General features: G+C 71.4%; 47 protein-coding genes and 1 tRNA gene. 24 read left to right on the top strand and 24 right to left on the bottom strand.

Annotated features, from left to right (window positions below):
• The 5 genes from OG2516_RS20370 to OG2516_RS20855 form a co-directional block, all read right to left on the bottom strand.
• The coding region (locus OG2516_RS20370) for a sensor domain-containing diguanylate cyclase (RefSeq protein WP_192808352.1) at positions 1-1,532 on the bottom strand (1,532 nt) is incomplete at its 3' end.
• 81 nt (positions 1,533-1,613) lie between these two features.
• Positions 1,614-2,201: a DUF924 family protein gene (locus tag OG2516_RS04305; RefSeq protein WP_007254399.1), complete on the bottom strand. Its 588-nt coding sequence runs from the start codon at positions 2,199-2,201 to the stop codon at positions 1,614-1,616.
• 66 nt (positions 2,202-2,267) lie between these two features.
• Positions 2,268-3,614: an MFS transporter gene (locus OG2516_RS04310; protein WP_007254400.1), complete on the bottom strand. Its 1,347-nt coding sequence runs from the start codon at positions 3,612-3,614 to the stop codon at positions 2,268-2,270.
• 270 nt (positions 3,615-3,884) lie between these two features.
• Positions 3,885-4,934: a tRNA preQ1(34) S-adenosylmethionine ribosyltransferase-isomerase QueA gene (gene queA / locus OG2516_RS04315; RefSeq protein ID WP_007254401.1), complete on the bottom strand. Its 1,050-nt coding sequence runs from the start codon at positions 4,932-4,934 to the stop codon at positions 3,885-3,887.
• A gap of 5 nt (positions 4,935-4,939) precedes the next feature.
• On the bottom strand, positions 4,940-8,242 hold the full coding sequence (locus OG2516_RS20855) for an AsmA-like C-terminal region-containing protein (RefSeq protein WP_007254402.1): 3,303 nt from the start codon (positions 8,240-8,242) through the stop codon (positions 4,940-4,942).
• A gap of 79 nt (positions 8,243-8,321) precedes the next feature.
• Here OG2516_RS20855 and OG2516_RS04325 point away from each other — a divergent pair, with 79 nt between their 5' ends.
• The 4 genes from OG2516_RS04325 (at position 8,322) to OG2516_RS04340 (ending at position 12,326) form a co-directional block, all read left to right on the top strand.
• A complete protein-coding gene (locus tag OG2516_RS04325; protein ID WP_007254403.1) occupies positions 8,322-8,795 on the top strand; it encodes a peroxiredoxin in 474 nt (157 codons plus the stop codon).
• A gap of 241 nt (positions 8,796-9,036) precedes the next feature.
• Entirely contained in the window at positions 9,037-10,341 is a 1,305-nt protein-coding gene (locus OG2516_RS04330; protein ID WP_007254404.1) for a M23 family metallopeptidase, read from the top strand.
• A complete protein-coding gene (locus OG2516_RS04335; protein WP_007254405.1) occupies positions 10,331-10,822 on the top strand; it encodes a bactofilin family protein in 492 nt (163 codons plus the stop codon). Before OG2516_RS04330 ends, OG2516_RS04335 begins: the two co-directional genes overlap by 11 nt.
• 4 nt (positions 10,823-10,826) lie before the next feature.
• On the top strand, positions 10,827-12,326 hold the full coding sequence (locus OG2516_RS04340) for a DHA2 family efflux MFS transporter permease subunit (protein WP_007254406.1): 1,500 nt from the start codon (positions 10,827-10,829) through the stop codon (positions 12,324-12,326).
• Here OG2516_RS04340 and OG2516_RS04345 read toward each other — a convergent pair.
• The 5 genes from OG2516_RS04345 to OG2516_RS04365 form a co-directional block, all read right to left on the bottom strand.
• Positions 12,323-13,084 carry a squalene/phytoene synthase family protein gene (locus OG2516_RS04345; protein ID WP_007254407.1) on the bottom strand — a complete coding sequence of 254 codons (762 nt, stop codon included), beginning with the start codon at positions 13,082-13,084 and terminating at the stop codon, positions 12,323-12,325. The genes OG2516_RS04340 and OG2516_RS04345 overlap by 4 nt on opposite strands.
• Positions 13,081-13,497, bottom strand: a complete 417-nt coding sequence (locus tag OG2516_RS04350) for a hypothetical protein (RefSeq protein WP_007254408.1) — start codon at positions 13,495-13,497, stop codon at positions 13,081-13,083. The genes OG2516_RS04345 and OG2516_RS04350 overlap by 4 nt, the downstream gene beginning before the upstream one ends.
• A gap of 26 nt (positions 13,498-13,523) precedes the next feature.
• The gene (gene cimA, locus OG2516_RS04355; protein WP_007254409.1) at positions 13,524-15,155 is read right to left on the bottom strand and encodes a citramalate synthase; all 1,632 of its coding nucleotides are present in this window, start codon (positions 15,153-15,155) and stop codon (positions 13,524-13,526) included.
• Between the two features lie 145 nt (positions 15,156-15,300).
• Positions 15,301-16,710, bottom strand: a complete 1,410-nt coding sequence (gene cysS, locus OG2516_RS04360; RefSeq protein WP_007254410.1) for a cysteine--tRNA ligase — start codon at positions 16,708-16,710, stop codon at positions 15,301-15,303.
• Positions 16,711-16,974: 264 nt separating this feature from the next.
• Entirely contained in the window at positions 16,975-17,748 is a 774-nt protein-coding gene (locus OG2516_RS04365; protein WP_007254411.1) for a 3-hydroxybutyrate dehydrogenase, read from the bottom strand.
• Between the two features lie 381 nt (positions 17,749-18,129).
• On the opposite strand from OG2516_RS04365, the gene OG2516_RS04370 reads away from it, so the two are divergent.
• The 3 genes from OG2516_RS04370 (at position 18,130) to OG2516_RS04380 (ending at position 20,834) form a co-directional block, all read left to right on the top strand.
• Positions 18,130-19,950, top strand: a complete 1,821-nt coding sequence (locus OG2516_RS04370) for an extracellular solute-binding protein (protein WP_007254412.1) — start codon at positions 18,130-18,132, stop codon at positions 19,948-19,950.
• Positions 19,951-20,215: 265 nt separating this feature from the next.
• The gene (locus tag OG2516_RS04375; RefSeq protein ID WP_007254413.1) at positions 20,216-20,563 is read left to right on the top strand and encodes a hypothetical protein; all 348 of its coding nucleotides are present in this window, start codon (positions 20,216-20,218) and stop codon (positions 20,561-20,563) included.
• 46 nt (positions 20,564-20,609) lie between these two features.
• Entirely contained in the window at positions 20,610-20,834 is a 225-nt protein-coding gene (locus OG2516_RS04380) for a hypothetical protein (RefSeq protein ID WP_007254414.1), read from the top strand.
• Between the two features lie 6 nt (positions 20,835-20,840).
• Here the strand turns inward: OG2516_RS04380 and OG2516_RS04385 are convergent, their stop codons facing one another.
• Entirely contained in the window at positions 20,841-21,470 is a 630-nt protein-coding gene (locus OG2516_RS04385) for a helix-turn-helix domain-containing protein (RefSeq protein ID WP_040614970.1), read from the bottom strand.
• Between the two features lie 65 nt (positions 21,471-21,535).
• On the opposite strand from OG2516_RS04385, the gene OG2516_RS04390 reads away from it, so the two are divergent.
• Together OG2516_RS04390 and OG2516_RS04395 are read left to right on the top strand one after the other, a co-directional pair.
• Positions 21,536-22,201, top strand: coding sequence for a DsbA family oxidoreductase (locus OG2516_RS04390; RefSeq protein ID WP_007254416.1), 666 nt, complete (start codon positions 21,536-21,538; stop codon positions 22,199-22,201).
• Between the two features lie 72 nt (positions 22,202-22,273).
• Positions 22,274-23,503, top strand: a complete 1,230-nt coding sequence (locus OG2516_RS04395; RefSeq protein ID WP_007254417.1) for a multidrug effflux MFS transporter — start codon at positions 22,274-22,276, stop codon at positions 23,501-23,503.
• 55 nt (positions 23,504-23,558) lie between these two features.
• Here the strand turns inward: OG2516_RS04395 and ntrX are convergent, their stop codons facing one another.
• The 5 genes from ntrX to dusB form a co-directional block, all read right to left on the bottom strand.
• The gene (gene ntrX, locus OG2516_RS04400; protein ID WP_007254418.1) at positions 23,559-24,953 is read right to left on the bottom strand and encodes a nitrogen assimilation response regulator NtrX; all 1,395 of its coding nucleotides are present in this window, start codon (positions 24,951-24,953) and stop codon (positions 23,559-23,561) included.
• A 9-nt stretch (positions 24,954-24,962) separates the two neighbouring features.
• A complete protein-coding gene (locus OG2516_RS04405) occupies positions 24,963-27,194 on the bottom strand; it encodes a sensor histidine kinase NtrY-like (RefSeq protein WP_040614971.1) in 2,232 nt (743 codons plus the stop codon).
• 106 nt (positions 27,195-27,300) lie between these two features.
• A complete protein-coding gene (locus OG2516_RS04410) occupies positions 27,301-28,671 on the bottom strand; it encodes a response regulator (protein WP_007254420.1) in 1,371 nt (456 codons plus the stop codon).
• Positions 28,672-29,754 (bottom strand): two-component system sensor histidine kinase NtrB, encoded by a 1,083-nt coding sequence (locus tag OG2516_RS04415; RefSeq protein WP_007254421.1) that lies wholly within the window; start codon positions 29,752-29,754, stop codon positions 28,672-28,674.
• Complete coding sequence (dusB, locus tag OG2516_RS04420) at positions 29,751-30,746, bottom strand: tRNA dihydrouridine synthase DusB (protein WP_007254422.1); 996 nt, start codon at positions 30,744-30,746, stop codon at positions 29,751-29,753. The genes OG2516_RS04415 and dusB overlap by 4 nt, the downstream gene beginning before the upstream one ends.
• Positions 30,747-30,915: 169 nt before the next feature.
• On the opposite strand from dusB, the gene OG2516_RS04425 reads away from it, so the two are divergent.
• The 3 genes from OG2516_RS04425 to OG2516_RS04435 are packed head-to-tail and all read left to right on the top strand — an operon-like array spanning position 30,916 to position 33,001.
• The gene (locus tag OG2516_RS04425; RefSeq protein WP_007254423.1) at positions 30,916-32,040 is read left to right on the top strand and encodes a bifunctional 2-C-methyl-D-erythritol 4-phosphate cytidylyltransferase/2-C-methyl-D-erythritol 2,4-cyclodiphosphate synthase; all 1,125 of its coding nucleotides are present in this window, start codon (positions 30,916-30,918) and stop codon (positions 32,038-32,040) included.
• On the top strand, positions 32,037-32,528 hold the full coding sequence (locus OG2516_RS04430) for a phosphatidylglycerophosphatase A family protein (protein ID WP_007254424.1): 492 nt from the start codon (positions 32,037-32,039) through the stop codon (positions 32,526-32,528). The genes OG2516_RS04425 and OG2516_RS04430 overlap by 4 nt, the downstream gene beginning before the upstream one ends.
• A complete protein-coding gene (locus OG2516_RS04435; RefSeq protein WP_007254425.1) occupies positions 32,525-33,001 on the top strand; it encodes a CinA family protein in 477 nt (158 codons plus the stop codon). Before OG2516_RS04430 ends, OG2516_RS04435 begins: the two co-directional genes overlap by 4 nt.
• On the opposite strand, the gene OG2516_RS04440 is transcribed toward OG2516_RS04435, so the two are convergent.
• Positions 32,950-34,317 (bottom strand): DUF2254 domain-containing protein, encoded by a 1,368-nt coding sequence (locus OG2516_RS04440; protein ID WP_007254426.1) that lies wholly within the window; start codon positions 34,315-34,317, stop codon positions 32,950-32,952. The two genes, OG2516_RS04435 and OG2516_RS04440, sit on opposite strands and share 52 nt — an antisense overlap.
• 109 nt (positions 34,318-34,426) lie before the next feature.
• Here OG2516_RS04440 and OG2516_RS04445 point away from each other — a divergent pair, with 109 nt between their 5' ends.
• Positions 34,427-36,835, top strand: coding sequence for a GcvT family protein (locus OG2516_RS04445; protein ID WP_007254427.1), 2,409 nt, complete (start codon positions 34,427-34,429; stop codon positions 36,833-36,835).
• Positions 36,832-37,419, top strand: coding sequence for a nucleotidyltransferase family protein (locus tag OG2516_RS04450; RefSeq protein WP_007254428.1), 588 nt, complete (start codon positions 36,832-36,834; stop codon positions 37,417-37,419). The genes OG2516_RS04445 and OG2516_RS04450 overlap by 4 nt, the downstream gene beginning before the upstream one ends.
• Here the strand turns inward: OG2516_RS04450 and OG2516_RS04455 are convergent.
• From OG2516_RS04455 to ypfJ, 4 genes are all read right to left on the bottom strand, one after another.
• Positions 37,416-38,039 carry a Hint domain-containing protein gene (locus OG2516_RS04455; protein WP_007254429.1) on the bottom strand — a complete coding sequence of 208 codons (624 nt, stop codon included), beginning with the start codon at positions 38,037-38,039 and terminating at the stop codon, positions 37,416-37,418. The two genes, OG2516_RS04450 and OG2516_RS04455, sit on opposite strands and share 4 nt — an antisense overlap.
• A gap of 430 nt (positions 38,040-38,469) precedes the next feature.
• Positions 38,470-41,403, bottom strand: a complete 2,934-nt coding sequence (locus tag OG2516_RS04460) for a Hint domain-containing protein (RefSeq protein ID WP_007254430.1) — start codon at positions 41,401-41,403, stop codon at positions 38,470-38,472.
• Between the two features lie 710 nt (positions 41,404-42,113).
• Positions 42,114-42,199, bottom strand: a tRNA-Leu gene (locus tag OG2516_RS04465).
• Between the two features lie 65 nt (positions 42,200-42,264).
• Positions 42,265-43,131, bottom strand: coding sequence for a KPN_02809 family neutral zinc metallopeptidase (gene ypfJ, locus OG2516_RS04470; protein ID WP_040614972.1), 867 nt, complete (start codon positions 43,129-43,131; stop codon positions 42,265-42,267).
• Positions 43,132-43,227: 96 nt separating this feature from the next.
• Between ypfJ and OG2516_RS04475 the strand changes: the two genes are divergently transcribed.
• Complete coding sequence (locus tag OG2516_RS04475) at positions 43,228-43,806, top strand: YqaA family protein (protein WP_040614973.1); 579 nt, start codon at positions 43,228-43,230, stop codon at positions 43,804-43,806.
• Positions 43,803-44,303, top strand: a complete 501-nt coding sequence (locus tag OG2516_RS04480; protein WP_007254433.1) for a disulfide bond formation protein B — start codon at positions 43,803-43,805, stop codon at positions 44,301-44,303. Before OG2516_RS04475 ends, OG2516_RS04480 begins: the two co-directional genes overlap by 4 nt.
• Here OG2516_RS04480 and OG2516_RS04485 read toward each other — a convergent pair.
• Positions 44,280-44,705 (bottom strand): Lrp/AsnC family transcriptional regulator, encoded by a 426-nt coding sequence (locus OG2516_RS04485; RefSeq protein WP_007254434.1) that lies wholly within the window; start codon positions 44,703-44,705, stop codon positions 44,280-44,282. The genes OG2516_RS04480 and OG2516_RS04485 overlap by 24 nt on opposite strands.
• A gap of 88 nt (positions 44,706-44,793) precedes the next feature.
• Between OG2516_RS04485 and rocF the strand changes: the two genes are divergently transcribed.
• From rocF to OG2516_RS04500, 3 genes are all read left to right on the top strand, one after another.
• On the top strand, positions 44,794-45,735 hold the full coding sequence (gene rocF / locus OG2516_RS04490) for an arginase (RefSeq protein ID WP_007254435.1): 942 nt from the start codon (positions 44,794-44,796) through the stop codon (positions 45,733-45,735).
• Complete coding sequence (locus OG2516_RS04495) at positions 45,732-46,778, top strand: ornithine cyclodeaminase (protein WP_007254436.1); 1,047 nt, start codon at positions 45,732-45,734, stop codon at positions 46,776-46,778. Before rocF ends, OG2516_RS04495 begins: the two co-directional genes overlap by 4 nt.
• 68 nt (positions 46,779-46,846) lie before the next feature.
• Entirely contained in the window at positions 46,847-47,689 is an 843-nt protein-coding gene (locus OG2516_RS04500) for an isocitrate lyase/PEP mutase family protein (RefSeq protein WP_007254437.1), read from the top strand.
• A 114-nt stretch (positions 47,690-47,803) separates the two neighbouring features.
• Here OG2516_RS04500 and OG2516_RS04505 read toward each other — a convergent pair whose 3' ends face one another.
• Both OG2516_RS04505 and OG2516_RS04510 read right to left on the bottom strand, forming a co-directional pair.
• Entirely contained in the window at positions 47,804-48,406 is a 603-nt protein-coding gene (locus OG2516_RS04505) for an outer membrane protein (protein WP_007254438.1), read from the bottom strand.
• A 189-nt stretch (positions 48,407-48,595) separates the two neighbouring features.
• Positions 48,596-49,717 carry an anhydro-N-acetylmuramic acid kinase gene (locus OG2516_RS04510; RefSeq protein ID WP_040614974.1) on the bottom strand — a complete coding sequence of 374 codons (1,122 nt, stop codon included), beginning with the start codon at positions 49,715-49,717 and terminating at the stop codon, positions 48,596-48,598.
• A 64-nt stretch (positions 49,718-49,781) separates the two neighbouring features.
• On the opposite strand from OG2516_RS04510, the gene tyrS reads away from it, so the two are divergent.
• The 5 genes from tyrS to typA all read left to right on the top strand — a co-directional run bounded on the left by tyrS (position 49,782) and on the right by typA (position 55,854).
• Positions 49,782-51,032, top strand: a complete 1,251-nt coding sequence (gene tyrS / locus OG2516_RS04515; protein ID WP_007254440.1) for a tyrosine--tRNA ligase — start codon at positions 49,782-49,784, stop codon at positions 51,030-51,032.
• A gap of 74 nt (positions 51,033-51,106) precedes the next feature.
• Positions 51,107-52,321 carry an NADP-dependent isocitrate dehydrogenase gene (locus OG2516_RS04520; protein WP_007254441.1) on the top strand — a complete coding sequence of 405 codons (1,215 nt, stop codon included), beginning with the start codon at positions 51,107-51,109 and terminating at the stop codon, positions 52,319-52,321.
• A gap of 116 nt (positions 52,322-52,437) precedes the next feature.
• A complete protein-coding gene (locus OG2516_RS18895) occupies positions 52,438-53,592 on the top strand; it encodes a Hint domain-containing protein (RefSeq protein WP_007254442.1) in 1,155 nt (384 codons plus the stop codon).
• A 47-nt stretch (positions 53,593-53,639) separates the two neighbouring features.
• Positions 53,640-53,972: a DMT family transporter gene (locus OG2516_RS04530; RefSeq protein WP_007254443.1), complete on the top strand. Its 333-nt coding sequence runs from the start codon at positions 53,640-53,642 to the stop codon at positions 53,970-53,972.
• Between the two features lie 61 nt (positions 53,973-54,033).
• On the top strand, positions 54,034-55,854 hold the full coding sequence (gene typA, locus OG2516_RS04535; RefSeq protein ID WP_007254444.1) for a translational GTPase TypA: 1,821 nt from the start codon (positions 54,034-54,036) through the stop codon (positions 55,852-55,854).
• Positions 55,855-55,904 lie beyond the last annotated feature (50 nt).

The following is a 55,904-nucleotide window of genomic DNA, read 5'->3' on the forward strand; positions in this document are numbered from 1 at the left end:
GCGGCGGCGGGCGGCGGGCCGGGGGTGGCGCTGATCGCGACGCGGTTGCGGCCCCCCTCCTTGGCGGCGTAGAGCGCCTCGTCGGATCGCTTGAGCAGGGCCGCGGCGTCGCGCCCGTGGTCGGGGTAGACGGCGACGCCGACCGACACCGTCACCGGCGGCAGCACCGCCCCGGCGTGGCGCACCTCCATCGCCTCGACCCGCGCGCGCAGCCGCTCGCCCGCCGCCGCGGCCGCCGCGACGTCGGCCCCCGGCACCAGCAGGGCGAACTCCTCGACGCCGATCCGGCAGCCCGTCCAGCCCTCCTCGAGCACTTCCCCCATCACCGCCGCCAGCGCCAGCAGCACCGCGTCGCCGGCGTCGTGGCCGTAGGTGTCGTTGACCGCCTTGAAGCGGTCGGCGTCGAAGGTGACGAGGCCGAAGGGCGCGCCCCTGCGGTCGGCCTCCGACAGCTCGCGGCGCATCCTGTCGAGCAGGTGGCGGCGGTTGTGCAGGCCCGTCAGCGGATCGCGGATCGACTGCTCGTGCAGCTCGTCGCGCAGGCGCACGTTGGCGACGGCGAGCGAGATGTGCTCGGCGCAGCGCAGGGTGAAGGTCGCCGCGCGCTTCTGGCGGGCGTCGCCGTAGGCCTCCGGATCGAAGCGGACGTGGAGCAGGCCGACCGTGTCGCCGTGGGCGCTGATGGGGACGCAGACATACTTGCCGGGATAGTCCTCGTCCTCGGGGTGGTCCACATGGCCGCAGACGAAGCAGATGCCGGCCGGGTCGTATTCGTAGGCGCGGCCCCGGCGCAGGGCCCAGCAGCTGTCGGTGGCGATGTGGCGCTGCAGTTCTGCCCCCGACCACGCGCCGACCCCGTCGAGCACGTCGCGGTGCGGCGAGAACACGTAGAGCTCGCCGCTGGTGTGGGCGAGGACGCGGCACAGGAAGCGGGTGACGATCATGTACAGCTCGCGCAGGGTCTTGCAGGATTGCAGCCACTCGTCGAGCAGCGACAGCTGGCGCGCCTCCTCCTGCCGCGCGCGGTCGCCGTCGAGCGCGTCGCGGGCGCGGGCCTCGGCGGCCTCGGCGCTGGCGCGGGCGGCCTCGACGTCGCGCGCGGCGGTGCGCGCCGCGGTGACGTCGGTGAAGGTGACGACGTAGCCGCCGTTGCGCGCCGGGCGGCCGCTGGTGAGCACGACGCCGCCCGAGGGGGTGGGCATGTCGAACGAATAGGGCCGGTCGGCGGCGATGGCGGCGTCGGCGGTGTCGCGGCAGACGGGCGAGAGCGCGCCGCGCGCGGCGAGCAGGTCGCGGAACTCCGCGCGGGGCGTGCCGATGACGAGATCGCCCGGCTCGAGCCCGAGCACCTCGTAGACGCGGGAATTGTGCAGCTCGCACACCCCGTCGGCCGACCAGACGAGGATCCCCTGCTCCATGATGTTCATGATCTCCGTCGCCAGCGCGTCGGGGGCCGCGCGCGGCGCGTCCTCATCCACCGGCGCGAGGGCCCAGTCCTCGCGCCACATCTCGGCACGTCGTTCGATGCTCACCCGCTCGGGTCTCCGCTGGCAGCCTTGCCCGCGGCAGCCTTAGCACGCCGACCTTACGGCACCCTTAACGGCGCCCGCCGGTCAGGTCCTGGCGGTTTGCGACATCTCGCGCACCAGCGCGCCGTAGCCGCCCTCGTCCATGAAGCGCTGCTCGGCCTCGTTCGACTTCCGCCCCAGCGCGGCGTTGCGGTAGGGGAAGCGGCCGAAGCGGCGGATGATCTCGCGGTGGGCCCGGGCATGGACCAGGCTGCTCGGCGAGTCGGGCATCCGGCTGCAGAACAGCCGCACCGCGCGGTCCTGGTCGATCAGGTTCTCCGAGTGCATCAGCGGCAGGTAGAAGAACTGCCGCGCGGCCCCCTCGACCTTGAGATCCCAGTCCCGGTCGAGTGCCACCTTCGCCGCCGCGCGCGCCGAGCGGTCGGTGGAGAAGGCGCGCGGGTCGTCGCGGAACATGTTGCGCGGGAACTGGTCGGTCAGGATGATGTAGGCGAGCGCGCCCTCCGGGTAGGTCAGCCAGAGCCCCGACGAGCCCTCCGCGGCTTCCTGCCAGGCCTCGAGGAAGCGGTCGCGCACCCTGGCGTCGAGCGCCTCGCTGCTGTCGTACCACCCTTTCGGTCCGACCTCGTCGATCCAGAAGGTCAGCACCTCCTCGGGCTTGAGCGTGGACATCTGAACACCGTCCTGTCTGCCTATATCGCCCCGACCCTGCGGGAGAAACGGGGCAGCTTCAAGCAGCTAGCGGGGCGATTGCGCGTCACTCTGCTCACGCGTCGCACCCTGCCCCTCCGGCGCTGGCCACGGCTCCGCCGCGGCCTCGTCCTGAACGGCGGCGGCCTCTTCGGCCTCGGCCTCGATGTAGACCTCCTGCGCCAGTTCCACCGCCAGCGGCGAGGCGGAGGCGATGACCTTGGCGTAGGGCACCGTCTCGCTCACGGTCGACACGTGCGGGCGGCGCACGGTGCGGTAGAGGCCGTAGGCCGCAATGGCCAGCATCAGCACCGCGACGAAGCCCCAGTAGCCGGGCGCACCGAGCAGGTCCATCATGTAGCCCACGGTGATCGGGCCGGCGATGGCGCCGAGGCCGTTGATGAAGATGAACCCCGCCGAGGCGGCGGCCATGTCCTCGGGCTCGAGGAAGTCGTTGGCGTAGGCGATGAGCAGGGAATAGAGCGGGTTCGACGTCCCGCCCATCATCGCGGCCGCGAACAGCAGCGCGCCGAAGGAGCTGCCGCCCAGCGTCGCGCCCACGAGCGCGCCGACGCCGCCCCCGAGCGAGGCGCCGATGATGACGAGGCGGCGGTCGTAGCGGTCGGACAGCCAGCCGATCGGGTACTGGAACAGCAGACCGGCGATGTAGATGGCGGAGACGAAGACCGAGATCTGCGCCAGCGTCATCCCCGCGCGGGTGGCGTAGACCGCCGCCATGCCGAACTGCGCCGCGAACACGCCGCCGAGCAGGATCATGCCCACCGACGCCAGCGGCGAGGCCTCCACGAGGCGCTTTAGGTTGAGCGGCTTGGTGGTGGCGAAGGCGGGCGTCGGCGACACCGACAGCAGGATCGGCGCGAAGGCGAGGCTCACGAGGACCGAGGGGATGACGAACAGCACGAAGCCGCCGGCGTCGCCCAGCAGCAGCAGGTACTGGGCGGTGACGATGCCGCCCATCTGCACGATCATGTAGAGCGACAGCGCCTGGCCCCGGGTCTCGTTGGTGGCCGAGTTGTTGAGCCAGCTCTCGGCGGTGACGTAGACCCCGGCGAAGCAGAAGCCGATGATGACCCGGCCCAGCGTCCAGGCCCAGGGGCTGACGAGGGTCGGGTAGAGGATGAGGATCGCCGAGATGGCGCTGCCGAGCGCGGCGAAGACGCGGACATGGCCGACCCGGCGGATCATCTCGGGCGCGAGCCGCGAGCCGCCGAGGAAGCCCACGAAGTAGGCCGACATCACCACCGACATCTCGAGCGTCGAGAAGCCCTCCAGCGCGCCGCGCACGCCGAGGAGCGTGCCCTGCAGGCCGTTGCCGACCATGAGCATGAAGAGGCCGAGCAGAAGCGGCCACGCGCTGCCGAGAACCTGGATCATCGAACTTCCCTTCCTCGTACCCGCCTGCCCGCTCCCGGCAGACGGCGCCCGCCTCGCACCGACATCTCGTGTCGCCCGAGCGCCTATCAGGACGTGTCAGTCCGGGGCAATGGGCCGCGTGCGGCGGGGCGGAGAGGTGCCGGGGTGCCGGGCTGAAGCCCGGCTTACACCGGTCTGCGCCGGTGCGCGCCGAGGTACCGCCGCCGTAGGCCGGGCTTCAGCCCGGCAGCCCCGGCGCAGCCGCCACCGCGTGCCGGGCCGGGGCCCGGCCTACGGCAGGAGCAACGACGCGTCGCCGTAGGAGAAGAACCGATACCGCTCCGCGACAGCGTGGGCGTAGATCGCGCGCACCCGCTCCATCCCCATGAAGGCCGAGACCAGCATCATCAGCGTCGACCTGGGCAGGTGGAAGTTCGTCATCAGCCCGTCGGCCACGCGGAACTCGAAGCCCGGGTAGATGAAGATGTCGGTCTCGCCCGTCCACGGCGCGATCTCGCCCGACGCGCGGGCGGCGGTCTCGATCAGCCGCAGCGCGGTGGTGCCGACGGGGATGACGCGGCCGCCGGCGCCGCGGGTGGCGGCGATCTCGGCGGCGGCGGCCTCGGTCACCTCGCCCCACTCGGCGTGCATCCGATGGGTGGTGACGTCCTCGACCTTGACCGGCAGGAAGGTGCCGGCGCCCACGTGCAGCGTCACCCGGGTGATCTCGACCCCGCGCGCGGCGATGGCCTCGAGCAGCGGCGCGTCGAAGTGCAGCGACGCGGTCGGCGCGGCGACGGCGCCGGGGCGCTCGGCCCAGACGGTCTGGTAGTCGTCCTTGTCGGCGGCGTCGGCCGGGCGGCGGGCGGCGATATAGGGCGGCAGCGGCATCGCGCCGGCCTCGGCGAGCGCGGCATCGAAATCCTCGCCCGTGCAGTTGAAGCGCAACAGCCCCTGCCCCGCCTCGCGCGCCTCGAGAGACGCCGTGAGGCGCGGCGAGAACACCACCTCCTCGCCCTCGCGCAGCTTCCTGAGCGGCTTGACCAGCGCCGACCAGAGCCCGTCGGCGCGCGGCTCGAGCAGCGTCACCTCGATCCGCGCCACCCCCTCGCCGGCGGCGCCGGGGCGGGTGCGGGTGCCGGTGAGGCGGGCGGGGATGACGCGGGTGTCGTTGAGCACCAGCCGGTCGCCGGGCTGCAGGATCCGGGGCAGCTCGCTGACGATGCGGTCGCCGATCGCGTCGCCCTCAGCCAGCAGCAGGCGCGCCGAGGAGCGCGGCCGCGCGGGGCGGACGGCGATGAGCTCGTCGGGGAGGTCGAAGTCGAAATCGGAGAGCTGCATGAACCTTACTGGCCGACATCCGGTGGCGGGCGGCGGAAAATCTCGCGGAACATCCCCGGGGTCAAGACCGAGAGCGGGTTGACCGACACCCGCGGCGCGTCGGTGCTGCCGGCGAGATTGAAGTTGAAGCCGATCAGCCCTTCGCCCGGCCGCGTCAGGATCGCGCCGATGCCGTTGAGCAGGTAGACCGGCGAGACCACCCCCTGGAAATCCATCTCGGCCGCCGCGAGCGCGTAGGTGCCGTCGAGCGACAGGCCGAGCGAGGGGCCGACGGCGCTGGAGCGGGTGACGATGACCTGCTCGGGCGTGAGGCGGAAGTCGGCGTCGACGTTGGAGAAGGCGAGGCCCTGCCCGTCGAGCTGCTGCAGCAGGCCGACGACGCTGATCGCGTCGAGCAGCGCGGCGATGGCCGGGACGTCGCGCACGCGCAGGTCGGTGATGGCGAGGTCGCCGTCGTAGGCGCCGGGCGCGCCGGTGGCGTCGAGGGTCAGGTCGAGCGCGCCGCCCGTGGCGTTGGGCAGCAACCCCGCCGCGCGCAGCACGCCGCCCGCGTCCTCGCTCGCCACCCGCACGCGCAGCCCCGCCTCGCCGGGCGCGAGGGTGCCGGCGACGATGGGCGCGTCGTTGAGCCGGGCGGCGAAGTCGCCCGCGACGCCGCCGGCCGCGCCGCCGGCCTCGAACTCGCCGCGGAAGTCGGTGAGGGCGATGGCCTCGGAGATCACCAGCCGGTCGAGCGCCACCTCCATCGGCGCGCTGGCCGCGCCGCCCGCGCCCGCGCCCGCGCCGAAGCGCGCGCGGCGCAGGTCGAGCCGCCCGCCGTCGACCTCGATGCCGACCGGCATTCCCTCTCCGCGCGCCACCAGCGCCACCGGCGCGTCGAGCCAGTCGCCCACCGCCACCCGGTCGAAGCGCGCGGCCTCGAAGGCGCCGTCGGCGGCGAGGTCGATGTGACCCGCCGCCTCCAGCCCCGGCGCGCTCAGCGCCAGCCGGCGGATCTCGGGAGCGGCGCCGAGCCGGCCGTCGACCTCGAGCCGCCCGCGCTCCGCCGAGCCCTTCGACCAGCCGACCCACGGCAGCGCCATGCGCAGCCCCGCGAGATCGGAGGTCAGCGAGAACAGCGGCCCGCCCGGCGCGAGCTCGAGCGCCAGCCGCCCGGCGCCGTCGCCGCCGACGACGTTCTCGGGCAGAGCGATGCCGAACTCGTCGAGAAAGCGCTGCGACAGCTCGACCCGGGCTTCGACGCGCGCCGGGCTGTCGGCGGCGAAGGCCTTGGTGAGCGCGCCCGACAGCAGCACGTCGCCGACCCGCGCCGACCCTTCGAGGAGCAGCCCCTCGGGCGTCGCCAGCAGCTCGATGCGCTCGGCGGTGAGGCGCCGGCCGGGGATCGCGACGTCGGAGGCGACGTCGGTGAGCACCGCGTGCATGGCGTAGGTGATCTCGTCGGGCGCGCGCGGCCCGCCGAGCGGCAGCTGCAGGCGGCCGTCGACCTCGGCGCGGCCCGTCGCGAGGCCGACGGGCAGGTTGGCGCGCGACAGGGCGAGCAGCGGCGGTTGGTCGAGGACCGACAGCAGCGCCGGCACGGGGCCGGCGAGCGCGAGGTCGAAGCGCGCCGGGGCCCGGGGCACGGCGAGGTCCTCGATCACCATCGACGAGCCGCCGAGCGCGACGGTGCCGCCCTCGGGCGCCACGAGGCTGCCCTCGTCGAGCAGCAGCGCAAAGCCGTCCGCGCCGAGCTGCGCGAAGCCCGCCGCGCCGGTGAGCGGCGGCATCCGGGGCAAGAAGCGCACGGCGGCGTCGTCAAACTCGAAATCGATCGCGGTGCGCGGCGGGCCGCCGTCGCGGGCGCTGAGCGCGGCGCTGACGTCGAAGAAGCGCCCCTCGGTGAGGTTGGCGGCGAACCACGAGCGCATCCCCGGCCGCCAGCCCGCGGGCCAGCGCGCCAGCGCCTTGGCCACGCCGATCTCGTCGAGCCGCCCGTTCATCGCCACGTCCCAGCCCGACGGCGTCGCCGCGACCTCGCCCCAGGCGCGCAGGCGGCTGTCGCCGTCCCGGATCGCCAGCTCGCCGAGGGTCAGGCGGAACGGATCGAGCGCGAGGCGCAGCTCGATGGCGCCGTCGGTCAGCACCGGCGCCGTGTCGTAGGCGCCGCCGGGGTTGGCGACGAGGCGGGGCACGGCGAGCTGGGTCCAGATCTCGTCGGGCGCGAGCGGGTCGGGGCCGCGCAGGTAGGCGCGCCCCTCGGCATCGAGCGTGACCGCCCGACTGGCGAGGCCGATGTCGGTGAAGGCGATCTCCTGGCGCGCCGGGTCGTAGGCGAAGGCGATCTTTGCGCCGTCGAACGGGATCGGCCGGGTCTCGGCGTTGGGCTGCACCGCGCCCTGCCCGATCTCGAGCCGCGCCTCGAGCGGCGCGAGGCCGCCGTCGTCGGCGATGGCGGCGGAGAGCTCGGCGGAGATCGGCGCGTCGAGCACCGCCAGCCAGCTCAGCGCCGGCGAATGGGTGGCGATGTCGGCGGCCACGGCGTCGGTGACGGTGAGGCGGATGTCGGCGGCGTGGCTGTCGTCGGGGCTGACGTAGGACAGCGCCAGCGCGGTGACGTCGGCACGGCCGGCCAGCAGCGCGAGGTCGGCGCTCAGCGCGGTCTGCCCGCCGCGCAGGTCGAGCGCGAGGGAGCCGCCGTCGACGGTCCAGCTGCGCCCGGCGCGCGCGTCGGAGAAGTTGACGACCAGCCCGTCGGCGCGCACCTGCTCGAGCGCCGCGAGGGCGGGCCGGTCGAAGGCGCCGTCGATGGCGTCGAGCAGGCCGGCGAAGCTCGCCGCCTCGCCCATCGCCGCCCCGCCCGCGCGCCCGAAGGACAGCGCGAAGCCGCCCTGCCGATCGCGGCGCAGCGTCACCTGCACGCCAGACAGCGCGACCTGCTGCATCAGCAGCTCGCGGCGCAGCAACAGCCCGCGCGGCGAGATCAGCGCCTCGATCACCGGCACCTGCGCCACGGTCACGCCGTCGCGGTCGCGCAGCACGGCGTTCTCGATGCGCACGCGCGGGTGGAGATCGCGCCCGAGGCGCAGGCGGATGTCGCTGACGCCGAGCGCGCCGCCAATCAGCTCCGCCGCGCGCGCCTCGACCAGCCGCTCGACCCAGGTGGGGGCGCGGACCTCCCGGTCGATCAGCGACACGGCCGCGACCAGCGCGAAGACCAGCGGCAGCGCGAGCAGCAGCCCCGTCAGCCGCAGCCCGACGCGCGCCGCCCGGCCCCGGCGCGCCGGGGCGGGTCTGCTGCCGCCGATGTCGATGCCCTGCTCAGCCATTGCGGCCCTTGTCGTTCTTGCCGATTATCCTGCGGCCGGGCTTACTAAAACAGAAACGGAAATCACGACAGGGGACGAGATGACCCAGAGCGACCTGCAAGAAGGTGACACCGCCCCGCAAGTCGACCTGCCGCGCGACGGCGGCGGGCGCGCGCGACTGGCCGACTTCGCGGGCGGGCCGGTGGTGCTGTTCTTCTATCCGCGCGACGACACGTCGGGCTGCACCCGCGAGGCGCTCGGCTTCACCGAGCACGCCGCCGACTTCGCCGCCGCCGGGGCGACGGTGCTCGGCGTCTCGAAGGACAGCGTGCGCAAGCACGACAGCTTCCGCGACAAGCACGGGCTGGGCATTCCGCTGCTGTCGGACGCCGAGGGCGACGTCTGCGAGCGCTACGGCGTGTGGCGCGAGAAGAGCATGTACGGACGCACCTTCATGGGCATCGAGCGCAGCACGTTCCTGATCGGCGCCGACGGCCGGATCGCCCGGATCTGGCGCCGGGTGAAGGTGCCGGGGCACGTCGAGGAGGTGCTCGCGGCGGTGCGCGCGCTGTAGCGACATGCAGCAATCCGCCCCCCTTCGCGGCGCCGGTGTCGCGCCCTCCTCCGGGTAACTCTCGAAAATTTGAGCAGAAAGTTGCCGATTGCGGCCCCGGCGGCCGGTTCGCCCGGCTCTGTTGCCCAAAATCCTTGCGGGGCCGGATCCCCCCGGCTATCCCCGAAGCGCGGGCCAGGGTCTGGGGATAATGAGCCGGCCTGCGAGGATTGGGACAGGAAGAAGAGACGTGCGAGCTCGTATGAAACAGCGGATCCACTCCGCTCTCGAACGCCGTTTTCCGGAACGGCGCCTCTTCATCAGGTCAGACTTCGAGACGCGGTTCATCCGGCTGAAATCGGGCACGCAGCTTCTGGGCTGGGCGGGCGCGACGCTGTTCGTCGGCTGGACCATCGTCTCGACCGCGATCCTGCTGATGGACTCGATCGGCGCCGGCAACTTCCGCGCCCAGGCCCAGCGCGACCAGATGATCTACGAGGAGCGCCTCTCGGCGATGGCCGCGGAGCGCGACGCGCGCGCCGAGGAAGCGGTCGCCGCCCAGGAGCGCTTCGCCTCCGCGCTCGAGCAGATCTCGACGATGCAGACGGAGCTGCTGTCGTCGGAGACCCAGCGCCGCGAGCTGGAGACCGGGATCGAGGTGATCCAGGCCACCCTGCGGCGCACGATGAACGAGCGCGAGGCGGTGCGCGACGAGCTCGCCACGCTGACCGCCAGCCTCGCGAGCGGCGAGGGCGGCCTGCCCGGCAGCCCCTCCGACGAGATGAGCGGCACCGTCGACCTGCTCGCCGCCGCCCTGGCCGAGACGGCCGAGGAGCGCGACACCATCGCCGCCGACGCCGAGTTCGCGCTCGAGCAGGCCGCGGAGATGGAGCTCGAACTGCGCCTGCTGCGCGACAAGAACGACGAGATCTTCCGCCAGCTCGAGGAGGCGATGACAGTCTCCGTCGAGCCGCTCGAGCGGATGTTCCGCGACGCCGGCATGAACCCCGACGACCTCATCGCGCAGGTGCGTCGCGGCTATTCCGGCACCGGCGGCCCGCTGACCCCCCTCTCCTTCTCGACCCGCGGCGGCGGCCCCGACCCGGACGCCGCGCGCGCCAACGACATCCTCGGCGGGCTCGACAACATCAACCTCTACCGCATCGCCGCCGAGCGCACGCCGTTCGACGTCCCCGTGCGCGGCAACTTCCGCTTCACCTCCGGCTTCGGGATGCGCTGGGGCCGGATGCACAACGGCACCGACTTCGCCGCGCCCATCGGCACCCCCATCTACGCCACCGCCGACGGCGTGGTGACGGAGGCCGGCTGGGCGTCGGGCTACGGGCGGCTGACCAAGATCCAGCACGAGTTCGGCATCGAGACCCGCTACGCCCATCAGAGCAGAATCCGCGTCCGGGTGGGCGAAAGGGTCTCGCGCGGGCAGCACATCGGTGATATTGGAAATTCCGGACGGTCGACCGGCCCCCACCTCCACTACGAGGTGCGTGTAGGCGGACGCCCCGTGAACCCCATGATCTACATACGAGCGGGACAAGATGTTTTCTAAGAGCAAGATCAACGATCCGGGCCCCAAGGCCGGCGAGACGACCACGCCCGAAACACCCAAGCCCCAGGCTCCCGCCGGCGGCGACTTCAAGCCCGCCGCCCCGAAGACCAAGCCGCCGGCGTCCGTCCTGTCCGCCGACCTGCACATCACCGGCAACCTCAAGACCTCTGGCGACATCCAGATCGAGGGCCAGGTTGACGGCGACATCCGCGCCCACCTGCTCACCGTCGGCGAAGGCGCCACCGTCAAGGGCGAGTGCATCGCCGACGACGTGGTGGTCAACGGCCGCATCGTGGGCCGCGTGCGCGGGCTCAAGGTCCGCCTGACCTCCACCGCGCGTGTCGAGGGCGACATCATCCACAAGACGATCGCCATCGAGAGCGGCGCCCATTTCGAAGGCTCCGTGCAGCGCCAGGACGATCCGCTGAGCACCAACGGCGGCAAGAAACCGCCCCAGAACGCGGGCGCCGGGCAAGGCTGACCGCTTGGACACGCCCGATCCCATCGAGGGACAGGCCCCGCGAAAGCCGGGGCCTGTTTTCGTTTCCGGCTTCTGCGATCCCGAAAAGCGCCGGCTGATCCTTGTCGCCGCCGTGCTGGCCTCGGCGATGGGCTTCATCGACGGCACCGTCGTCTCCATCGCCATCCCCGCCATCCGCGCCACCCTCGGCGCGACGCTCGGCGAGGCGACCTGGATCAACAACGCCTACATGGTCACCCTCTCGGCGCTGATCCTGTCGGGCGGCGCGCTCGGCGACCGGTTCGGGCTGGCCAAGGTCTTCACCGCCGGAATCGCGCTGTTCATGGCGACCTCGGCGATCTGCGCGCTCGCCTCCTCGGCCCAGGTCCTGATCCTCGCCCGCTTCGCCCAGGGCTGCGGCGCGGCGCTGATGGTGCCGGGCTCGCTGGCCATCGTGTCGCGCGCCTACCCGCGCGAGGAGCGCGGCCGCGCCATCGCCACCTGGGCCGCCGCCTCGGCCGTCACCACGGCGGCGGGGCCGGTCGTGGGCGGGCTGCTGCTGGCGTCGGGCGACGGGATGTGGCGCTGGATCTTCGCGATCAACCTGCCGCTCGGCCTGATCGCGATCTGGCTGGTCAAGGTCGGCATCCGCGAGGACAACGCCCGCTCGGGCGAGCCCATCGACATCACCGGCGCGCTGCTCGCCAGCGCCGGTCTCGGCGCGCTCGCCTGGGCGCTGACCCACGCCGAGCACGGCGGCATCGACAGCGCGCTGATCTGGACCGGCAGCCTCGGCGCGGCGGCGCTCGCGGCCTTCGTGCTCCACGAACACGTAAGCCGGCACCCGATGATGCCGCTGTCGCTGTTCCGCTCCACCACCTTCGCGGCGGCCAACCTGTCGACCTTCACCCTCTATTTCAGCCTCTCGGCGATCCTGTTTTTCCTGCCGATGCTGGTCATCGCGGGCTGGGACATCCCGGCGATCTACGCGGTCATCGCCTTCGCGCCGCTGTCGGTCTGCGTGATGCTGTTCTCGCGCACCTTCGGCCGCCTGGCCGAGCGCATCGGCCACGGCCCGCCCATCGCGATGGGCTCGCTGCTGGCGGCGGTGGGCTACGGCTGGCTCGCGCTCGCGGTGGAGACCCGCGACTTCTGGTGGGGTGTGCTGCCGCCGATGGTCGTGCAGGGTCTCGGCATGTCGATGGTGGTGGCGCCGATCTCGTCGGCGATCATGCACTCGGTGGAAGACGGCCAGACCGGCGTCGCCTCGGGGGTGAACAACGCCATCAGCCGCATCGCCGGGCTGATCGCCGTGGCGGCGATGTCGGCCGTCGTCGCGCGCGCCTACGCCGCCGCCGACGGGCCGGCGAGCTATGGCATCCGCTCCGAGGCGGCGGGACACGGCGGGGCGATGGTCGCGGCGTTCGCCTCCGTCGCCTGGACCGCCGCCGCGCTGTCGGTGGCCTCGGCCGCCGTCGCGCTCATCGGGATCGGGATCGGCGCGCACCGCGCCCGGCGCCGCTAGCCCCGGCGCGCCGCGCGCCAGCCGAGCAGCGCCTTGCGGCGGAATTCCGACAGCGCCAGCGCGCCGCGTGCCACCCGCTCCGGCTCGCGCACCGCGAGGCGCAGCAGCGTCCCCGCCTGCCACGCCGGGCGCACCGCCAGCCGCGCCGCCTCGGAGCGCACCCGCGCCGCCTTGAGCCGCGCCAGCGCGGCCCCGGCGAGCGCGCGCACGTCGTCGGGCCGGCCCGCGACCAGCGGCTGCAGCCCCTTCGCCTCGAGCGCCGGCACCGCCTGCAGCCAGGCCGCCACGCCGCCCGCATGGGCCACCTCGCGCACCCCCGCCTCCTCCGCCGCCCCGGCCCCGAGGCCGAGCGCGGAGAGCCACGCGAGGTGCCCGGCGGTCCGCTGGATGTGCGCCTCGAAGGCGGCCGCGTCCTCGAACGGCTCCTTCCACACGTCCCAGCGCCGCGCCGCCACGGCCTCGTCGAGCAGCGCCGCCGGCAGATCGTGCGCCCGCATCACCCCGGCCAGCGGCGCGGCGACCTCGTGGGCGCGCGGCGCCTTGCCCGCGTCGATCTCCTCGACCGCGTCGCGCCACCATTGCAGGCGCATCTCCGCGATCATCGGCTCGTCCGTCACGTAGGGCGCGCGGCTGACCTCGACGTTGAAGGCGTAGAGCGGGAACAGCACCTCCCGCGCCGGCGGTGGGCAGGACATGGCGGCGAGGAAGCGGTCGGGGTCGCCCCGCTCGACGATGGCGGCACAGGCGGCGAGGCTCATCGGGCGGCGATCGCCCCGAGCCTGTCGATCAGTCCGGCCACCCCGGCCTCGCCGCAGCCCTCGGCGACGCGGTCGCGCCCGGCGATGGGCGGATCGACCGAGACCAGCGTCACGCCCATGTCGGTCGGGCAGACCGGCGGGTCGACCAGCGCCGCCTTGCGCGCCAGCGCCTCCGCGAAGCCCGCCTCGGCGAGCGCGCGCGCCTCGGCGTAGCTGCCCGCGGGCAGCTCGCGCCGCCGGGTGACGGCGGGGCCGCCGGGCTCGGTCTCGCTGAGCACCGCCACGTCGCCCTCGTAGATCGTCCCCTCGGTGAGGCCCATGAAGCCGCCGCCGGTGCGGAAGCGCACGTGATCGCCCTCGGGCGGCGGGGCGGCGCAGGCGGCAAGGAGCAGCGGCAACAGGGCGAGACGCATCGTCGGACCTCCGGCTGAGCCCCAGCCTAGCACGGACGCGCCCCGGCCTGCACCAGCTTCCAGCGGATCGCGTCGACCATCGCCTCGAAAGAGGCGTCGACGATGTTGGCCGAGACCCCGACCGTCGACCAGCGCCGGCCGGTGGAATCCTCGCTGTCGATGATGACGCGGGTGACCGCCTCGGTGCCGCCGTTGGTGATGCGCACCTTGAAGTCGACGAGCCGCCAGTCGGCGATCATCTCCTGGTAGGGGCCGAGGTCCTTCGAGAGGGCCACGGCAAGCGCGTTCACCGGGCCGGCATCCTGCTGCTCGGTGGGGTTCTCGTTCTGGTAGAAGCTCGTGGTCTGGGTGCCGTCGGGCAGCGCCACGGTGACGACCGCCTCGGAGACGATCACGAGCTCGCCGCGCGCGTTGCGGCGGCGCTCGGAGATCACCCGGTAGCGCTCGACCTCGAAGAACTTGTGCTCCATCAGGCCGAGCTCCGTCCGCGCGATCAGCTCGAAGCTCGCCTGCGCGCCGTCGTAGGCGTAGCCCTCGGATTCGCGCGTCTTCACCGTCTCGAGCATCGCCGCGAGCGCCGGGTCGCCGCGCTCGACCTCGAGCCCGGCCTCGGCGAGGCGCTGGCGCAGGTTCGACTGGCCGGCCTGGTTGGACATCGGCACGACGCGCGAATTGCCCACGGCCGTCGGATCGATGTGCTCGTAGGTGGTCGGGTCCTTGAGGATCGCACTGGCATGCAGCCCGGCCTTGTGGGCGAAGGCCGAGGCGCCCACGAAGGGCGCCTGCTTCTGCGGCACCCGGTTGAGGATGTCGTCGAGCTGGCGCGCGGCCCGGCGCAGGCCCTTCAGGCTCTCGGGGGTCGTGTTGGTTTCGTAGCGGCTGGCGTAGGGCTCCTTGAGCGCGAGGACGGCGAGCAGCGTGGTGAGGTTGGCGTTGCCGCAGCGCTCGCCCAGCCCGCTGAGCGTGCCCTGCACCTGGCGCGCGCCGGCGTCGACGGCGGCGAGGCTGCCGGCGACCGCCGTCTCGGTGTCGTTGTGGCAATGGATGCCGAGGCGGGTGCCGGGGATGCCGCTGTCGATCACGTCCGCGACGATGCGTCCGATCTCGGGCGGCAGCGTGCCGCCGTTGGTGTCGCAGAGCACGATCCAGTCCGCGCCGGCGTCATAGGCGGCGTGCACCGCCTCCAGCGCGTAGGCGCGGTTGGCCTTCCAGCCGTCGAAGAAGTGCTCCGCGTCGAAGATCGCCTCGCGGCCCTGCGCCTTGATGTGGGCGAAGGAGGCGCGGATGTTGTCGATGTTCTCCGCGAGCGGGATGCCGAGGGCCGTCTCGACGTGGAAGTCGTGCGCCTTGCCGACGAGGCAGACGGCCGGGGTTCCGGCGTTGAGCACCGCGGCGAGCACGTCGTCGTTCTCCGCCGAGCGGCCCGAGCGCTTGGTCATGCCGAAGGCGGTCATGGTGGCGCGGGTCGTCGGCGCGGCGTCGAAGAAGTCGCTGTCGGTCGGGTTCGCGCCCGGCCAGCCGCCCTCGATGTAGTCGAGGCCGAGCGCGTCGAGGATCGCGGCGATGCGCTTCTTCTCGTCGGTGGAGAACTGCACCCCCTGCGTCTGCTGCCCGTCGCGCAGGGTGGTGTCGTAGAGGTAGAGGCGGTCCTTGCTCATGCCGTCGCCCCGCCCGTGGCGCAGAGCAGCACGGGCAGCGCCCGTCCGCCCCCCCGGGCGGGCGCTTCACGCCCCCCCGCGGACGTGCCCTGCCCTCTGTCGGTCCGCGCGGCGGCGGATGCCCTGCCCGAAGTCCCGTTGCCCGTCATCGCAGGTCCTCCAGCTTCGCCGGGTCGAGCGCCCCGATCTTCACCGCCTGCACCGCGCCCTTCACGGCGCGCAGCTCGATGCCGGCCTCGAGCGCCGCGCTGCGGATGCGGTCGGCGTTGGCGAAGTCCTTCTCCGCCCGGCAGGCGGCCCAGCGTTCGGCCACGCCGCGCGCCAGCGCGCCCTGCGCCTCGTCGCCGTCACCGACATACTGCACGGCGCCGAAATCCTGCGCCACGACCCGCCACTTCCAGTCCCCCAGCTCGTCGCCCAGAAGCCCCAGCAGCCCTGCCGAGGCCCTGAGCCCGGCGGCGTCGCCCGCCGCCGCGAGCTTGTGCAGCTCGGCGATGGCGCCGGCGGTGTTGAGATCGTCCGCGAGTGCGGCGAGCACCGGCGCGGCCACCTCGCCGGGCGCGACGCCCTCCGTCATCGCGCGCCACTTGCGCAGCGTCGCCTCGGCGCTCGCGCGCTTCTCCTCGGTCCAGTCCATCGGCTTGGAATATTGCGTGCCCAGCATCACCAGCCGCATCACCTCGCCCGGCACCCCCTGCTCCAGCAAATCGCGGACGGTGAAGAAGTTGCCCAGCGACTTGGACATCTTCTTGCCCTCGACCTGCAGCATCTCGTTGTGCAGCCAGAAGCGGGCGAAGCCGCCCTCGGGGTGCGCGCAGCGGGACTGGGCGAGCTCGTTCTCGTGGTGCGGGAACATCAGGTCGTTGCCGCCGCCGTGGATGTCGAAGGTCTCGCCGAGCAGCTCGTAGCTCATGGCGGAGCATTCGATGTGCCAGCCCGGCCGGCCCCGGCCCCAGGGGCTGTCCCAGCCGGGCTGGTCGTCGGCGGAGGGTTTCCAGAGCACGAAGTCCATGGGGTCGCGCTTGTAGGGCGCGACCTCGACGCGGGCGCCGGCGATCATGTCGTCGACGGAGCGGCCCGACAGGCCGCCATAGGCGCCGTCGCTCTCGACCGCGAACAGCACGTGGCCCTCGGCCGCGTAGGCGTTGCCGCGCTCGATGAGCGTCGAGATCATCTCCTTCATCGCGCCGATCCACTCGGTCGCGCGCGGCTCGTGCGTCGGGCGCAGCACGCCGAGCGCGGCCATGTCGTCGCGGTACCAGCCGGTGGTCTCCTCGGTGATGTCGCGGATGGTGCGGCCGGTCTCGGCGGCGCGCGCGTTGATCTTGTCGTCGACGTCGGTGATGTTGCGCACGTAGGTCACGGCGTCGGCGCCGTAGACCTGCCGCAGCAGCCGGAACAGCATGTCGAAGACCACCGCCGAGCGCGCGTTGCCGAGGTGGGCGCGGTCGTAGACGGTGGGGCCGCAGACATACATCCGCACGTTGGTCGGATCGATCGGCGCGAAAGGCTCGACCTTGCGGCTCTTGGTGTTGCGAAGCTGGATCGTCACCATGGGCTCCTCGAACGGGTGCGGCCCGCGGGTCCTAGCAACTTACCTTTTCGGAGGAAACGTGGAAGAGCGGCCCGCGGACGTGATCAGCGGGAAATAATGCAGCGGATGATGCACAGGCTCTTCATGCCCGCACCCTAGCCGCGCGCCGCCCCCGCGTCCAGCCCGTCGGCCCGGCGCTCGCCCTGCCCTTCATCTGGCCGAAAATATGCATCTCCGCCATCGCCACCCCGCGCCGCCGCCGCCGCCACCGCCGGGGCGGCGCGCTCAGCGGGCCGTCCAGCCCCCGTCGACGCTCAGGGTCGTCCCCGTCACCTGCGCCGCCGCCTCCGAGCAGAGGAACACGGTCATCGCGCCGAGCTGCTCGACGGTGGCGAACTCGCGCGAGGGCTGGCGCTCGAGCATCACGTCGCGAATCGCGGTCTCGCGGTCGACGCCGTAGCGCGCCATCGTGTCGGGGATCTGCGCCTCCACCAGCGGCGTCATCACGTAGCCCGGGCAGATCGCGTTGCAGGTGATCGGCGCCTCGGCGGTCTCGAGCGCCAGCGTCTTGGTCAGCCCGACCACGCCGTGCTTGGCGGCGACGTAGGCCGACTTGTAGGGCGAGGCGCGCAGGCCGTGGGCGGAGGCGATGTTGACGATGCGCCCCCAGCCGGCTGCGCGCATCATGGGCACGGCGACGGCGGCGGTGTGGAAGGCGGAGCTGAGGTTGATGGCGAGGATCGCGTCCCACTTGCCGGCCGGGAAGTCCTCGACGGAGGCGACGTGCTGGATGCCGGCGTTGTTGACGAGGATGTCGCAGCGCCCGGCCTGCGCCACCAGCGCGCGCGCCTCGTCGCCTTGCGACAGGTCGGCCTTGACGTAGCGCGCCCCGACGGAGAACTCGCGGCCCAGCTCCCCGGCGAGCGCGTGGTCCTCGTCGCGGTCGGTGAACGAGTTCAGCACCACGTCCGCCCCCGCCCGTGCCAGCTCGCGCGCGATGCCGAGCCCGATGCCCGAGTTCGACCCGGTGACGACGGCCGTCTTCCCTGCAAGGCTCATGGCCCACCTCCCCAGCTTGTTCGGAGGCGATAATGCTGCGGACGCGAAGAAGTGCAAGCGCTGGCGCGGCGGCACCGGACGGACACGGCGAATCTGTTGGCGGGCCCGGGGCTTAGCGGCGGAAGCGGAAGAATCACCTCAACAAGATCGGCGCGGCGGAGCCGGATCGGCAGGAAACCCAAGCCTGCAAAGAAAAAAACGCCCGCACAAGGCGGGCGTTAAGTTATTGAGGCAGGTTTCATACAGGCAAGAAACCTATCGAGCAGTGACCCCTGTATAAGCGATCCGCCGCGCCTGTCCAAGGTAAAAGTTTGATATGACAGGCGGACGTCTCTAGGCTCGGCTTCAGGTAATCAAGCACCAACAGGGATCGTCGCCGATATGTCACCGATCAGTTTCGCCCGCACCCGGCTCGCCGCCGGCCTGCTCGCCTTCGCCGCCGGCGCGGGCGCCGCGGGGGCCGAGCCCGCCCATGGCATCGCCATGTACGGCGAGCCTGCGCTGCCGCCCGGGTTCGAGGCCCTGCCCTACGCCAACCCCGACGCGCCCACCGGCGGGCGCATCGTCGAGGCCAATGTCGGCAGCTTCGACTCGCTCAACCCCTACATCCGCAAGGGCAACACGCCCTGGCAGATCCGCTTCCACGTCGGCGAGACGCTCATGGGCCGCTCGCTCGACGAGCCGTTCACGCTCTACGGCCTGCTCGCAGAGACCGTCGAGACCGGCCCGAACCGCGAATGGGTGGAATTCACCCTGCGCCCCGAGGCGGAATTCTCCGACGGCACGCCGGTGACGGTCGAGGACGTGATCTGGTCCTTCGAGACGCTCGGCACCGAGGGCCATCCCCGCTACGCCGGCTTCTGGGCGGCGGTCGAGAGCATCGAGCAGACCGGCGAGCGCTCGGTCCGGCTCACCTTCAACACCGACAACCGCGAGCTGGCGCTGCTGGCCGGGATGCGCCCGATCCTGAAGAAGGCGCAGTTCGAGGGCATGGACTTCGCCGAGGAAGGCGACAGCGTCGTGCCGATCGCGTCGTCGCCCTACGTGATCGACGACTACGAGCTCGGCCGCTACGTCAGCCTGAAGCGCAACCCCGATTACTGGGGCTTCGGCGTGGTGCCGTTCCGCAACGGCACCTACAACATCGACGAGTACCGGCTCGAGTTCTTCGGCGACGAGACCGCCGCCTTCGAGGCGTTCAAGGCGGGCATCGTCAACACCCAGCGCGAGTTCAACGCGGGCCGCTGGCTCGAGCGCTACGACTTCCCGGCGATCGACGAGGGGCTGATCGTCAAGTCGGAGATCCCGCACCAGCGCCCGACCGGCATGACCGGCTTCGTGATGAACACGCGCAACCCGCTGTTCGAGGACATCCGGGTGCGCGACGCGCTGATCCACGCCTTCAACTTCGAGGCCATCAACGAATCGCTCAGCGGCGGCACCCAGCCGCGCATCCAGTCGTACTTCTCCAACTCGCCGCTCGGCATGGAGCCCGGCGCCCCCGCCGAGGGGCGCGTGCTGGAGATGCTGCAGCAGTACGACGACCTGCCCGAGGGCGCCATCGAGGGCTACGCGCTGCCCGTCAGCGACGGCACCCTGCGCAACCGCGGCAACATCGCCAGGGCCGCCGAGCTGCTCGAAGAGGCCGGCTGGACGGTGCAGGACGGCGTGCTGAAGAACGAGGCCGGCGAGCCCTTCGAGTTCGAGATCCTGCTCGAGCAGGGCGTGACGGAGCAGACCCAGTTCACCGACCCCTACCTCGAGGCGCTGGAGCGGCTCGGCATCTTCCCGACCGTCGCCAGCGCCGACTCGGCCCAGTACAAGGAGCGGACCGACAATTACGAGTTCGACATGACCTGGTTCCGCCGCGCGCTGTCGCTGTCGCCGGGGACGGAGCAGTACCTCTACTGGGGCAGCGAGGGCGCCGACACCGTCGGCGGGCGCAACCTCATGGGCGTCGAGAGCGCGGCCATCGACGGGCTGATCGACACGCTGCTGACCTCCGAGGAGACCGAGGACTTCTACGCCGCCGCCAAGGCCCTCGACCGGGTGCTGACGGCGGGGCGCTACGTGATCCCGACCTACGAGTGGACGCAGTCCTGGATCGCCCACGACAAGAACCTGCACTACCCGGAGGTGATCCCGATCTTCGGCGACTGGACGAACTGGCAGCCGGACGTGTGGTGGTACGAGGAGAGCTGACGGCGCCGAGGCGCGCGTGGCTTTGGGCCGCTCCTTCGGGGGCGGCCTTCTTCTTTGGTGGCGGTGTCGTGGGGGCGCTGCCCCCGTCGCCTTGCGGCGACTCCCCCGGGATATTTCAAGGACAGAGGGGGCGGCGGTTTACCGAACGTTAGGAGGTCGGTGGTCAGGTGGTGGCGGGAAGTCGCCGAGGGAGCGGGGTGCGGACAGGAACCGGTGGCGCGGAGGCGTGTTGGGATCCGACGATGACGAGCAGGGAGACGCTTCGATGGAATGGCGCGACGTTCAGCAGCACTGGGCCGCACATGTGCCGCGGGTGATGACCCGCTGGCCAGAGATCACCGAGGAGGAGGCGCTCGACGTCGACGGCGACCGGGCGGCGCTGACGCGCCTCGTGGCCGAGCGCCAGCAGCTCGGCCAGAATGCCGCCGACGGCGAGGTCAGCGACTGGCTGATGGGGCTCGAGCCCGCCGACGCGATCATGGACGAGACCCGCGACGACGAGCGCATCTCCGCCTCCCAAGCCGACATCAGCCCCGGCGAGGACGTCTATTCCGACGACCGCGAGTTCGGCGACGACACCAAGCCCGAACCCCCCATCGGCCGCACCGGGTAGGCGCGGCCGGACTCTCATTTCCATCGCAGCAGCCAAGAGGGCGCCCATGGACTGGCAAGAGATCACCCGCAATCCCGAGCCCGTGTTGCGCGACCTGCGCCAACACTTCCCGGCGATCGACCCCGAGGAGGTCGTTCACGCCGACGAGGATGAGGCCGTGGAGAAGATCGCCCGCAGCCACGACCTCACCCGGCAGGAAGCCCGCCGGGAACTCGACGACATCCTGTTCGCCGCCGACCTGCGCCGCTACCGCACGCGCCGCCGCCGCTGAGGCGGATCAGTCGTCGAGCGAGGTGACCCAGAGGATCGTCGCGTCCTCGGGGCTGATCGAGATGACGTTGTGGCCCATGGCGGCGTCGTAGTAGGCGCTGTCGCCGCGGCGCATGTCGACGGGCTCGTAGAACTCGGTGAACAGCCGGATCTGGCCGGTCAGGACGTGCAGGAACTCCTCGCCGTCATGCCGCACCCAGCCCTCGAACTCCTCGAAGCGCCGCGCGCGGATGCGGGCGCGGTAGGGCAGCATCTTCTTGCGGCTCAAGGTCTCGGCGAGCAGCTCGTGCTCGTAGGTGGTGGTGGCGTGGGCGGTGCCCTGCCCCGAGAGCGTCACCGACATGCGACCGTTGACCTGCCCCGTCGAGGGCGGCGTGAAGAGCTGCGGGATCGAGATGTCAAGCCCGGTGGCGAGCTTCTTGAGCGCGTCGTAGGTGGGCGACATCTGCCCGTTCTCGATCTTGGACAGCGTCGAGCGCGCCAGCCCGGCCTTGCGCGCCGCCTGCTCGAGCGTCCAGTCCCGCTCCTTGCGCAGCTCGCGCACCCGCGCGCCGAGATCGAGCGGCTGCTGGGCCTCGGCCTCGGCACCGCTGGCGCGGGCGATCTGGAACAAGGCGCGGGGGTCTCTGTCACTCATGGCGGCTCTCATAGGCCGCGAGGGCGCAGGCTTGCAACCGTTGGCCGGCGCGGGTAGCCACCGGCATGGCCGTCAAGCTCGATATCATCTCCGACCCCGTCTGCCCCTGGTGCTACATCGGCAAGGCGCAGCTCGACCGGGCGCTCGAGCAGGCCGGCAACCCGTTCGCCATCGAGTGGCACCCGTTCCAGCTCAATCCCGACATGCCCCGCGAGGGGATGGACCGGCGCGCCTACCTCGAGGCGAAGTTCGGCGGGCCGGAGGGCGCGGCGCAGGTCTACGGGCGCATCGCCGAGGCCGCCGGGGCGGCGGGCCTGAGCATCGACTTCGACGCGATCGCCCGCACCCCCAACACGCTCGACGCGCACCGGCTGATCCACTGGGCCGGGATCGAGGGGCGGCAGACCTTCGTGGTGCAGCGCCTGTTCGAGGCCTATTTCCGCGACGGGCGCGACATCGGCGAGGCCGACGTGCTGGCCGACATCGCCGACGGGGTCGACATGGACGCGTCCGTCGTGCGGCGCCTGCTCGGCTCGGATGCCGATCTCGAGGACATCCGCCGCCGCGACGCGCACAGCCGCGAGATGGGTGTCACCGGGGTGCCGACCTTCATCGTCGGCAGCCGCCACGCGGTGCCCGGCGCGCAGCCCGCCGAGCTCTGGGCGCAGGTGATCGGCGAGATCGCCGCGCAGGAGCAGGCCGACGGCGCGGGAGACGACGCCGCCGGCTGACGGGCTTGCCCTCCCGGGCGGGGCGTGGTGCAAGAGCCCGGGCGCCGTGGCGGCGCCGCCAGGATCGCCGACATGCCGACAGACACGACACCGGCCGCGCCCGCGCGGCTCCCGGAGCTGGAATTCATCGCGCTGATGGCGATGGTGATGGGCATGGTCGCCTTCTCGGTCGACTCGATGCTGCCCGCCCTGCCCGCCATCGCCGCCGAGTTGTCGCCCGCCGCGCCCAACCGGGCGCAGCTCATCGTGACGAGCTTCGTGTTCGGCATGGGCGCGGGCACCTTCGTCACCGGCCCCCTGTCCGACCGCTTCGGCCGCAAGCCGGTGATCCTCGCCGGCGTCGGACTCTACATGGCGGGCGCGCTGCTGGCGTGGCAGGCGCCGGCGCTCGAGACGATGCTGGGCGCGCGCTTCGTGCAGGGGCTGGGCGCGGCGGCGCCGCGGGTGGTGGCGTTGGCGCTGATCCGCGACCTCTACTCGGGCCGGCAGATGGCGCGGACGCTGTCCTTCGTGATGACCGTCTTCACCCTTGTCCCCGCCCTGGCGCCGACGCTGGGCCACTACATCATCGTCGGCTTCGGCTGGCGCGCCTCGTTCCTGACCTTCGTGCTGTTCGCCGCCATAGCGACGACCTGGCTGTTCCTGCGCCAGCCCGAGACGCTGCCGCCCGAGCGGCGGCGGCGGCTGCACCCGGCCGAGCTGTTCGGCGCGGTGCGCGAGATGCTGTCGCACCCGGACGCGCGGCGGGCGACGCTGGTGCAGACGCTGGGCTTCGGGATGCTGTTCGCGACGCTGTCGAGCGCGCAGCAGCTCTACGACGCCTTCGGGCAAGGCGCGAACTTCCACCTGTGGTTCGGGCTGGTGGCCGTCATCGCGGCGACGTCGAACCTGTTCAACGCGCGCCTCGTGGTCCGGCTGGGGATGCGGCCGCTGATCAAGGCGGTGCTGGGGGCGCAGATGGTGATCTCGGCGCTGATGGCGGCGAGCGTGTTGCTGTTCGACCTGCCGGCGGGGCTCGCCTTCCCGCTCTTCGTGGCGTGGCACGCGAGCATCTTCTGGCAGAATGGCATGACCATCGGCAACCTCAACGCCCTGGCGCTCGAGCCGATGGCGCATATCGCGGGCATCGCCGCGTCGGTCATCGCCGCCGTCTCGACGGTGGGCGCGGTGCTCCTCGCGGTGCCGATCGGGCTGGCCTTCGACGGCACGCCGCTGCCGCTGGCGGTGTCGGTGTGCGTCTTGTCGGGGCTCGGGCTGTGGCAGACGTCGAAGATCCGGCGCGACAGCGACGTGGAGGGGTGACGGCCGGCGGCGAGGCGAGGCCGGGCTGAAGCCCGGCCTACGGGGGTGCGCGCCGCTACTCCACGTGGGCGACGCGGGCGCCGGCCTTGGTGGAGGTGACGACGCCGAGGGACTTCAGCTTGCGGTGCAGCGCCGAGCGCTCCATGCCGACGAAGGCGGCGGTGCGCGAGATGTTGCCGCCGAAGCGGTTGATCTGGGTCAGCAGGTACTCGCGCTCGAACAGCTCGCGCGCCTCGCGCAGCGGCAGGGTGGCGAGGCCGCCCGACAGCACGACGCGGTCCTCGTCGCTGCTGGTGCGCTCCTCCGTCGAGGGCAGCTCGCGGGCCGAGATCTCGTCGGTTCCTTCGCCGAGGATCAGCACCCGCTCGATCACGTTCTTCAGCTGGCGCACGTTGCCCGGCCAGACCATCGTCTGCAGCAGCGCCTTGGCGTCGTCGGCGAGCGGGCGCAGCGGCAGGCCCTGCGTTCTGTTGAAGCCGCCGATGAAGTGCTCGGCGAGCAGCGGGATGTCCTCGCGCCGGTCCTCCAGGCTCGGCACCTGGATCGGCACCACGTTGAGTCGGTGGAACAGCTCCTGGCGGAAGTTGCCGGCGGCGATCGCGGCCTGCAGGTCGCGGTTGGTGCTGGAGATCACCCGGATGTCGACCTGCACCTTGTCGCCGCCGCCGACGCGCTGGAACTGCTGGTCGACGAGCACGCGCAGGATCTTGGACTGGGTGCCGAGCGGCATGTCGGCGACCTCGTCGAAGTAGATCACCCCGCCGTTGGCCTCCTCGAGCAGCCCGCGCTCGAGGCCGCGCTCGGGGCTCTCGCGGCCGAAAAGCACCTCCTCCATCCGCTCGGGCTCGATCGAGGCGGAGTTGACGCAGACGAAGGGCCCCTGGGCGCGGTTGGACTTGGCGTGGATGTAGCGGGCGGCGACCTCCTTGCCGGCGCCGGCGGGGCCGGTGAGCATCACCCGGCCGTTCGACTTGGTGACCTTGTCGAGCTGGCTCTTGAGCGAGCGGAATGCCGCGCTCTCGCCGAGCAGCTCGGTGGCGCCGTGCTCGCCGCGCTTGAGCTCGAGGTTCTCGCGCCGCAGCCGCGAGGTCTCCATCGCGCGGCGGATCACCACCAGGAGCTGGTCGATGTTGAAGGGCTTCTCGATGAAGTCGTAGGCGCCCTGCTTGATCGCGGCGACGGCGATCTCGATGTTGCCGTGGCCCGAGATGATCACGATCGGGATGTCGGGGTGGTCGCGCTTCACGGATTTCAGGATGTCGATCCCGTCCATGTCGCTGTCCTTGAGCCAGATATCGAGGATCATCAGTGCCGGCGGGGCCTTGGCGATTTCGGACATGCACTGGTCCGACGTGCCGGCGAGCCGGGTGGTGTAGCCCTCGTCGTGCAGGATCTCCGCGATCAGCTCGCGGATGTCGCGTTCGTCGTCCGTGATCAGGATGTCGCCCATGTGACTACCTCATACTGCCTGTTTGTCGGGCCAACGGGCGGCCTGCGCGACGGGGAGCGTCACGATGGCCAGGGCGCCGCGATGGCCGGTTTCGTCGAAAGCGTCCGCATCGGTGAGCGTGAGCGTGCCGCCGTGCTCCTCGATGATCTTCTTCACGATGGGCAGGCCGAGGCCGGTGCCCTTGTCGCGCGTGGTCACGTACGGCTCGAACAGCCGCGCGCGGTCTTCGGGCAGGCCGATGCCGTTGTCGGCGATGTCGATCCGTGCCTCGTTGTCGGCCCAGTCCATCGCGATCCGGATTTCCGGCTCGAAGTCGGGCCCGAGCTTCTCCTGCCGGCTCTCGATGGCCTCGCCGGCGTTCTTGATGAGGTTGGTGAGCGCCTGGCTGATCATCGTGGCGTCGAGCTGGCTGATGATCGCGGTGTCGGGGAGCCGGGCGTCGAAGCGGACGCCGGGCTGGCCAGCCTCCTGCAGGGTCACCGCGTCACGCACCAGCTTGGTCAGGTCGTTGGAGCGCCGCTCGGGCTCGGGCATCCGGGCGAAGCGGGAGAACTCGTCGACGATCCGGCGCAGGTCGTTTGTCTGACGGATGATGACGTCGGTCATCTGGTGGAGCGCCTCGGCGTCGTCGCCGACCTTGGGGCCGAACTTGCGCTTGAGCCGCTCGGCGGAGAGCTGGATCGGGGTGAGCGGGTTCTTGATCTCGTGGGCGATCCGGCGCGCCACGTCGCCCCAGGCGGCCATGCGCTGCGCGCTGACGAGGTCGGTGACGTCGTCGAAGGCGACCACGTAGCCCTCGATCCGGCCCGACTCGCTGCGCCGGGGCGACATCCGGACCAGCAGGCTCTCCTGCTTGCCCGAGCGGATCAGGTTGACCTGCTCCTGCGCCAGCCCGCGCTTATCGCTGCGCAGCCGCTCGAAGAGCGGGCCGAACTCTGGCACGGCAACGGAGAGCGCCGTCGCCTCGGTGGTTTCGTCCACGTGCAGAAGCCGCTGGGCGGAGGGATTGACGAACGTGACCCGGCCCTTCGGGTCGAGCCCGACGACGCCGGAGGTGATCGAGCTGAGCACCGAGTCGAACAGCCGGCGGCGGCGCTCGATCAGGCGGGTGCGCTCGAGCAGCTCCTCGCGCTGCGCCTTGAGCTGGGTGGTCATCTGGTTGAAGTAGCGGCCAAGCTGCGCGATCTCGTCGTCGCCCACCTCCTCGCGCACCCGCACGTCGAGATCGCCGCTGCCGACGCGCTGCGAGGCATTGACGAGCCGCCCGACGGGTCGCGACAGCCGCTCGGCGAACCACAGGCCGAGCCAGATGGCGGCGAGGATCAGGATCACCGCGAAGCCGAGGTAGATCAGGCCGAACTCGAACAGCAGCCGGCCGCGGTCGTTCTCGAGTTGCTGGTAGAGCGTCACCGTCTCCTGGGTCTCGTCCAGCAGCGACAGGATCGCGCCGTCGACCTCGCGGGTCACGTAGAGGAAATGGTCGACGAAGTCGTCGAGCGGGATCAGCGCGCGGAACTCGTTGTTGTCCCAGTCCTCGATGATCGCGATGCCGTTCTCGAGCGCGGCGGCGATCGCCTCCTCGGAGGGGCGCTCGAAGTCGAACTGGTAGGAGCGCGCGCCGCGGGCGATGATCTCGCCGGTGCTGTCGATCACGAACGCCTCGGTGAGGCCGCGCTCGATCTGGCCCTGCACCCGCCCGAGCGCCTGCCGGATCTCGCCGGGGCTCATGAAGAAGGTCAGCCGCCGCTCGGCGTTGAGGTACTCGGCCAGCGCCCGCCCGTCGCGGGCGACCTCCTGGCGGTGCTCCTCCTCGTAGGCCTGCGCGGCGGCGAGCGAGTTGCCCACCACGTTGCGCACCCGGTCGGAGAACCAGCCCTCGAGGCCCACATTCAGCGACAGCACCGCGAACACCGCGACGAGCACCGTGGGGATCAGCGCCAGCAGCGCGAACACGCCCGTCAGCCGCAGGTGCAGCCGCGAGCCCGCCGAGCGGGCGCGGCGGGCGTTGACCATCGCGATGACGCGCCAGGCGACGAGGGTGGCGACGACGAGGACGTAGACGAGATCGGCCGTCAGCAGCAGCCGCAGGCCGGGCGTGCTGACCGTGTAGTTCATCGGGCCGAGAACGGAGATCGTCGCCCCGGCGAGCACGGGGCCGAGCAGGACGAGGCCGAAGGCGCCGATATTGCTCACCCGGCGCTGACGCCGCCACCGGCTGAACCGGCCCAGATAGAAACTCATCGGGGACCGCTGCACGTGCCCGCCCTGACTCTACGGGGCCGTGGCCCCACCGCTCGTCCGTGTTCTATGGGTCACATGATGTGATCGACACGGTTCTGTTGCCCGTTTACATCAACTTGCGGCGGCGTGTCACGCGAATATCGAGGTCGGTGATCTTTTTTCTCAAGGTATTGCGGTTGATTCCGAGCAAATCCGCACATTTGGCCTGATTTCCCCCGGTCGCGTCGAGTGCCATCTCGATCAGCGGCAGCTCCACCTCCTTGAGGATGCGCTGGTAGAGCCCCGGCGGCGGCAGCACGCCGCCGTGCAGGTCGAAGTAGCGCCGCAGGTGGCGGCCGACGCTGGCCGACAGCTTCTCGCCCTCGCCGCCGCTGCGCAGGGGCTCCATCGCGGGCTGGTTGCCCAGCACCTGCTCGACCTCGGCGCGGGTGATCTCGTCCTCGGTGGCGGTGAAGACGAGCCGGCGCAGGGCGTTCTCGAGCTGGCGCACGTTGCCCGGCCAGGAATAGGCGCGCACAAGGTCGAGCGCCTGCGGCGAGAGCCGCTTCAGCGCCGCGCCCTCCTTCTCGGCGCGGGCGAGGAAATGCTCGGCGAGCAGCGGGATGTCGTCGACCCGGGCGCGCAGGGCGGGGACGCTCAGCGTCACCCCGCCGAGACGGTAGAACAGGTCTTCGCGGAACGCGCCGCCCTCCATCCGCTGCATCAGGTCGACCTGGCTCGTCGACATGATCCGCGGCCCGCTGTCGCCGAGGGTGTCGAGCATCCGCACGATCCGGCCCTGCGCCTCGTCGGGGAAGTCGCCGACCTCGTCGAACACGAGGCTGCCGCCCCGCGCCCGCGCGACCAGCGCGGAGGGGCCGTCGGCCCCGGCGAGATCGGCGGCGGTGGCGACGACATAAGGCAGGCTGCGGCGGTCGGAGAAATCGTGGATCGCCCGCGCGATCAGCGACTTGCCGGTGCCGCTCTCGCCGGTGACGAGGACGGGGAGCTGCGTGTTCATCACCCGCGCGATCAGACGGTAGAGCGATTGCATCCCGCCAGTGCGCCCCACCAGCGGCAGCTCGCCCACCCCGGACTCCGCCTCGCCCTCCGGGCGCGGCGTGGGGGCGCGGCGCTTGATGTCGAGCGCGCGGCTGGCGCGCTTCATCAGGTCGGGCAGGTCGAAGGGCTTCGGCAGGTAGTCGTAGGCCTCGGCCTCGGCGGCCTGGATCGCGGTCATGATCGTGTTCTGCGCCGAGATCACGATGACCGGCAGGCCGGGGCGCTTCTCGGAGATCATCGGCAGCTGCTCGAGCCCGTTGCCGTCGGGCATGATGACGTCGGAGATGACGAGGTCGCCCTTGCCCTCCTCCACCCAGCGCATCAGCGTCACCAGCGACGAGGTCGCGTGGACCTTGCAGCCGGCACGGGTCAGCGCCTGGGTCAGGACCGTGCGGATCGTGCGGTCGTCGTCGGCGACGAGGATAGTGCCGTCCATCTACTCTTCTCCAGCCTCGGTGACATCGCTCGGAACCAGCGGCAGCGACAGGCGGAACGCGGTGCGCCCCGGCACGCTGTCGACGCTGATCCAGCCGCCGTTGTCGGCGACGATCTTCGACACCAGCGCCAGCCCCAGCCCGGTGCCGTTCTCGCGCCCCGACACGAATGGCTCGAACACCTCGGCGGCGATGTCGGGCGGCAGGCCCGGGCCGTCGTCGATGATCTCGACCTGCAGCGGCAGCCGCACCGGCGTGCCGTCGTGGCGGCGCAGGCGCAGGGAGGGTTCGTAGAAGGTGTGGAGCCGGATCGTGCCGCCCTGCCCGCCCGCCTCGGAGGCGTTCTTGAGCAGGTTGAGGAACACCTGCAGCATCTGGTCGGGGTCGGCCCAGGTCTGCGGCAGCGAGGGGTCGTAATCCTCGACGAAGCCCATGTGCGCGCCGAAGCCGACGCTCGCCGATTGGCGGGCGCGGTCGAGCAGGTCGTGGACGTTGACCGCCCGCGCCTGCGGCGGGCGCAGGTTGCCGAACTGCTCGACCTGCTCGAGCAGCTGCACGATGCGCCGGCTTTCCTCGACGATCAGGTCGGTGAGTTCGAGATCGCTGCCCTTGAGCCCCATCGAGACGAGCTGCGCCGCGCCGGTGATGCCGGCGAGCGGGTTCTTGATCTCGTGGGCCAGCATCTCGGCCATGCCGATCGCCGATTTCGCGGCGCGGCCCGAGACCGCGTTGAGGGTCAGCCGGCTGGCGACCTCGCGCGGCGAGATCATCATCAGCATGTGCCCCTCCGCCCCCTGCAGCGGGGCGAACTGGATGTTGCACTGCATCGGCGGCCGCTCGCCGCTGCCGACGTCGACGTCGTTGACGAACAGCGACGACATCTGCGCGCGCGCGCGGGCGTAGGGCGCCTCGAGCGCGGCGTCGATCATCACCTTGTCCCAGACCGGCGCGCCGGTGAGGACGCGCGAGGAGAGGTTGAGGAAGGCCTCGGCGGCGGGGTTGCTCTCGGCGATGGTGTCGTCGGGCGCGAGCAGCAGCGCGGGCACCGGCAGCGAGTTCCAGAGGGCCGGGTCGAGCAGGCTCATGCGGCCTCCGCGCGCGGCGCCAGCGCCTGCGGCAGGCGGGTGAGGACGAGGCCCGGGCCGCCGGTCAGGATCTCGCGGCGCAGCTCGGGCGGGGTGGCGGCGTGGTCCATGTACCAGCCGAGGTGCTTGCGCGCGACGCGGGCGCCGAGGTCGGTGCCGTAGAAGCCGAGCATCGCCTCGTAGTGCTCCGCCACCATGTCGGCGAGCGCCGCGCCGGTGGGGATGCGGGGCGCGGGGCTGCCGTAGAGCGCGTGGGCGACCTCGGCGATGCGCCACGGCGCGCCCTGCGCGCCGCGCCCGATCATCACGCCGCGCGCGCCGGAGGCGGCGAGCGCGGCGCGGGCGGTGGCGGCGTCGGTGATGTCGCCGTTGGCGACGACGGGGATCGACACCGCCTCGACGATGGGCCGGATCGCCGCCCAGTCGGCGCGGCCCTTGTAGAACTGGCAGCGGGTGCGGCCGTGGATCGTCACCATCCGCACCCCCGCCGCCTCGGCGCGCGCCGCGACCTGGGCGGCGTTGAGGCTGTCGTGATCCCAGCCGAGCCGGGTCTTGAGCGTCACCGGCACCGTGACCGCGCCGACCACCGCCTCGATCAGGCGCAGCGCGTGGTCGGGGGTGCGCAGCAGCGCCGAGCCGGACCAGCCGTTGGTGACCTTCTTGGCCGGGCAGCCCATGTTGATGTCGATGAGCCGGGCGCCGTTGGCCTCGGCGATGCGCGCCGCCTCGGCCATCCAGTGCGCCTCGCGGCCGGCGATCTGCACCGCGGTATCGTGCTCGCCGAAGCCGAGCTCGGCCTTCTCGCGGGTGCCGGGCCGGGCCTGCACCATCTCCTGGCTCGCCACCATCTCCGACACCACCCACCCCGCGCCGAACCGCGCGACGAGCTGGCGGAACGGCAGGTCGGTGATCCCCGCGAGCGGCGCCAGCGCGACGGGCGGCGTCAGGCTCAGGGAGCCGAGATCGAGGGAGGGCGCCGGGGTCGGGGTCATGTGCTCAAACATTGTGCGTGCAGGGCGAGACCTAATCCCGCAACGCCGAGACCACAACGTTCCGCTGCTCCCGCCGGCCACGGCCGCGGCGTTTGCCTGTTTTTTGTGCGACCTGCCGGGCGATGCGGCGCCGATTGCACCGGATGCGGCGCCGCCCTAATCAGGGGCCATGAGCAGAGCCGCCCTCATCGTCGCCGCCGGACGCGGCACCCGCTATGGCGGCCCGCTGCCCAAGCAGTGGCTGCCGCTCGCCGGGCGGCGGGTGATCGATCACGCCATCGCCGCCTTCCGCGCCGCCGGGTTCGAGCGCATCGTCGCCGTGCTGCACCCCGACGACCTCGGCCTGCTCGAGGGCGTCGAGACGGTGGCAGGCGGAGCGAGCCGGGCCGAGAGCGTGCGCGCGGGGCTGGAGCTTCTCGCCGCCGATCCGCCCGCGACGGTCTGGATCCACGACGGGGCCCGCCCGCTGCTGCGCCCCGACCTCCTCGCCCGCCTCGCCGAGGCCGGCGCGGGGGCCGACGGCGCGGCCCCGGCGCTGGCGGTGACGGACGCGCTCTGGACCGGGGCGGACGGGCGGGTCAGCGGAGTGCGCGACCGCACCGGGCTATGGCGGGCGCAGACGCCGCAGATGTTCGGCTTCGCCGCGATCCTCGCCGCCCACCGCGCCCATGCGGGCGAGGCCGCCGACGACGTCGCCGTGGCGCTCGCGGCGGGGCTGGACATCGCCATCGTCCCCGGCGACGAGAGCAACCTCAAGATCACCACGCCCGGCGACCTCGAGCGCGCCGCGGCCCACCTCGAGAGCAAGGGAGCAGCCATGGACATCCGCACCGGCAACGGCTTCGACGTCCACCGCTTCGGCGCGGGCGACCATGTCATCCTGTGTGGCGTGCGCGTGCCGCACGGGCGCGGGCTGCAGGGCCATTCCGACGCCGACGTGGGGATGCACGCGCTGACCGACGCGCTTTACGGGGCGCTGGCGGCAGGCGACATCGGCCGCCACTTCCCGCCGAGCGATCCGCAATGGAAGGGCGCGGCGAGCGAGATCTTCCTCGCCCACGCCCGCGACCTTGCCCGCACGCGCGGCTACACCATCTCCAACGTCGACGTGACGCTGATCTGCGAACGCCCGAAGATCGGGCCGCATGTGCCGGAGATGCAAAGGGAAATGGCGCGTATCCTCGAGATCGACCCCGACCGCGTCGGGATCAAGGCCACCACCTCGGAGCGGCTCGGCTTCACCGGGCGCGAGGAGGGCATCGCCGCCCTCGCCACCGCGACGCTGCTGGCATGAACCGCGCCGTCGCCTCGTTCGTCTATGTGGGCCTGCTGCGCCCCGCGCCCGGCAGCTGGGGCTCGCTCGCGGCGCTGCCGGTTGCGTGGCTGCTCTACGCGCTCGGGGGCCCGTGGCTGGTGCTCGTCGCCGTCCCGCTGCTCTTCGCCGCCGGCCTGCACGCGGCGCGGGCCTGCACCGCCGGTCAGGCCGACCACGACCCCTCCTGGATCGTCGTCGACGAGGTGGTCGGGCAGTGGATCGCGCTGCTGCCGGTGCTGTTCGGCGCGTGGTACACCGGCGCGCTCGTCACCGCGCTGTGGCCCGGCTGGGTCGCCGCGTTCGTGCTGTTCCGCCTGTTCGACATCCTCAAGCCGAGCCTCGTCGGCGCCGCCGACCGGCGCGGCGACGTGCTGGGGCTGATGCTCGACGACGTCTGGGCGGGCCTGTTCGCGGCGCTCGGCGTGGTGCTGCTCGCCGCCCTCGCCCACCTGCCGGTGATCCTGTGACCCTGCCGCTGCTCGAGCTCGCGCGCGCCAAGGGCGTCTGCATCGCGACCGCCGAGAGCTGCACCGGCGGCATGATCGCCGCGCGCATCACCGACTCGCCGGGCACCTCGGCGATCTTCGAGTGCGCCTTCGTCACCTACTCCTACGAGTCGAAGATCAGGATGCTCGGCATCCGCCAGCAGACCCTGACCGACCACGGCGCCGTCTCCGAGGAGATCGCCCGCGAGATGGTCGAAGGCGCCCTCGCCCGCTCGCGCGCGACCCTCGCCGTCTCCGTCACCGGCATCGCCGGGCCGGGCGACGCGGGCCACAAGCCCGAGGGGCGGGTGTGCTTCGGCCTCGCCACGGCGGAGTGGTGCCGCACCGAGACCGTCGAGTTCGGCGCGCTCGGGCGCGACCGGGTGCGCGAGGCGACGGTGGATTACGCGCTGTCGCTGCTGTTCGACGCGCTCTCGGCGATGCCCGACAGCTGAGCCCCCGCCAACTCGCGGATATCGGCCCCCGCCGTGCGCGCCAGCCGCTCGCGGTCGGGGGCGAACTGCATCTGCTCCATCGCCCGCGAATACTCCAGCGCCGCGGCATTGCGCGCCGCCTTCGCCAGCCCCTTGTCTTGGTGCTGCATCAGGCCCCTGAGCACCTTCTGCAGACGCTGCTGCACCTCGATGATCCGCGCCCCGTCGCGCGCGATGGAGCCGTAGCCGTCCTCGATCAGGTCGGCCGGGTCCATCGGCGGCACCCAGAGCCGGGGGTGGCGCGGGTCGGTGGCGCGCGAGGCCTCGTCCTGCCAGTCCGACAGGATGCGCGCGATGCGGGTGATGACGTCGATGGCGGTGCCGGGATCGTTGATGCCGGGCGAGAGCGCCTTGGAGCCGATCTCGCCCATCACGATCAGCCCGAAGCGCGGATCCTGCTCGTAGGTGCGCACGTCCTCGACGATGATGTGGGCGCGCAAGAGCTCGGCGACAGAGCGCTCGTCCTCCGCCTCGCCCGGCGCGTCGAGATCGCCCCCGCCCCGCACCCAGGCCAGCGGCTCGCGCAGGTGCAGGAAGCGCCCGGGCGGCGAGGGCAGATAGACGTCGATGCCGCGCGCCTCGGCCGCCTCGTTGAGCGATTCCTGGTAGATCCGCGTCACGTACCCGGCCTCCTGCGCCAGCACCGGGCGGGCGTCCTCGGGGATGTCGTCCTCCGACATCAGCGCGTGGGCCCCGAGGCAGGGCGAGTCGAGGCGCTCGGCGAACTGGCGCATCGCGATCTCCTCGACCTGCCGGGTGGTCTTGATGAGGCTGCCGAAGGTCTGCAGGTGGATCGTCCAGCGGATCAGCGAGAACACGATCAGTACCAGCACCAGCACCGTCATGCAGAACAGCACCAGCGCGCGGTCGTCGGAAAAGACGCTGACCTCGCGCAGGATGATCGCGGTCAGCGCGTAGACGTAGGCGCCGATGAAGGAGGCGAGCGTGTTCTGTGTGGTCGGGTCGCGCAGGATCAGCCGGTGGACGCGCGGCGTCCATTGCGAGGCCGAGCTGCGGTAGACCGAGACCATCACCGTCAGCGCGAAGATCGTGGCGGCGAGCATCGCGCCGGCGATGATGTCGAGCAGGCGGTCGACCGCCGTGCCGCCGACGAACTTCGACATCTTTTCGGGGATGATCGCCTCGATCGGCTGGGTCAGCGCGATGGCCAGCAGCGCGAAGCTGCCCACCAGGAGCACCCGCACCCAAAGCGTGCGCCAGTAGTCGAGCGCCTTGCGCAGCAGCGTCTCGGGGAGGGCGAAGAAGCTCTTCTTCAAGGGGTCGTCCTGTTGCTGTCGCGCCCGGGGGGCGATTCTGTCGGTTTGCGGCATTCTCCCCTGCCCGCCCCCGGCCTAGGGTGGCGGAAAACCGGGGAGATACCGCGCGATGAAGTCCACGACCCGCGTCGCCGTCATCGGAGGGGGCGTCGTCGGCTGCTCCGTCCTCTATCACCTGACCAAGCTCGGCTGGTCCGACGTGATGCTCATAGAACGCAGCGAACTCACCTCCGGATCAACCTGGCACGCGGCGGGCGGATTTCACACCTTGAACGGCGACACCAACATGGCGGCGCTGCAGGGCTACACGATCCGCCTCTACCGCGAGCTCGAGGAGCTGACCGGTCTGTCGTGCGGTCTGCACCATGTCGGCGGCGTCACCCTCGCCGACAACCGCGACCGCTTCGACATGCTCGTCGCCGAGCGCGCCAAGCACCGCTACATGGGGCTCGAGACCGAGATCCTCGGCCCCGACGAGATCGCGAAGAAGGTGCCGACGATCAACCTCGAGGGCATCGTCGGCGCGCTCTACGACCCGCTCGACGGCCACCTCGACCCCTCGGGCACCACCCACGCCTATGCCAAGGCGGCGCGGATGGGCGGGGCCGAGATCGTGCTCCACAACAAGGTGCTCGAGCTCACCCCCCGCGCCGACGGCAGCTGGGACGTTGTCACCGAGCAGGGCACGATCCACGCCGAGCACGTGGTCAACGCCGCCGGCCTCTGGGCCCGCGAGGTCGCCGCGATGGCGGGCACCTACGCGCCGCTGCACCCGATGGCGCACCAGTACCTCGTCACCGAGGACATCCCCGAGATATACGAGGCCGGCCGCGAGCACCCGCACGTGATGGATCCCGGCGGCGAGAGCTACCTGCGCCAGGAAGGCCGCGGCCTCTGCATCGGCTTCTATGAGCAGCCCTGCCAGCCCTGGGGCGTCGGCGGCACCCCCTGGAACTTCGGCCACGAACTGCTGGCCGACGATTTCGACAAGATCGAGGACAGCGTCGCCTTCGCCTACCGCCGCTTCCCGCTGCTGGAGAAAGCCGGGGTCAAGCGGGTGATCCACGGCCCCTTCACCTTCGCGCCCGACGGCAACCCGCTGGTCGGGCCGGTGCCGGGGTTGCGCAACTTCTGGTCGGCCTGCGGGGTGATGGCGGGGTTCAGCCAGGGCGGCGGCGTCGGGCTGGTGCTGGCGCAGTGGATGATCGAGGGCGAGGCCGAGCGCGACGTCACCGGGCTCGACGTCGCCCGATTCGGGCCCTGGATCACCAAGGGCTATACCCTGCCCAAGGTCATGGAGAACTACCGCAACCGCTTCTCCGTCACCTACCCCAACGAGGAGCTCCCTGCCGCGCGGCCGCACCGTACCTCGCCGATGTACGACATCTTCACCAGCCTCGGCGCGGTCTGGGGGCACCAGTTTGGGCTCGAGGTGGCGAACTACTTCGCGCAGGGCGACGAGCCGACCTACGAGACCCCGAGCTTCCGCCGCTCTGACGCCTTCGCCGCCACCGCGCGCGAGGTGCGGGCGGTGCGCGAGCGGGTCGGGATCAACGAGGTCCACAATTTCGGCAAGTTCCGCGTCACCGGCCCGGAGGCGCGGGCGTGGCTCGACCGGATCATGGCGGGCCGCATTCCCCAGCCGGGCCGGATGAGCCTGACGCCGATGCTCTCCGAGCGCGGCCGGCTTCTGGGCGACTTCACCGTCTCCTGCCTGTCGGACGAGGACTTCCGCCTCACCGCGAGCTACGGCGCGCAGGCGATCCACGGCCGCTGGTTCGAGCGCCACCTCGCGCCCGGCGTGCGGGTGGAGAATGTCTCGGACCGCGTCACCGGGTTCCAGATCGCCGGGCCGCGCGCGCCCGACGTGCTCGCCGCCGCCGCCGCGGATGCCGCCGACGCGGCGGGGATGCGCTTCTTCGACGTGCGCGAGATGGTCGTCGGACAGGCCGTCTGCCTCGTCCAGCAGGTCAGCTACACGGGCGATCTGGGCTACGAGATCTTCTGCGACCCGATGGACCAGCGCGGCCTGTGGTTCGCGCTGATGCGCGCGGGCGAGGCACACGGGATCACGCCGTTCGGGATGCGCGCGATGATGTCGCTGAGGCTCGACCGCCATTTCGGCTCGTGGCTGCGGGAGTTCTCGCCCGACTACAGCGCCGCCGAGACCGGCATGGACCGTTTCGTCGCCTTCTCCAAGAACGCCGACTTCATCGGCCGCGCCGCCGCCGAGGCCGAGCGGGCCGCGCCGCCGGCGCGCAAGCTCTGCGCCTTCGTGGTCGAGGCCGACGACGCCGACGTGGTCGCCTACGAGCCGATCTTCCTCGACGGCGAGGTCGTCGGCTTCTGCACCTCGGGCGGCTATTCGCACTGGACCGGGCAGTCGATCGCCTTCGGCTTCGCGCCGCGCGCGCGGGCCGAGGCGGGGCTTGAGGTGGAGATCGAGATCCTCGGCGCGCGCCGCCCGGCCCGGCTCGTCACCGAGCCGCCGTTCGATCCGCACGCGCCGCGCCGGTGAGCGCGCCGCTGGTCCTGATCCCCGCCGCCGGGGCGTCGCGGCGGATGGGCGGGCGCGACAAGCTGCTCGAGCCGGTGGCGGGCGTGGCGCTGCTGGCGCGGCAGGCGGCGCGGGCGGCCGCGACGGGCTGGCCGGTGCTGGTGACGCTGCCGCCCGACCGCCCGGCCCGGGCGGCGGTGCTGGAGGGGGTCGGGACGCTGGTGGTGGCCGACGCCGCCGAGGGCATGGCCGCCTCCCTGCGCGCGGGCGCGGCCGAGGCGCTGCGGCGGCGGGCGGAGGGGATGCTCGTGCTGCTGCCCGACATGCCCGAGATCACCACCGATGACCTCCTCGCCCTCGCCGCCGCACGCCGGCCCGGCGACCTCGTGCTGCGCGCCGCCACCGAGGACGGGCGCGCGGGCCATCCCGTCTGGTTCGACGAGGCGCTGCTGGCGGAGTTCGCTGGCCTGGCCGGCGACGAGGGCGCCGCGCCCATCGTGAGCGCCCACCGCGACGCGCTGCGGCTGGTGCCGCTGGCCGGCGAGCGGGCGCGGCTCGATCTCGACACGCCCGAGGCGTGGGCGGCCTGGCGCGGCGGGGCCTAGCGGGCGGGGACGACGACGCGGCGGGCGGTGTCGTAGCCCGCGCCGGCCCCGGCGAGCGCGGGGAACAGGGCCAGCAGCGCGTCGCGGCGCTCGGCCTCGTCGGCACCGCGGGCGGCGGCGGGCTGGAAGCTCTCGGTCCAGGCGCCGTTCGACAGCACGACTTCGTGCCGGTCGAACATGATGTGGTGGTAGGTGACCTCGGCCACGTCGAGCCGCTCGACGCCCGGCAGGAACGCCAGGTGCGCCGCCGCGACGAGCACCTCGCTGTCGCCGAACATCTCGAGCGCCTGGTTGCCCGACAGCAGCACCCGGTGCGTCGGCGCGAGCACCAGGTCGGTCTCGGGCAGGCGCGGCCCCAGCGCCCCGGCGCGGATCAGCACCGGCCGCTCGTCGGCCCCGGCGACGGCGACCGTCACCGCGCCGACCCAGCAGATCGCGCGCAGGCCGCTGTCGCGAGTGAGCACCCGGTCGCCCACCGCGAGCCGCTCGATGGCGATCTCGCCGCGCGGCGTGGCGATGCAGGTGCCGGCGGCGAAGCTGACGTCGCCGGTGCGCAGGTCGGTCTGGGGAAGCGGGGCGGTCTGGGCGCGTGGATCCTCTGGTCGAACGGACCGCGCCACCGGCCCCCGTGTCACCTCATCCCCGTCCCGGCAGCTGACGGTCGAGCCCCCGCTCGTCTGACGTCGCCCCCGGCCCAGCGCCTCGGGCGACAGGGGGAATATGGCGCAAATGCGCCGCGATGGCCATGTTCCCGTCCGTTTCGGTGCCGCGGAGGCGCCAGTGCTCGCGCCGGGCGCGCGATTGTGTCGGGAACGTGGCGGGAAATGGGGCGGGCCGGCCGCAATCGGGACGACTCGGGGTGCGCGGGCGGAGAGCGCCGGGGGCTGTCTGCCCCCGGACCCCCGAGGATACTTCCAGAACAGAGAGAAGCAGGGACCGCCCCCACACGGCCCCTGCTCCCGTGCCCGGCGGCGGCGGCGCCGCGGGCGTGCTGCAACTCGTCTGCCGGCGCGCGCCCTGTATCAGCAGGGGCGCGCCGGCGGCACGGGCTCACTCGGTGAGCAGGCGCGCCTCGTGCTTCTTCAGCGACTTGCGAGCCGCAGTGTAGCCGGCGAGACCTTCCTTCTCGGCGAGCTCGGGGAAGAGCTCGAAGATCTCCTGCCGTTGCGCCCGGTCGATGCCCTTGAGCGACCAGTCGCCCGGCTGGAAGCTCTCGGTCCAGGAGCCGTCCGACAGCACCACCTCGTGCTGGTCGAACATGAAGTGGATGTAGGTCGTCGCCATCACGTCGACCCGGTGCACGCCGGGCGTGCCCACCAGGTGCTTGGCCGCGGCCAGCACCTCGCGCTCGTCGAAGTAGAGCTGGGTCTGGTCATTGGCGACGAGCACCCGGTGGTTGGGGCTGACGAGCATGTCGCGCTCGGGCAGCCCGGCGCCGAGGGCGCCGGCCCGGATCAGCACCGGCTTGAGGTGCGGGTTCTTCACCAGGTCGGCGCCCGACATCTTCTTGGCTCCGACCCAGCGGATCTCCTGGATGCCGTTGTCGCGGGTGATGATGCGGTCGCCCTCGCGCAGCTCCTCGACGAGCACCTCGCCGCGCGGCGTCGCGATGCGCGTACCGGGGGTGAAGCAGGGGATGACGTTCTCGATCTCCTCGAACGTCATCGTGGTGCCGTCCTTGAAGTAGACGCGCCCGGATTCGCCATCGTCCTCGCCGCCGCCGACGCCCGGGTCGCGGTAGTCGATGCGCTCCACGTCGGAGCCGGTCAGGTCGAGCGTGTCGATCTCGTCGGACTCGCCGTCGCCGTCGAGGTCGGGGTCCTCGCCGCCGACCACGTGGTCGTCGGTGGTGCCGCCGAAGATGGTGTCGGAGCCGAGGCCGCCGTAGTGGATGTCGGCGCCGCGCCCGTCGCGGAAGACGTCGTTGCCGTCGCCGCCGTAGGTCTCGTCCTCGTCGTTGCCGTCGATGAGCGTGTCGTCGCCGTCGCCGCCGTAGAGGAAGTCGTCGCCCGACCCGCCGCGCACCTCGTCGTCGCCGTCGCCGCCGTAGACGAGGTCGTTGCCGCGCTCGCCGGAGACGGTGTCGTTGCCGGCGTCGCCGTAGGCGGTGTCGTCGCCGAAGCCGGTATAGACCTCGTCGTCGCCATCGCCGCCGTAGTACTCGTCGTTGTCGGCGTTGTCGTACTGCGAGCCCTCGACGTCGTCGAGGATGTCGTTGCCGGCGCCGCCGTAGGCGATGTCGTCGCCGTCGCCGCCGATGATGCGGTCGTCGCCCTCGCCGCCGTACATCTCGTCGTCGCCCACGCCGCCGTCGATGTAGTCGTCGTTGCCCTCGCCGTAGATCGTGTCGTCGCCCTCGCCGCCGAACAGCCGGTCCTGCCCGTCGCCGTGGACCGGCGGCGGCGCGTCGGCCTCGACGTCGAAGTACATGTCGGTGACGTTGATGCCGGAATTGCCGCCGCCGTCCTGGGCGTGCTTGATCAGGATGTAGTCGACGTCGCCCGGGATCGTGACCAGAACCGAGTACTCGTCCGACGTGTCGGGCTTGTAGCCGCCCTGGCTGTCGAACTCGTTGCCGTCCTGGGTGAGACGCGAGCCGACTTCGTACTCGACCTCGACGTCCTTGCCGTCGAGCCGGGCGTAGATCTTGACGATGCCGTCGCCGTCGATGTCGTTGACGCGGAACTGCAGGTTGCTGACCGGCTGGTCGAAGGCGAACTTGTAATAGGCCTTGTTGCCCGAGCCGTTCAGGCCCGAGGCGAGCGAGCTGGTGTCGGTGATCGACTCGTCGCCGTCGTCGATGCCGTCGACGTTTTGCTCGTTGTCGGCGAGCGCGGTGACGACCTCGTCCTCGTCCTCTTCCCTGTAGATGGTGAACTTGACGTTCACCGAGCCGGTATTCTGCACGTAGCTCGACTTCTCCGGCAGCTCCTTGCCGCCGGTGGCGGCCAGCAGCTTGTCCCACTCGAAGCTCTCGCGCACCGTGCCGCCGTCGTCAGTGCCGAGGTCGGTGTCGCCGTAGATGAGGTCGTCGCCCTCGCCGCCGAAGACGGTGTCGTCGCCCGCGCCGGCATAGACGGTGTCGCCGCCCTTCTCGGACTTGACCAGGTCGTCGCCCGCGCCGGCGACGACGAGGTCGTCGTTCGGGTCGTGGCCGGGGATCAGCGCGTCGTTGTTGTCGATGCGGTCGCCTTCCGGATCGCCGGTGTAGGCGAGGTCGATCACGTCGTCGCCGGCGGTGCCCTCGACGGTGCCGTCACCGACGGGGCCGGGAGGCGTCGGCGGGTCCATGGTCGAGTTGCGGACTTCGACGTACTCGATCTTGCCCTTGAAGAAGTGGTCGTAGCAGCCGTCGTCGCTCTCGCGGGCGCCGAAGGTGAAGCTCTCGCCGTCGTTGTCGCCGATGTCGAGGTCCAGGCCCGTGGTGTCGTCGGTGAGCGTGGTCTCGGTGTTGTCGGTGACGTTGGCGACGGTGAACTGGGTGCCGGTGTCCTTGTCCCAGGAATAGGCCACGGCGACCTTGTCGCCCGCGTCGAAGAAGCCGTCCTCGGTGGTCATCTTGACCATCTTGCCGTTGGCGTAGTGCAGCACCTGCACCGCGCCCTGCTTGGTGACGGAGATCTCGAAGTAGCCCTCGCTGCCCCGGTCGCACCACTCGCCGCGGGAGACGATGGTGTCGGGGCTGGAGCCGACGTGCTCGGACTGCGTGAACTCGGTCGAGATGGTGCCCTTGTCGAGGTCGAAGGGGTTGTCGTTGCCGCCGACCTCGAAGAAGTCGTTGCGCCCGTCGATCTTGAGCTGGCCCTGGTGCGCCTCGGCGCCGTTCTTGAAGGCGCCGTTCTGGCGGATTCCGTCGCCGAGGCCGGTGTCGACGTTCTTCTGGCCGTCGTCGAACTCCCAGAGGCCGATGATGTCGGTGCCGTCGGGCGAGACGTGGGTGGTGTCGTCCTTGCAGCCCCAGAATTTCCAGAAATAGAACGTCATCTCATTATCTCCCGCATTCGGCGGCCAAGCCCGCACGCACGCCTCGTTCGGCGAATTGGTTTCGACCCCGAGATCAGTCTGGCCGTGGCAGCCGCGGTTCATCCGGTGGGAGAGCACGGGGAACGAGGTCGATCACGTGGCGATCGACGGCATCCCGCCAGGCAGCTCCGCGATGCGGATGATGGCGCGGCCGCCCCCACGGCCGAAAAACGTCACCCCCCAGTTGGGCAAGTTCTTTCTAGGCGGACGCGGCGTTGGGGAGAAAGAAAAACTTTGACGAAACCTTGTCACGATCAGGGGCCGACTGCCTCGATTGCGCCTCCATTGTCGCGGTGGAGGCGAGTGGGCGCGTGAACAATGACCGGTGCGGCAGTCGCACCATTCGCGGGAAACAAGGGCTAATGGAGCCGGTTCATGATCAACCGGCCGTCACGCAACAACTTCCGGTTGCTGCGCCGGGTCAGTACCGGGAGCGGGCGAGAGCGATTGATGCCGGTGCGGAAACAGTAACGCTTGCGTGACCGCGCGCGCCTTCGCCACATTTATGCCATCGGGTCGGCCGCTTCGGCTGTTTGCGCATCGGCACCAATGGGCGCGGATCGTCCGGATTGACCGAAGATCCCGAGCATTGCTGCCGAATCAACGACTTCCGGCAGTGCCTTCGCGGGAGAATGTGGCGGAAGAAGGGCGCGGGCCGGGCACGGGCCCGCTGGTGCCGGTGGGGGGACTCGAACCCCCACGGGGTCGCCCCCGGCGGATTTTGAATCCGCTGCGTCTACCATTCCGCCACACCGGCCGGCGCGCTTGCTCTAGCCCCTGCCCCGCCTTGCGTCAACGCGCGGCGCGGCAGGGGCCGGCGCGTCAGAGGCGGTCGGTGCCGAAGGTGTCGCAGGCGACGATGTCGCCGCTCTCGTAGCCGCGCGCGAACCAGGCCTCGCGCTGGTCGCTGGTGCCGTGGGTGAAGGTCTCGGGCCGTACCGCGCCGCCGGAGCCGCGCTGGAGCGCGTCGTCGCCGATCCGGCGCGCGGCGTTCATCGCCTCGGCGATGTCGCCGGGCTCGATGCTGCCGAACTGCGCCTCGGCGGCGCGCGCCCAGATGCCGCTGTAGCAGTCGGCCTGCAGCTCGATCCGCACGGAGACGGCGTTGCTGTCGGCCTCGTTCATCCGGGCGCGGGTGCGGTTGGCCTCGGCGAGGATGCCGAGCTCCTGCTGGACGTGGTGCGCGACCTCGTGGGCCACGACGTAGGCGGCGGCGAAGTCGCCGCCTGCGCCGAGGCGCTGCTCCAGCGTGGTGAAGAAGCCGGTGTCGAGGTAGATGCGCTCGTCGACGGGGCAGTAGAACGGCCCCGTCACCGCCGAGGCGCCACCGCAGGCGGACTGGGTCGCGCCCTTGAAGAGCACCAGCTCCGCCGGCTCGTAGCGCGCGTCGACCTGCTCGATGAAGATGCGCGACCAGACGTCCTCGGTGTCGGCGAGCGTGACCGAGACGAATTGCGCGGCGCGCTCGTCCGCGGCGGTGGGCTCGTGGGCCTGCCCCTGGCCCGCCCCGCCGTCGCCCGTCAGCCCGCCGAGCAGCGGCGTGACGTCGACCCCGAGCATCCAGCCGATGAGCACGATCGCGATCAGCCCGAGGCCGCCGACGCCGCCGCCCACGGCTGCGCCGCGCCCACGGCCCGACCTGCGCCGGTCCACGATGTTGCGGCTGCCCCGCCGACCCCGCCATTTCATCCCGCGCTCCTCATGATGGCTCCGTGATGTGGCGCGGCTTGACCCAGCGCCCGTGCCATGTCCTAACGCCGCAAAAGGCGAGCAGGCTCCCGACCCATGATAAGACGTCTCTACGACTGGACCATACGGCTCGCCGAAGGGCGCTACGCGATGTGGGCGCTGGCGATCGTCGCCTTCGTGGAGAGCTCGTTCTTCCCGATCCCGCCCGACGTGCTGATGATCCCGATGATCCTCGCCCGGCCCTCGCGCGCCTTCATCATCGCCGGCCTCGCCACGGCGGCCTCGGTGACGGGGGCGCTGCTCGGCTACTGGATCGGCCACGGCCTCTACGAGACGGTCGGCCGGCCGGTGCTCGACTTCTACCACATGGGCGCGCAATTCGACGACTTCGCGCTGCGCTACAACGAGTACGGCGTCTGGGCGGTGCTGATCGCGGGGGTGACGCCGTTCCCGTTCAAGGTCATCACCATCGCCTCGGGCGTGACGGGGATGAACGTTGTGGCGTTCCTGCTCGCCGCGCTCGTGGCGCGGGCGGCGCGCTTCTTCCTCGTCGCTGCGCTGCTGTGGAAGTTCGGCCCGCCGATCCGCGAGTTCATCGAGCGCCGCCTCGGGCTCGTCTTCACGCTCTTCTGCGTCCTCCTCGTCGGCGCCTTCCTGGTGATCCCCCTGCTATGACCCTGCCCTTCCGCACCCTCGTCCTGCTCGCCAGCCTCGGCTCCGCCCTGCTGCTGGCCAGCGCGTTCCTGTTCCAGTCGCTCGGCTACCTGCCCTGCGCGATGTGCCTGTGGCAGCGCTGGCCGCACGCGGCGGCGGTCGTGATCGGGCTGGCGACCTACGTGTTCCTGCCGTTTCGCTGGATGGCGGCGCTCGGCGGGCTCGCGGCGCTGAGCACGGCCGGCATCGGCATCTTCCACACCGGCGTCGAGCGCGACTGGTGGGAGGGGCCGGCGAGCTGCACCGGCTCGGGAGGACTGTCGGGCCTCGAGGGCGGCGCGCTGCTGCCCGGCGCCGCCGACGCCGGGCCGCGCCTCATCATGTGCGACCAGGTCTCGTGGGAGCTGATGGGGCTGTCGATGCCGAGCTGGAACGCGCTGTTCTCGCTCATCCTCGCGGTGCTGTGGTTCACCGCCGCCGCGCGCGGCCCCGCCTCAGCGGCCCCGGCGCGTCGATAGCAGCAGCGTCGTCTCGCTGCGGGTGACGCCGCTCATCCGGCGGATCGAGAACAGCACCTCGTCGAACTCCTCGAGCGTCCGCGTGCCGATCTCGGCGACGAGATCCCAGGTGCCGTTGGTGGAGTGCACCGCCTGCACCTGGGGCATCGCGGCGACGCGGGCCATGATCCGCTCCGTCCCCGGCCCCTCGATCCCCAGCATCATCAGCCCCCGCACCGGCGCCTGGCCGGGGTCGCGGCGGGTGGTGACGGTGTAGCCGGTGATCTCGCCCGTCGCCTCGAGCCGGGCGAGGCGGGTGCGCACGGTGGCGCGGGTGACGCCGAGGTCGGCGGCGAGGGTGGAGAGGCTCGCGCGCCCGTCGCGCGTGAGGGCGGAGATCAGCGCCTTGTCCAGTCCGTCCATTCCGATCACCCGATTTGGCCAATTGTGCCACCAGATTGCACATATTGCCCGCTTCCGCCACGGGCCGCGCCGGACCATCCTGCGGCGCATGGACAAGCACATCATTCTCATCGGCGCGCCCGTGGACAGCGGCAAGCGCAACCAGGGCTGCCGCATGGGCCCCGACGCGCTGCGCGTCGCCGGGCTCGCGGCGGCCGCCGAGGCGCTCGGCTACGGCGTCACCGACCTCGGCAACCTCACCCCGGAGGCGGCCGACGTCGCCCCCGTCGGCAACCCGGCGGTGCACTCGCTCGCCGAGACCGTCGGCTGGACCCGCACCCTCGCGGCCGAGGCGCAGCGGGCGGCGGAGACGGGGATGCCCGTCTTCCTCGGCGGCGACCACGCGCTGTCGCTCGGCTCGGTCTCGGGCATGGCCGCCTACGCCAAGGCGCAGGGCAAGCCGCTGTTCGTGCTCTGGCTCGACGCCCACAGCGACTTCCACACGCTCGACACCACCGACAGCGGCAACCTGCACGGCACGCCCGTCGCCTACGTCACCGGCCGGCCCTCGTTCACGCCCCCCTTCCCCGCCCCCGAGGCGGTGGTGCCGGGCGAGAACGTCTGCATGATCGGGCTGCGCTCCGTCGACCCCGCCGAGCGCGACGCGCTCGAGCAGACCGACATCACCGTCGTCGACATGCGCGCCATCGACGAGAGCGGCATCGTCGCGCCGCTGCGCGCGTTCCTCGAGCGGGTCGAGGCCGCGGGCGGGCTGCTGCACGTCTCGCTCGACGTCGACTTTCTCGAGCCCGCCATCGCGCCCGCCGTCGGCACCACCGTCCCCGGCGGCGCCACCTTCCGCGAGGCGCACCTCGTCGCCGAGTTGCTGCACGACAGCGGCCTCGTGCGCTCGCTCGACCTCGTCGAGCTCAACCCGTTCCTCGACGAGCGCGGCCGCACCGCCTCGCTGATGGTGGACCTCGCCGCCTCGCTGCTGGGCAAACGTATCTTCGACCGGCCCACGCGGCCCTTTACCGGGAGCCTCAAATGAGCCTCGATCCCTCCGCCAAGGCCCTCGTGCCCTTCGTCAGCGTCGATCACATGATGCGGCTGGTCCACCATATCGGCATCGAGAAGATGCTCGCCGACCTCGCCGCGACCATCGAGGACAACTTCCGCCGCTGGCAATCCTTCGACAAGACGCCGCGCATCCCGGCTCATTCCGACGTCGGCGTGATCGAGCTGATGCCGACGACCGACGGCGAACTCTACGGCTTCAAGTACGTCAACGGCCACCCGTCCAACACCTTCGCGGGGCTGCAGACGGTGACGGCCTTCGGGCTGCTCGCCGACATGCGGACGGGCTACCCGGTGCTGTTCTCGGAGATGACGATCCTGACCGCCCTGCGCACCGCCGCGACCTCGGCGATGGTGGCGCGCCACCTCGCGCCGAAGGGGGCGAAGACGATGGCGGTGATCGGCAACGGCGCCCAGTGCGAGTTCCAGTGCCTCGCCTTCCGCACGCTCGTGGGCATCGACGAGGTGCGCCTCTACGACCTCGACCCCGCCGCCACCGAGAAGGCCGCGCGCAACCTCGCGGGGACGGGGCTGCGGGTGGTGTCGTGCAAGAGCCCCGAGGAGGCGATCGAGGGCGCGCAGATCCTGACGACCTGCACCGCCGACAAGAAGTACGCCACGATCCTGAGCGACAACATGGTCGGCCCCGGCGTGCACATCAACGCCGTCGGCGGCGACAGCCCCGGCAAGACCGAGCTCGCCGAGGGCATCCTGCACCGCGCGTCGATCTTCGTGGAGTTCCCGCCCCAGACCCGCATCGAGGGCGAGATCCAGCAGCTTGCCGAGGATCACCCCGTCACGGAGCTGTGGCAGGTGATCAACGGCGAGGCCGAGGGCCGCACGTCGCAGGACCAGATCACCCTGTTCGACAGCGTCGGCTTCGCCGTCGAGGATTTCGCCGCCCTGCGCTACCTGCACGGCGCGATCCAGGGCACCGAGCATTTCGTGCTGCTCGACATGCTCGCCGATCCCGACGATCCGCGCGACCTGTTCGGCATGGTCCAGCGCGCCGCCTGAGCAGCGCGCTTGCCAGCGCGGGGGCGGCTCCCCTAGGCTTCGGGCAACCCTGCCCGGAGCCACGAGCCATGCCCACCGATCCCGGCGCCGCCTTCCGCGCCCTCCACAAGCCGGGCGCGCCCTTCATCCTCGCCAACGCGTGGGACATCGGCAGCGCGCGGATGCTCGAGGCGCTCGGCGCGCGCGCCATCGCCACCTCCTCGGCCGCCCACGCCTTCACCCTCGGCCGCCCCGACGGCGGCACCGTCACCCGCGACGAGGCGCTCGAGCACGCGCGCGCGCTGGTCGCGGCCGTCAACGTGCCGGTGCAGGGCGACTTCGAGAACGGCTACGGCGCGGCGCCCGAGGACGTCGCCGAGACGGTTCGGCTGGCCGCCGAGGCGGGGCTCGCGGGGATCTGCATCGAGGACACCGACCTGCCGGGACGGGAGCCCTACGCCTTCGAGGAGGCCGTCGCGCGGGTGAGCGCGGCGGTGGAGGCGGCGCGCGGTCTGGCGGCGGATTTCGTGCTGACGGCGCGGGCCGACGGGGTGCTGACCGGCGGCTACGGCATCCACGAGGCGATTCGCCGGCTGCAGGCGTTCGAGGCCGCCGGCGCCGACGTGCTCTACGCGCCGATGCCCGGCACGATGGACGACCTGCGCCGCATCTGCGCCAGCGTCTCGGCCCCGGTCAACGGGCTGGTGGCGGGGCATTTCAGCACCCAGTCGATGGATGATTTCGCCGGCACCGGCGTCGCCCGGCTGTCGCTCGGCAGCTCGCTGGCCCGGGTCGCGCAGCAGGCGATGCTCGAGGCGGCGCAGGACATGTTCGGCCGCGGCAGCTTTGTCACGCTCGGACGCGCCGCGCCGGGGGCGAGGATCGACGCGCTGATCACGCGCGATCCGAACGGGCCGCTGCAGCTCAAATGAAGAGGACGGCAACCGGGGGGAGCCGGTGCCGCCCTCTCGTCGTCAGGGGCCTATGAGATGGGGGGTGGGGTGGCCCCTGCGCCCCGGCCGCCGAGGCGACCGGGTTGACCTGTCTCAGAACCGGAACGACACCCGCGCCGAGGCGGTGGTCATGCCGAAATCGTCGCCGCTGCCGTCGAAGTCCTCGAACTCGTTCTTCGTGATCTCGCCACCCACGGCGATGCGGTCGGTCACCATGTAGTCGGCGCCGACACCGTAGAAGTAGCCGTCGGCGTCCGCCTCGAGGCCGCCCGAGGTGTTGGCCATGGCGTAGCCGCCGGTGGCGTAGGGCAGGAAGTTGCCGGCGTCGTAGCCGACCCGCAGCTTGGCGCGGGCGAGGCTGTCGATGTCGGTGCCGGTCGCGTCGTTGGTGATGTCGGTGCCGAGGTAGTCGAGCTCGGCGCCCGCGACGATCGAGCCGAAGTCGCGCTGGTAGCCGACGAAGCCGCCGTAGAGCGCGCCCTCTTCCTCCTCGGCGAAGACGTCGCCGTCGGTCTGGCCGTAGCCGAGCTGCACACCGCCGTAGGCGCCGCTCCAGTCGCGGGTCGCCATCGTCACCGGCGCGGGGGCCGGGGCGGGCGAGGTCAGCACGGGCTGCGGCGCGGTGGTGTCGAGGCCGCCGGCGAAGGCCGGGGCGGCGGCGAGGGAGGCGAGGGCGGTGACTGCGAGGGTCTTCATGGTGGTGTGACTCCTGATCCTGTTTCGCGGGCGCTGCGTGACTGCTCCGGCGCCCGTTCTCGGACAGATAACGTCGCTCCCGACCGAACGTTCAACGCGGCCCGGCCCTCACGGAGGGGCATCGGCGGGCATCTGCCCCGCCCTGTCCGTCGGTGAGCATTTTCCCGCGGAGACGGTCGGGGAAGCCTGTCAGGAGGCGGCGCGCGACCTTGTATCGGAGCGCGGCCGGCTTAGCGTGCCGCCACCCACCGCCGCGGCGACGCCGGTGGTGCCGGGCGCCGAGGTCGGCAGGCCCCGCGCCACCCGCACCGCGAGAAAGGCGAAGGCCTGCGCCTCGAGCATGTCGCCGTCGAGCCCGACCTCCTCGACCGGCGCGACGGGGCAGGCGATGCCGGCGGCGATCATCTCCATCAGCGTCGCATTGTGCCGCCCGCCCCCGGTGACGAGCAGTCGCTCGGGCGGCGCGGGGCAATGGTCGAGCCCCGCCATGACGCCCGCCGCGCTACATGCGGCCAGGGTGGCGAGCGCGTCCTCCGTCGACAGCTCCGCCACGGCGGGGCCGAGGAAGGGGAAGTCCATCCGGTCGAGCGACTTGGGCGGCACCTTCAGGAAGTAGCCCTGCCGGGTGAAATCGTCGAGCACCGCCTCGTCGACGCTCCCCGCCCGCGCCAGCCGCCCGCCCTCGTCGCGCGCGGCGCCGAGGCGGGCGGCGACGAGGTCGTCCATCGGCGCGTTGGCGGGGCCGGTGTCGAAGGCGAGCAGCGCGCCGGGGCTGTCGGGCCTGGGCAGGCGCGGGTCGATCCAGGTGAGGTTGCCGACGCCGCCGAGGTTGAGGAAGGCGAGCGGCGCCTCCGCCCCGATCCAGCGCGCCAGCGCGAAGTGGTAGAACGGCGCGAGCGGCGCGCCCTGCCCGCCGAGGCGCACGTCGGACGAGCGGAAATCCCACACGACGGGCCGGCCCAGGTAGTCGGCCAGCGCCTGCCCGTCGCCGGCCTGGTGCGTGCCGCGCCCCGCCGGCTCGTGGGCGAGGGTCTGGCCGTGGAAGCCGACGAGCTCGGCGTCGAGGCCGGCGAGCAGCGTCATGTGCGCCTCCTCGACCACCTCCGCCGCCGCCGCGACGCCCGGCTCGCCCGGCCAGCGCCCGAGCCCGCCGCGCAGGATCTCGCGGTCGGTCGGCGTGTAGGCCCGGTAGCCCGTCGGCCCGAAGCCGAGCACCTCGTGCCCGTCCGTCTCGATCACCGCCGCGTCGACCCCGTCGAGCGAGGTGCCCGACATCGCACCCAGCGCCCTGATCGGCCCGCTTTTCAACATCGGCTTTCCCTCTGCCCCACCGCGCCCTATAGAGTGCCCCGCACCCCCGACAGGAACAAGAGCGATGACCTACCATCCGAAATCCGAATTCATGGCGCGGATCATGGAGCGCGGCTTTCTCGCCGACTGCACCGATTACCAGAGCCTCGACGAGGAGCTCTCCAAGGGGGTCGTCACCGCCTATATCGGCTACGACGCGACGGCGCGGTCGCTGCATGTGGGCCACCTGCTCAACATCATGCTGCTGCGCTGGCTGCAGAAGACGGGCCACCAGCCGATCACCCTGATGGGCGGCGGCACCACCAAGGTGGGCGATCCGTCGTTCCGCGCCGACGAGCGGCCGCTGCTCGGGCCCGAGCAGATCGACGCCAACATCGCCGGGATGCAGGCGGTGTTCGAGCGCTACCTCGATTACGGCGAGGGCGCGACGGGCGCGAAGATGCTCAACAACGCCGAGTGGCTCGACGGGCTGAACTACCTCGACTTCCTGCGCGACATCGGGCGGCACTTCTCGGTCAACCGGATGCTGTCGTTCGAGAGCGTGAAGTCGCGGCTCGACCGGGAGCAGTCGCTGAGCTTCCTCGAGTTCAACTACATGATCCTGCAGGCCTACGACTTCCTCGAGCTCAACCGGCGCCACGGCTGCCTGCTGCAGATGGGCGGCTCCGACCAGTGGGGCAACATCGTCAACGGCGTCGACCTGACCCGGCGCGTGCTCGACCGCGAGATCTACGGCCTGACGACGCCGCTGCTGACCACCTCGGACGGGCGCAAGATGGGCAAGAGCCAGGGCGGCGCGGTCTGGCTCAACGCCGACATGCTGAGCCCATACGAGTTCTGGCAGTTCTGGCGCAACACCACCGACGCCGACACCGGGCGCTTCCTCAAGCTCTACACCGAGCTGCCGCTCGAGGAGTGCGAGCGGCTGGGCGCGCTCGGCGGGGCCGAGATCAACGAGGCCAAGATCGTGCTCGCCAACGAGGTCACCGCCCTGCTGCACGGCCGCGAGGCCGCCGCGACGGCGGAGGCGACGGCACGCGAGGTGTTCGAGAAGGGCGGCGTCGGGGGCGACCTGCCCACGCTGACGCTCTCGGCGGACGAGGCGGCCGGCGGCGTCTCCGTGGTGCAGCTGATCGTGCGGGCGGGCCTCGCCGGCTCGGGCAAGGAGGCCAAGCGCCTGATCGCCGACAACGGCGCGCGCCTCGACGACCGGCCGCTGACCGACGCGGGCCTCGTGATCGGCACCGAGCAGCTGGCCAGCCCGATCAAGCTCTCCGCCGGCAAGAAGCGCCACGCCCTGGTGCAGCTCGGCTGAGCGAACGGCTTTATCGGCGGCGGCGGATAGTCTATCTGCCGCGCCAACACCATGGTGACAACAGAGGGACGCGCATGACCAAGATCAAGGTAGAGAACCCCGTCGTCGAGCTCGACGGCGACGAGATGACCCGGATCATCTGGGACTTCATCAAGCAGAAGCTCATCCTGCCCTATCTCGACGTCGACCTGCTCTACTACGATCTTGGCATCGAGGAGCGCGACCGGACCGAGGACCAGATCACCATCGACGCCGCCAACAAGATCAAGGAGATCGGCGTCGGCGTGAAGTGCGCCACGATCACCCCCGACGAGGGCCGGGTCGAGGAGTTCGGCCTCAAGAAGATGTGGCGCAGCCCCAACGGCACGATCCGCAACATCCTCGGCGGCGTCGTCTTCCGCGAGCCGATCATCTGCTCCAACGTGCCGCGCCTCGTGCCGGGCTGGACCCAGCCGATCATCATCGGCCGCCACGCCTTCGGCGACCAGTACCGCGCCACCGACATGAAGTTCCCCGGGCCGGGCAAGCTGTCGATGAAGTTCGTCGGCGAGGACGGCACCACCATCGAGGAGGAGGTCTTCGACGCGCCGTCCTCGGGCATCTACATGGGGATGTACAACCTCGACCAGTCGATCATCGACTTCGCCCGCGCCTCGTTCAACTACGGCCTGAAGCGTGGCTACCCCGTCTACCTGTCGACGAAGAACACCATCCTCAAGCAGTACGATGGCCAGTTCATGATCCTGTTCCAGAAGGTGTTCGACGAGGAGTTCAAGGACCGCTTCGAGGAAGCCGGCCTGACCTACGAGCACCGCCTGATCGACGACATGGTCGCGGCGGCGATGAAGTGGTCGGGCGGCTATGTGTGGGCCTGCAAGAACTACGACGGCGACGTGCAGTCCGACACCGTCGCGCAGGGCTTCGGCTCGCTCGGCCTGATGACCTCGCAGCTGATGACCCCCGACGGCAAGATCGTCGAGGCCGAGGCCGCCCACGGCACCGTCACCCGCCACTACCGCCAGCACCAGAAGGGCGAGCAGACCTCCACCAACTCCATCGCCTCGATCTTCGCCTGGACCGGCGGCCTCAAGCACCGCGCCAAGCTCGACGACAACGCGCCGCTGAAGAACTTCGCCGAGACGCTCGAGAAGGTCATCGTCGACACCGTCGAGTCGGGCCACATGACCAAGGACCTCGCGCTCCTCGTCGGCCCCGACCAGCGCTGGCTGACCACGATGGGCTTCCTCGAGAAGGTGGACGAGAACCTGAACAAGGCGCTCGCCGGCTGAACGCGGCCCCGGGACTTGACAAGGCGCGCCCCTCGTGGCGCGCCTTTTTCGTTGCGGCGTAACGGGACGTTAGGGGTTTGGCGCTAGAGCTGCCGCATCAGATGCGGGAGGGGCTCATGCCGATCATCGCGGTGCACGACTGGAACACGCTCTACCGGCCGGCGCAGCTCACCAAGGAGAACCTGCTCTGGGACGTCGAGCCGAACGACGAGGCGGATCCGCTCTTTGATCCCGCGCGTCCGCAATGGACGGAAGGGCGGTTCATCTTCACCACCGACACACCGACGCAGATCGTGGTGAACGACGACGACGGCCGGTTCGAGGACGGCTACAGCGAGACCGGCGCCGCCGCCACGCTCGCCGAGCCCGTCACCTTCTTCGGCAAGACCTACGCCGCCGGCTCGGTGGTGGAGAACGAGTTCTCCCTGCTCGACGCCGACGGCAACGCGGTCCACGTGCTGCGCATCGACGGCGACAATATCGGCCTCGTCCCGCCCCCCGACGCCGTGATCGCCGACGGCACCGCCTTCGCGCCCGTCTCGGGCCGCAACGGGGAAGCGGTCGACAGCGGCGACGGCGTCTCGAGCGACACGCCCTACCAGTCGGTCGCCTGCTTCACCGCCGGCACCCTGATCGAGACGCCGATGGGCGCGGTCGCGGTCGAGCTGCTGCGGCCGGGCGATCTCGTCTCCACGGTCGATGACGGGCCGAGGCCGGTCTTGTGGGCGGGCCGCAGCGCACTGGCCTTCACCGACAAGGGCATCGACAACCGCCCCGTGCGCCTGCCGGCCGACTGTCTCGGCCCCGGCGTACCGCGGCGCGATCTCGTCGTATCGTCGCAGCACCGCATCCTGCTGCGCGGACGGGACGTGCGCCGCCGCTTCGGCGCGGCGGAGGTCTTCGCCCCCGCCTGCGGTCTGCTGCCCCTGCCCGGCGCGCGCATCCTGCGCGGCCGCCGGCGGGTCACCTACGTCCACCTGCTGCTCGCCCGCCACGCGGTGCTCTGCGCCGAGGGCGCGCTGACGGAGAGCTTCTTCCCCGGCCCGATGGCGCTCGCCGCGCTCTCGGACAAGGCGCGCGCGCAGGTCTTCCGCCTCACCGGCGGCGAGTACGGCCCCCTCGCCCGCCCGCAGGTCAGCCGCCGCGAGGCCGAGGGCTGGGCCCGCCGTGCCGCCCGGATGCCCGCCGTGCCGCGCCCGCCGCCCCGCGCCGCGCATGCCGCCGGTGCGGGGGCGCATCTCGGGGCGGCCGGGGCAGCGCAGGGCGCTTGAGGCGGACGCGCCGCCGGGCTAGCGGTCGGGCGTAAAGGAGCCCGCCCATGCCGACCTACCTGATCCTCGCCGCCGCCGTCCTGTTCGAGACGATCGGCACCACCGCCCTCAAGGCCAGCGCCGCCTTCACCCGCCCCGGCCCGACGCTGATCGTCATCGCCGGCTACGGCCTCGCCTTCTATTTCCTCGCGCTCACCCTGCGCACCCTGCCCGTCGGCGTCGCCTACGCGCTCTGGTCCGCCCTCGGCATCGCGCTGATCACGCTGATCGGCTGGGTCTGGTACGGCGAGCGGCTCGACGGCGCGGCCCTCGCCGGGCTCGGGCTGATCGCCGCCGGAGTCATCGTCATCCAGCTGTTCTCCGGGACCGCGACACACTGAACCCTAGCCAACGCTGCAATTGCACGGTAAGGGCGGCGCATTCCTTTCAGGGCAGAGCTTCATGGACCTTCGCAATATCGCGATCATCGCACACGTCGACCACGGCAAGACCACGCTCGTCGACGAACTCCTCAAGCAGAGCGGCGCGTTCCGCGAGAACCAGTCGGTCGCCGAGCGCGCGATGGACTCCAACGACCTCGAGCGCGAGCGCGGGATCACCATCCTCGCCAAGGCGACCTCGGTCGAGCACAACGGCACCCGCATCAACATCGTCGACACCCCCGGCCACGCCGACTTCGGCGGCGAGGTCGAGCGCATCCTGTCGATGGTCGACGGGGTCGTCCTGCTGGTCGACGCCGCCGAAGGCCCGATGCCGCAGACCAAGTTCGTCACCTCCAAGGCGCTCGCCCTCGGCCTGCGCCCGATCGTCGTGCTCAACAAGGTCGACAAGCCCGACGCCGAGCCCGACCGCGCGCTCGACGAGGTGTTCGACCTGTTCGCCGCGCTCGACGCCGCCGACGACCAGCTCGACTTCCCGCACCTCTATGCCTCCGGCCGCGCCGGCTGGGCCGACGAGACGCTCGAGGGCCCGCGCAGGGACCTGTCGGCGCTGTTCGACCTGATCGTGCGCCACGTCCCCGCCCCACGCCAGGCCGCCGCCGCCGACAAGCCGTTCCGCATGCTCGCCACCACGCTCGGCGCCGATCCCTTCATCGGCCGCCTGCTGACGGGCCGCGTCGAGAGCGGCACCCTGCGCACCGGCGCGACGGTCAACGCCCTGTCGCGCACCGGCGAGAAGGTCGAGTCGTTCCGCGTCTCCAAGATCCTCGCCTTCCGCGGCCTGTCGCAGCAGCCCATCGACGAGGCCGTCGCCGGCGACATCGTCAGCCTCGCCGGCATGTCGAAGGCCACTGTCGCCGACACGATCTGCGACCCGGCGCTCGACGTCCCGCTGCCCGCGCAGCCGATCGATCCGCCGACGATCACCGTCACCTTCGGCATCAACGACAGCCCCCTCGCCGGCCGCGACGGCAAGAAGGTGCAGTCGCGCGTCATCCGCGAGCGGCTGATGAAGGAGGCCGAGACCAACGTCGCAATCAAGATCGCCGACACCCCCGGCGGCGAGGCGTTCGAGGTGTCGGGCCGCGGCGAACTGCAGATGGGCGTGCTCATCGAGAACATGCGCCGCGAGGGCTTTGAGCTGTCCATCTCGCGCCCGCGCGTCATCATCCGCGAGGAAGACGGCCAGCGGCTCGAGCCGGTCGAGGAAGTCACCATCGACGTGGACGACGAGTATTCCGGCGCGGTCATCGAGAAGCTCACCGGCCCCCGCAAGGGCGAGCTGGTCGAGATGAAGCCCGCCGGCGCCGGCAAGACCCGCATCGTCGCCCATGTCCCGTCGCGCGGCCTGATCGGCTATCACGGCGAGTTCCTGACCGACACCCGCGGCTCGGGCGTGCTCAACCGCATCTTCCACTCCTGGGCGCCGCACAAGGGCGCGATCCAGGGCCGCCGCCAGGGCGTGCTGATCTCCATGGAGAACGGCGTCTCGGTCGCCTACGCGCTCTGGAACCTCGAGGAGCGCGGCAAGATGTTCATCGGCGCGCAGGAGCAGGTCTACGAGGGCATGATCATCGGCGAGCATTCGCGCGAGAACGACCTCGAGGTGAACCCGCTCAAGGGCAAGAAGCTGACGAACGTGCGCGCCTCCGGCACCGACGAGGCCGTGCGCCTGACGACGCCGGTCACGATGTCGCTCGAGACGGCCATCGCCTACATCGACGACGACGAGCTCGTCGAGGTGACGCCGAACTCGATCCGCCTGCGCAAGCGCTTCCTCGACCCGCACGAGCGCAAGCGCCAGTCCCGCGCGGCGGGGTGAATGTGGAAAGGCCGGGCGATGTGCCCGGCCTTCTTCGTTTGGAGGGGGTG

Origin of the sequence: Oceanicola granulosus HTCC2516 (assembly GCF_000153305.1) — a bacterium.
GTDB classification, from domain to species: Bacteria; Pseudomonadota; Alphaproteobacteria; order Rhodobacterales; family Rhodobacteraceae; genus Oceanicola; species Oceanicola granulosus.

Excerpts from the sequence above, each read along its gene's own strand:
- OG2516_RS04305 (WP_007254399.1), bottom strand. The coding sequence starts at position 2,201 with ATGTCCACGCTCAAGCCCGAGGAGGTGCTGACCTTCTGGATCGACGAG.
- OG2516_RS04310 (WP_007254400.1), bottom strand. The coding sequence starts at position 3,614 with ATGATCCAGGTTCTCGGCAGCGCGTGGCCGCTTCTGCTCGGCCTCTTC.
- queA (WP_007254401.1), bottom strand. The coding sequence starts at position 4,934 with ATGCAGCTCTCCGATTTCGACTTCGACCTCCCCGACGAGCTCATCGCC.
- OG2516_RS20855 (WP_007254402.1), bottom strand. The coding sequence starts at position 8,242 with ATGGCTGAGCAGGGCATCGACATCGGCGGCAGCAGACCCGCCCCGGCG.
- OG2516_RS04325 (WP_007254403.1), top strand. The coding sequence starts at position 8,322 with ATGACCCAGAGCGACCTGCAAGAAGGTGACACCGCCCCGCAAGTCGAC.
- OG2516_RS04330 (WP_007254404.1), top strand. The coding sequence starts at position 9,037 with ATGAAACAGCGGATCCACTCCGCTCTCGAACGCCGTTTTCCGGAACGG.
- OG2516_RS04335 (WP_007254405.1), top strand. The coding sequence starts at position 10,331 with ATGTTTTCTAAGAGCAAGATCAACGATCCGGGCCCCAAGGCCGGCGAG.
- OG2516_RS04345 (WP_007254407.1), bottom strand. The coding sequence starts at position 13,084 with ATGAGCCTCGCCGCCTGTGCCGCCATCGTCGAGCGGGGCGACCCCGAC.
- OG2516_RS04350 (WP_007254408.1), bottom strand. The coding sequence starts at position 13,497 with ATGCGTCTCGCCCTGTTGCCGCTGCTCCTTGCCGCCTGCGCCGCCCCG.
- cimA (WP_007254409.1), bottom strand. The coding sequence starts at position 15,155 with ATGAGCAAGGACCGCCTCTACCTCTACGACACCACCCTGCGCGACGGG.
- cysS (WP_007254410.1), bottom strand. The coding sequence starts at position 16,710 with ATGGTGACGATCCAGCTTCGCAACACCAAGAGCCGCAAGGTCGAGCCT.
- OG2516_RS04365 (WP_007254411.1), bottom strand. The coding sequence starts at position 17,748 with ATGAGCCTTGCAGGGAAGACGGCCGTCGTCACCGGGTCGAACTCGGGC.
- OG2516_RS04370 (WP_007254412.1), top strand. The coding sequence starts at position 18,130 with ATGTCACCGATCAGTTTCGCCCGCACCCGGCTCGCCGCCGGCCTGCTC.
- OG2516_RS04375 (WP_007254413.1), top strand. The coding sequence starts at position 20,216 with ATGGAATGGCGCGACGTTCAGCAGCACTGGGCCGCACATGTGCCGCGG.
- OG2516_RS04380 (WP_007254414.1), top strand. The coding sequence starts at position 20,610 with ATGGACTGGCAAGAGATCACCCGCAATCCCGAGCCCGTGTTGCGCGAC.
- OG2516_RS04385 (WP_040614970.1), bottom strand. The coding sequence starts at position 21,470 with ATGAGTGACAGAGACCCCCGCGCCTTGTTCCAGATCGCCCGCGCCAGC.
- OG2516_RS04390 (WP_007254416.1), top strand. The coding sequence starts at position 21,536 with ATGGCCGTCAAGCTCGATATCATCTCCGACCCCGTCTGCCCCTGGTGC.
- OG2516_RS04395 (WP_007254417.1), top strand. The coding sequence starts at position 22,274 with ATGCCGACAGACACGACACCGGCCGCGCCCGCGCGGCTCCCGGAGCTG.
- ntrX (WP_007254418.1), bottom strand. The coding sequence starts at position 24,953 with ATGGGCGACATCCTGATCACGGACGACGAACGCGACATCCGCGAGCTG.
- OG2516_RS04405 (WP_040614971.1), bottom strand. The coding sequence starts at position 27,194 with ATGAGTTTCTATCTGGGCCGGTTCAGCCGGTGGCGGCGTCAGCGCCGG.
- OG2516_RS04410 (WP_007254420.1), bottom strand. The coding sequence starts at position 28,671 with ATGGACGGCACTATCCTCGTCGCCGACGACGACCGCACGATCCGCACG.
- OG2516_RS04415 (WP_007254421.1), bottom strand. The coding sequence starts at position 29,754 with ATGAGCCTGCTCGACCCGGCCCTCTGGAACTCGCTGCCGGTGCCCGCG.
- dusB (WP_007254422.1), bottom strand. The coding sequence starts at position 30,746 with ATGACCCCGACCCCGGCGCCCTCCCTCGATCTCGGCTCCCTGAGCCTG.
- OG2516_RS04425 (WP_007254423.1), top strand. The coding sequence starts at position 30,916 with ATGAGCAGAGCCGCCCTCATCGTCGCCGCCGGACGCGGCACCCGCTAT.
- OG2516_RS04430 (WP_007254424.1), top strand. The coding sequence starts at position 32,037 with ATGAACCGCGCCGTCGCCTCGTTCGTCTATGTGGGCCTGCTGCGCCCC.
- OG2516_RS04445 (WP_007254427.1), top strand. The coding sequence starts at position 34,427 with ATGAAGTCCACGACCCGCGTCGCCGTCATCGGAGGGGGCGTCGTCGGC.
- OG2516_RS04460 (WP_007254430.1), bottom strand. The coding sequence starts at position 41,403 with ATGACGTTCTATTTCTGGAAATTCTGGGGCTGCAAGGACGACACCACC.
- ypfJ (WP_040614972.1), bottom strand. The coding sequence starts at position 43,131 with ATGAAATGGCGGGGTCGGCGGGGCAGCCGCAACATCGTGGACCGGCGC.
- OG2516_RS04475 (WP_040614973.1), top strand. The coding sequence starts at position 43,228 with ATGATAAGACGTCTCTACGACTGGACCATACGGCTCGCCGAAGGGCGC.
- OG2516_RS04480 (WP_007254433.1), top strand. The coding sequence starts at position 43,803 with ATGACCCTGCCCTTCCGCACCCTCGTCCTGCTCGCCAGCCTCGGCTCC.
- OG2516_RS04485 (WP_007254434.1), bottom strand. The coding sequence starts at position 44,705 with ATGGACGGACTGGACAAGGCGCTGATCTCCGCCCTCACGCGCGACGGG.
- rocF (WP_007254435.1), top strand. The coding sequence starts at position 44,794 with ATGGACAAGCACATCATTCTCATCGGCGCGCCCGTGGACAGCGGCAAG.
- OG2516_RS04495 (WP_007254436.1), top strand. The coding sequence starts at position 45,732 with ATGAGCCTCGATCCCTCCGCCAAGGCCCTCGTGCCCTTCGTCAGCGTC.
- OG2516_RS04500 (WP_007254437.1), top strand. The coding sequence starts at position 46,847 with ATGCCCACCGATCCCGGCGCCGCCTTCCGCGCCCTCCACAAGCCGGGC.
- OG2516_RS04505 (WP_007254438.1), bottom strand. The coding sequence starts at position 48,406 with ATGAAGACCCTCGCAGTCACCGCCCTCGCCTCCCTCGCCGCCGCCCCG.
- OG2516_RS04510 (WP_040614974.1), bottom strand. The coding sequence starts at position 49,717 with ATGTTGAAAAGCGGGCCGATCAGGGCGCTGGGTGCGATGTCGGGCACC.
- tyrS (WP_007254440.1), top strand. The coding sequence starts at position 49,782 with ATGACCTACCATCCGAAATCCGAATTCATGGCGCGGATCATGGAGCGC.
- OG2516_RS04520 (WP_007254441.1), top strand. The coding sequence starts at position 51,107 with ATGACCAAGATCAAGGTAGAGAACCCCGTCGTCGAGCTCGACGGCGAC.
- OG2516_RS18895 (WP_007254442.1), top strand. The coding sequence starts at position 52,438 with ATGCCGATCATCGCGGTGCACGACTGGAACACGCTCTACCGGCCGGCG.
- OG2516_RS04530 (WP_007254443.1), top strand. The coding sequence starts at position 53,640 with ATGCCGACCTACCTGATCCTCGCCGCCGCCGTCCTGTTCGAGACGATC.
- typA (WP_007254444.1), top strand. The coding sequence starts at position 54,034 with ATGGACCTTCGCAATATCGCGATCATCGCACACGTCGACCACGGCAAG.